The organism is Nonomuraea sp. NPDC049129, assembly GCF_040648495.1.
In the GTDB taxonomy this organism is placed as follows: domain Bacteria; phylum Actinomycetota; class Actinomycetes; order Streptosporangiales; family Streptosporangiaceae; genus Nonomuraea.
In genome coordinates this window covers 1-57671 of the sequence record NZ_JBEZDU010000034.1, presented here as the reverse complement: position 1 = coordinate 57671, position 57671 = coordinate 1, and the positions used below count along the sequence as shown (strand labels likewise).

Below are 57671 nucleotides of genomic sequence, written 5' to 3'. Positions count from 1 at the left end.
AGCCCGGCGACCGGCACCGCCCAGAACACCACGGTCAGCACGAACGACACGATGGCGAGGGGGAAGTTGAAGATCCCGTGCAGCAGGTCGAGCCATGACTGCCCGCTGGTCAGCGGGTTCACCAGCCGGCGGAACCGGCCCGCGCCCGCCGGCGCGGGCTTGTAGCGGGGGCGCACCGGAGGGCGCTTGAGCACGTCGGAGAGCCAGCCGCGCTCCGCGTCCGCGAACCCCCTGGCGATCATGAGCGTCCCCGCGAGAAGGGGCACGCCGATCCATATGACCGTCGTGCCCACGCCGGCGGCCATGCCCACGACCAGCAGCACGAAGGCGATGACGGCCGTGGGGAAGCCGACCAGCGTGTAGCGCGTGTCCAGGAGGACACGTCTCATGAGGGAGCGCATGGCGTTCACGGTACGACTGTGCCATGCCCGCATCGACCCTGTGCGCCGGTATATGGCGGTAGGGCCTGCCCTACCTTCCATGGTGGTGTGATCTTCCCGGAAGAGGGCGGCTCACGGCACTGTGCCGGGCCGCCCGCGACGGAAGTCTTGAGGCCTCACGTCCATCACGAATCGAGGCCCCCATGACCGCGTTGCTCGACCATCCGGCGGCCCTGCCCGAGGCCGCCGCACCGGTCCGCCCCGCACCGGCGGCGCGGGCGACGGTCAGGGACCCGTTCATCGACCTGCTGCGGGTGTTCGGCATGGCGCTCGTGGTGCTGCAGCACTGGACGATCCCGGTGCTCGCCTTCGACGGCACCCGCCTGACCACCGGCAACGCCCTGTCGACGCCGGGCGTCTGGGTGGTGACCTGGATCAGCCAGGTGATGCCGCTGGTGTTCTTCGCGGGCGGCGCCGCCAACGCGATCAGCTTCGGCCGGGCGGCGCACGGCGGGCCGCAGTGGCTCGCCACCCGGCTACGCCGGCTGGCCTGGCCGCTCCTGCCACTGGCCGCGGTCTGGATCCCGCTCCCCCAGTTGCTGCTCACGCTGGGCGTGCCCGCGCAGCCGCTGCAGGTGGGCGCGCAGCTCACCGGGCAGCTCCTGTGGTTCCTGGCCGTCTACCTGATCGCGGTCACGGCCACGCCGTACATGATGAGCCTGCACGAAAGGTACGGCCTGCGCGTCCCCGCCGCGCTGGCGGCCGCGGCGGTGCTGACGGACGTGCTGCGGTTCTCGACGGGTGCCGACGCGCTGGGCTACCTCAACATCGTGTTCGTCTGGCTGGCGGTGCACCAGCTCGGTTTCCGCTACGCCGAGGGACGGCTGACCCGCCCCGGCCTGATGGCGATCGGCGGTTTCGGGGCCGCGGCGCTGCTCGTGGCGTTCGGCCCGTACCCGGGCAGCATGATCGGCCTGCCCGGCGCCGAGGTGTCGAACATGGCCCCGCCCACGCTGGCCATGCTGGCCGCCTCGATCGGCCAGATCGGGCTGGCCACGCTGCTGCGGCCGTGGATCCTGCGGTTGCGGACCGAGAAGCTGCTCGCCTGGGCCGGGCCGCGCATCATGACCGCCTATCTGTGGCACATGCCGGCGCTGTTCGCGGTCACCGGTGTGGTCGTCGTCGGTCTCGGCATCGACACGCCGGCGCCGGGTGGCCTGGCGTGGTTCGCCGGGTGGCCGATCTGGTTCGGGATGCTCTGCCTGGTGATGTGGCCGCTGCTGAAGGGCTTCTCCCGGTTCGAGGAGCCGCCCGCGCTGCCGTACGGGAAGGCCACCTGGCGCAGCGCGCTCACGTCGGCGGGGCTGGTCGGCGGCGGGCTGCTGGGGCTGACCGTGGCGGGGTTCGCGCCCGGCAACACGCCGTTCCTGGCGGCCCTGGCGATCCTGGGCGGCCTGCTGCTCACCGGCCCGAAGGCCCGGGTGTGACGCGCGGGTGAGGATGCGGAAACATGATGGTCACGCGAATCGTCTAAGAATGCAGTCCTATGACGCTCATTCAGCCTTTGTCTGAGACCGACCTGCCCGCCGTCGCCGAGATCTACGCGCACTATGTGACGGAGTCGGTGGCGACCTTCGACGAGACGCCCCTCGACATCGAGGCGTGGCGGCTGAAGGCGGCGGCGATCACCGAGGCGGGCCTGCCGTTCCTGGTGGCCAAGGAGGAGGACGGCCGGGTGCTGGGGTTCGCCTACTGCGGGCGCTACCGCCCCAAGCCCGCCTACCGGCACACCGTGGAGGACACGATCTACCTCTCGCCGGGGGCGACCGGGCGCGGGCTGGGACGGCTGCTGCTCGGCGAGCTGATCGCCCGCACCGGCGAGACCGGCGTCCGGCAGATGATCGCGGTGATCGCCGACGGCGGTGACCCGGCCTCGCTGAAGCTGCACGCGGCGTTCGGATTCGCGGAGGCGGGCCGGCTGAAGTCGGTCGGTTTCAAGCACGGGCGATGGATCGACACCATCCTCTACCAGCTCGAACTCCCCTAAGTCACGGGGATCGGGCGCTGTCGCGCCGGCTCGGGTTCGAGCATTCGGCAAACTTCGGCAGGATAGAGGGTGTGAGCCTCCTCGTTGACCGACTGCCGGAAGAGATCGACGCCGACCCGGACGCTATTTTCGACGCGTTCGTCTCCTGGAACTCCGAACGGGGGCTCACGCTCTATCCCGCCCAGGAGGAGGCGCTCATCGAAGTCGTCTCCGGGAGCAACGTGATCCTGTCCACCCCGACGGGCTCCGGCAAGAGCCTGGTCGCGGCGGGCGCCCACTTCGCCGCGCTGACCAGGGACGTACGCACCTTCTACACCGCGCCGATCAAGGCGCTGGTGTCGGAGAAGTTCTTCGACCTGGTCTCGGTCTTCGGCACCGAGAACGTCGGCATGATGACCGGCGACGCCAGCGTCAACCCGGGCGCCCCGATCATCTGCTGCACGGCCGAGATCCTGGCCAACGTCGCGCTGCGCGACGGCGCGGCGGCCGACATCGGCCAGGTCGTCATGGACGAGTTCCACTTCTACGCCGAGCCCGACCGGGGCTGGGCGTGGCAGGTGCCGCTGCTGGAGCTGCCGAACGTCCAGTTCATCCTGATGTCGGCCACGCTCGGCGACGTCTCGATGTTCGAGCGCGACCTGACGAGGCGCACCGGCCGGCCCACCTCGGTCGTCAAGCACACCGAGCGGCCGGTGCCGCTGATCTACTCCTACCGGATGACGCCGCTCCACGAGACGCTGGAGGAGATGCTCCGCACCGGCCAGGCGCCGGTCTACGTCGTGCACTTCACCCAGGCCGCCGCCATGGAGCGGGCGCAGTCCCTGATGTCCATCAACATGTCGACGAAGGCCGAGAAGGAGGCCATCGCGACGCTGATCGGCGGCTTCCGCTTCACCACCCGGTTCGGCCGCGCCCTGTCCCGCCTCGTACGCCACGGCATCGGCGTCCACCACGCCGGGATGCTGCCCAAATACCGGCGGCTGGTGGAGCGGCTGGCCCAGGCCGGCCTGCTGAAGGTCATCTGCGGCACCGACACCCTCGGCGTCGGCGTCAACGTGCCGATCCGGACCGTGCTGTTCACCGCGCTGTCCAAGTACGACGGCAACAAGGTGCGCCGCCTGCGCGCCCGCGAGTTCCACCAGATCGCCGGCCGGGCCGGGCGGGCCGGCTTCGACACCATCGGCTACGTCGCCTGCCAGGCGCCCGAGCACGACATCGAGAACGCCAAGGCGCTGGCGAAGATCGGCGACGACCCGAAGCGGCGGCGCGGCTACGCCCGCAAGAAGCCGCCGGAGGGCTTCGTCGGCTGGAGCGAGGAGACCTTCGAGAAGCTGCAGACCGCCGAGCCGGAGCCGCTCAACTCCCGGTTCAAGGTCACCAACGCCATGCTGCTCGCGGTCATCAACCGGCCCGGCGACTGCTTCCAGGCGATGAAGCACCTGCTCACCGACAACCACGAGGACCGCAAGTGGCAGCGGCGGCACATCAGCCAGGCCATCGCCATCTACCGGTCGCTGCTCGCGGGCGGCATCGTGGAGCAGCTCAGTGAGGCCGACGAGCAGGGCAGGCGGGCCCGGCTGACGATCGACCTACAGGAGGACTTCGCGCTCAACCAGGCGCTGTCCACCTTCGCGCTGGCCGCCTTCGACCTGCTCGACCACGACTCGCCGAGCTACGCCCTCGACATGGTGTCGATCGTGGAGTCCATCCTCGACGACCCGCGCCAGATCCTGTCGGCCCAGCTGAAGAAGGCCAGGGGCGAGGCGGTCGCGCAAATGAAGGCCGACGGCATCGAGTACGAGGAGCGGATGGAGCAGCTGGCCGAGGTCATGTACCCGATGCCGCTGGACGATCTGCTGCTCGGGGCCTATGAGACATACCGCCACGGGCATCCGTGGGTGGGCGACTACACGGTCAGCCCGAAGAGCGTGGTGCGCGACATGTACGAGCGGGCGATGACGTTCGCCGACTACATCCAGTTCTACGAGCTGGCCCGGTCGGAGGGCACGGTGCTGCGCTACCTGGCCGACGCCTACCGGACGCTGTCGCGCACGGTCCCCGAGCATCTCAAGACCGAGGACCTGATCGACCTGATCGAGTGGCTGGGCGAGCTGGTCAGGCAGGTCGACTCGTCCCTGATCGACGAGTGGGAGCAGCTGGCCAACCCGGAGGAGGCGCTGGAGCGCCAGGAGCAGCTGGAGGCCAAGGTCCGGCCGGTCACCGCCAACACGCGGGCCTTCCGGGTGCTGGTGCGCAACGCGATGTTCCGCCTGGTCGAGCTCTGCGCCATCGAGAAGGAGGACGAGCTGGCGGAGCTGGCGCCCGACGTCGACTGGGGCGCGGCGCTCGACGCCTACTACGCCGAGCACGAGGAGATCTTCACCGACGCCGACGCGCGGGGGCCCGCGCTGCTGCGCATCGAGGAGGAGAGCGGACTGTGGAAGGTGCGCCAGACCGTCAAGGACCCGGCGGGTGACGGTGACTGGGGCATCGACGCGCAGATCGACCTGGCCGCCTCCGACGAGGAGGGCCGCGCGGTGGTGCACGTACAGGGTCTCAACAGATTGTGATATAGCCGTGTGCCGGAGCGGACTGGCAAGGGCGCTCCGGCACACGCGCGTTCCTTTAGTCTCCGATAGCTAAGTTCGTCATAAGGTCATGACAATGTCTCAAGATCGGGACATTTGGTGGGAGTCCCGCCGCAGGCGTCGATCCGGCGATCATGGGACAAAATAACCGAATGAGCGATGAAGAGAACAGGCGCGTGCTCGGGCTGCTCGCCCAGGACGACACGCTCCGGGCGTTCGCCTCTCTGGTGCTCGGTGTCACCGACGGGCTGTCGCCGAAGGTCCTCGCCCGGCTGGCCGCCGGTGGGCTGGCCGTACGGGGCGAGGACGGAGCGTGGCGGGCGGCGCCGGAGAAGTTCCGTGAGCTGCTCCGGGCACGAGCCGCCGAGCCCTCGGACGAGGTCGGCGCCGAGGAGCGGCTGCTCCGGACGTTCCTGGTGGACGGGCGGCTGACGACCATGCCCACGAAGCGGGACAAGAAGCTCGTGGTGCTGCGCTACATCTCGCGGGTGTTCGAGCCGGGCGTGCGGTATTCGGAGAAGGACGTGAACGTGGCGCTGCGGGCCTTCCACGATGACTACGCGGCGTTGCGCCGCTATCTGGTGGACGAGGACCTGCTGTCGAGGCACGACAACGTCTACTGGCGCAGCGGCGGGCCGGTCGAGCTCTAGCTCCGGAGGTTGCTGGTCCAGGCGTCGATCTTGGCCTGCCACCGCGCGCGGTCCTCCGGGCGGCCGGGGACACCGGGGCGGGTCTGCCAGGGCAGCGGCCCCGACTCCGGCCGGTACTCCACCCCGATCGCGGCCAGCCGGGGCAGGTGGGCCGCCAGCCGTACACGGAAGTCGGCCAGATCACGGGCGGGCGGGCTCCACACCGTCTCCGCGAACGCCGCCACCCTCGGGAAGGCCATGTAGTCCATGTGCCGGTTGGAGTCGATCAGCTCACTCCACAGGCCGCACTGCGACCCGAGGACCCGCGCCTCTGCCGGATCGTCGCGCAACTCCTCCGGAACCGGGTCGAAGGCATACACCTCCTCCAGCGTCAGCACGGTCCCGAACGGCACCGGCTCGTCCTCCCCCGGCCCCTGCCGGTAGTCGAAGTAGACAGAGGTGTTGGGGCAGGTGATCACGTCGTGCCCGGCGCGGGCCGCCGACACCGCCCCCAGGTCGCCGCGCCAGGAGGCCACCACGGCGCCCGGCGCGAGACCGCCTTCCAGGATCTCGTCCCAGCCCACCAGCCGGCGGCCGCGCTCGGCCAGGTAGTCGTCGAAGCGGCGGATGAACCAGCTCTGCAGTTCCTCCTCGTCCCGCAGCCCGAGCTCGCGGATGCGGCGCCGCGCGGCGGGGCTGTCGCGCCACTGGTCCTTGCGGCACTCGTCGCCGCCGACGCACACGTACGGGCTCGGGAACAGCTCCAGCACCTCGTCGAAGACGTTCTGGAAGAAGGCGATCGTGCTCTCCTCGACGTTCAGCACGTTCACCCCGACGCCCCAGGTGGTGCGCACCTCCAGCGGGGTGTCGAGGTTGCCCAGCTCGGGGTAGGCGGCGATGGCGGCCTGGGTGTGACCGGGCAGGTCGATCTCGGGCACGACGGTGACATGCCGGCGCGCCGCGTAGGCCACGATCTCCCGGATGTCGTCCTGCGTGTAGTAGCCGCCGTGCGGGCGGCCGTCCATGGCGCCGTTCCAGCCGGTCTGGCTCTCCTTGCGCCAGCCGCCGACCTCGGTCAGCCGGGGGTAGCGCTTGATCTCGACGCGCCAGCCCTGGTCGTCGGTGAGGTGCAGATGCAGCACGTTGAGCTTGTGCAGGGCCATCAGGTCGATGAAGCGCAGCACGTCCTGCTTGACCATGAAATGTCGGGCGACGTCGAGGATGCAGCCGCGCCACCCGAACCTCGGCTCGTCCTCGATCAGGACGGCCGGCAGCACCAGCGGCCCGCCCGCCGACGCCTTCCTGAACGCGGCGGGCGGGAGCAGCTGCCGCAGGCTCTGCGCGCCGTAGAACACCCCCGCCGGGCCGCCGCCCTCGATCACCACGCCGTCGTCGGCCACGCTCAGCCGGTACGCCTCGGGCGGCAGATCGTCGCGGAGCCCGAGCGTGATCGTTCCCGAGCCCGGCCCCGGCAGCAGCTCCCCGCCGACGACCGGGCTCAGCTCGCCCCGCAACCAGGAGGCGACCTCGCCCAGCGGCGGCGACGCCGTCACCGAGGTCTCCCGATCGAGGACGAACCGCCCCTGCCGGATCTCGTACCGGACGGGCTTGGGAACGATCATGAGCTCTCTTTCTACTGGCAGGTGATAGAGGCGTCGGCGAAGTCGGCGTGGTCCGACGTCGCGTTGTCGCCGCCGTTGGTCGCGACCAGCCGGACGTACGTGGCGCCCTTCACGGACGCGGTGACCTTCCTGGCGGGTTGCGCGCCGGTGACGATGCCCGAGTGGGCGACCCGGCCGCCGTCGGCCCAGACCTCGAGGTCGGCCGAGCCCGCCTGGCCCACCTCGTCGTCGATTCCGGCCTGGAACTCGACGGTCGAGCAGCGGCCGGCGGTGTAGAACTCGATGTCGGCGGGCGCGTGGGCACCGAGCCCCTTGGCGTACGTGACCCCCTCGATGGTGATCGGCTTGCCGTCTCCGGCGGCCTTCTCGCCGTTGCTGGTGTCCTTCTCGACCGGGCCGAAGTAGTTGGCGACGCGGGTCCAGGGCAGGTCGCTGAGGTACGTCCGGCCGGAGCCGGGCGCCCGAGCGACCTTGACGACGGCGGTGGCCGCGGACTTGGCGGCGGTGGCCGTGATCTCGTAGTCCTTGAGCTCGGCTCCGGCGGGCGGTGTAACCGACCACTTCACGGTGAGGCTCTCGCCGCCGTCCAGCCGCCCGGTCCTGGTGGCCGTGCGCGCCCTGGCCCGCCACCCTTCAGGTACGGCCAGCGCCACCTCGACGTCCCGCAGCCGGTCCGTAGCCCCGGTGTTGGTGACCCTGGTGACGACCTCCCGCTCCTTGCCCGGCTCCAGCACGGACGGGTGATCGTCGCCCAGGAGTCCCGGGTCCACCTCCACCAGCACGGCGGGCGGGGCCTTCTCCCGGCTCTGGCTCACCCGGTAGAGCACCGACCCGTGGGCGGGCACCTGGGCCGCCAGGTCGCCCTCCGTGGTCGTGACCGCGCCGGTCCACAGCTCCTCGACGCGGTAGCGGGCGGGCTTGAGCTTGGTGGAGATCGTCGCCGCCCGGTCGCTCTCGTTGAACAGCAGGATCGCCTGATCCCCGTTCGCCAGGGGCTTGGACAGCACGTGGTACCAGCCGTCGGAGGTCACCAACCGGCCCGGTACGCCCAGCGCGTCCTGGTCGACGGCGATCACCTTGGGGTTGGCGACGATCGCCGGCGGCGCCTTGGCCGGGTCGGCCTGGAGGATGAGCGGGGCGGCACCGACGGCCCAGAGGCTGACCTGGGTGCGGTACTCGGCGTCGGTCATGCCGCCCCGGCCCGCCTGGACCAGGTCGGGGTCCGCCCAGCTGCCCGGACCCGCGTACTGGACCCTGAGCTGATTGGTCTCCCAGACGTCGACCATGGTCGCGTAGCTGTCGGGCAGGGGCTTGTTGTAGACGTTGGTCCGCCAGGTGGTGGCCTTTGCCTCCTTGCCCCACAGCCACGGCACGGTGCTGCCGTCCTCGTTGTTCATCGCGAACTCGATCGCGTCGCCGAGCGCCTGGCGCATGCGCGGGTAGAGGGTCTGGGCGATCTGCTGGACGTTCTGGCCGGGGAAGTCGGCGGCGGGGACGTTGCACCAGTCGTACTTGACGTAGTCGACGCCCCAGCCCTTGACCTGCTCGGCGTCGGCGGCCTCGCTCTTGTAGGAGCCGGCGCCACCGCCGGAGCACGCCTTGGTGCCCGCCGACAGGCTCAGGCCGAGCTTGAGCCCCTTGCCGTGCAGGTAGTCGGCCAGCGCCTTGACGCCGGAGGGGAAGCGGGTGGCGTCGGGGGCCAGGGCGCCGCTCGTACGCTGGGCGGCCAGCCAGCAGTCGTCCAGGATGACGTGGTCGTAGCCGGCCGGGGCGAGGGCGGCCAGGGCGTCGGCCGCCTGCCGTACGGACGCCTCCGAGACCGAGCAGCCGAGCGTACGGCTGCTCCAGCCCATCGGCGGCCCTAGCGGGGCGGCGTCGGCATTGCCGGGTAACGGGACGAAGGGCAGGGCGATGAGGGCCGCCGCGAGGGCGGCCGTGGTTGTGCGCATGGGAGTCCCGTCAGGCTGGGTGGAGCGCCGGGTCGCCGGGCTCGATGACGAAGGAGCCGGAGGTGTAGGCGGGGGCGTAGGGCTCGGTGACGCGGGACAGCGAGCGGAAGTCGACCTTCATCTCCCGCTCGGTGAGCTTGGCCCGCACGTAGCCGCGGCGGCCGTTGAAGAACTTGACGTGCGGGTTCTCCTCGAGCAGGACCTGCGTGTTCGGGTACTCGTCCAGGCCGTTGCCGGCGCTGGTGACCGAGGTGGTGACGAGTTCGACGGCGACCGACTTGGAGGCGGGGTCCTGGTAGTCGCGCTTGATCTCGCCCGCCCAGTGGGAGTGCACGTCGCCGGTGAGCACGACGCCGTTGCGCTTGTAGTCGTCGATGGCGGCGGCCAGGCGGTTGCGGGAGGCGACGTAGCCGTCCCAGCCCTCGTTGGAGTAGCCCTTGCCCTCGCCGTTGGTCCAGTCCATCTCCATGAAGAAGACCTGCTGGCCGAGCAGGTCCCAGGTGGCCTTCGAGCCGCGCAGCTCCCCGTCGAGCCAGGATTCCTGGGCGGCGCCGAGGATGGTCCGGTTGGGGGCGAACCGCTCCAGGCAGTCGGCGCCGACGGTGCCGCTCTTGCCGGTGCAGGGGTAGATGTCGCGATATTGGCGGGTGTCTAACAGGTGCAGGTTGGCGATCGCACCCCAGCGGATGCTCCGGTACAGCTTGAGCGCCGCCCCGTCCGGCTTCTGGGCGCGGCGCAGCGGCATGTTCTCGTAGTACGCCTGGAAGGCGGCCGCCCGGCGGGCGAGGAAGGGCGGGTCGGGCTGCTCGGGCACGTCGCCGGCCCAGGCGTTCTCGATGTCGTGGTCGTCCCACACCACCACCCAGGGGGCGATGGCGTGGGCCAGCTGGGACTCCGGGTCGGCCTTGTGCTGGGCGTGCCTGAGCCGGTATCCGGCCAGGTCGAAGCACTCTCCCCCGGCCTGGTCGCGCACCGGGTACTTGTAGTCGCCGTACTCATAGATGTAGTCGCCGAGGAAGGCGATCAGGTCGGGCTGGTCCTCGGCCATCCTCCGGTAGGGGGTGAACCAGCCGGTCTGGTAGTCGGCGCAGGAGGTGAACGACAGGTTGAGCGCGCGGCTGCGGGTGCCGCGGGCGGGGCTGGTCAGGGTGCGGCCCACCGGGGAGATCTCGCCGGCGGCCTTGAAGCGGTAGAAGTACTCGGTGCCGGGGTTCAGGCCGTCGAGCTCGACGTGGACGCTGTGGGCCGCCTGCGGCCCGGCGATCTCGGCGCCGCGCCGTACGACATGGCGGAAGTTCTCGTCCTTGGCGAGCTGCCATTCGACCGGTACGGGCCGCGACGGCATGCCGCCGAGCCCGTCGAGGGCGACGGGGTCCATGGCCAGGCGGGTCCACAGGACCACGCCGTCGGGGGCCGGCTCGCCGGAGGCGACGCCGAGCTGGAAGGGATCGGAGATCGGGGCACGGCGGGCCGCCGCGCGCACGGGTGAGGCACCCAGTGCGGCGGTCAGTCCCAGTCCGGCGCCCCCAGCGAGGAGTGAGCGCCGGCTGATCATTTGACGGTCGCGTTCCCTTCCGTGACGGCCTGGTCCGCGGCCTGCTTGGGGTCGAGCTTGCCGAGGTACATCTCGTTGAAGATCTGGTTGAGCTTGGTCTCGAAGCCGGTGAACCCGGTGGTGACGGGCAGCGGGAACGTGGTGCCCTTCGACTCCTCGACGAACGGCGAGACGTCGATCTTCTTCTTCTGCCAGTAGTCGACGTAGCCCTGGGTGAGGCCGTTGAGCGCGGGGAGGATGTAGCCGTCGGCGGCCATCAGTTTCTGCGGCTCCTCGCTGCCGAGGTAGGCGGCCAGCTTCATGGCCTCCTGGGGGTGCTTGCTCTTGGCGTACACGGCCTCCGACAGGCCGTTGAGGTTGACCGCGCGGCCGGCCGGGCCCTCGGGCATGAGGGCGACGCCCATCTCGAAGTTCGCCTCCGGCGCGACATAGGGCAGCAGCGCGTTGTTGGCCGGGAACATCGCCACCTCGCCCGCCTTGAACATGTCGGTGGCCTTGCCGGTCGGCGGGTTCGTCTGGGTCGCGGGCGGCGAGACGTGATACTTGTTCACCAGGTCGACGCCGAACCGCAGGGCCTGCACGGAGGCGTCGTCGTTGAAGGCGTACTTGCCGAACGGCTGGTCGAGCAGCTTGCCGCCGTTGGAGTTGACCCAGTTCATCCACTGGGTCTGGTAGTGGTTCCAGGAGGCGAAGCCGTAGGTCTTGACCTTGGCCGGGTCGAAGCCGGGGTCCTCGGGGTGCTTGCCGGCCTCGTCCACGGTCAGCTTGCGGGCGATCTCCAGGAACGTGCCGGAGCCGTCGGGCTTCCAGGTGAGGCTGGCCGGCATCTCGACACCGGCCTTCTTGAACAGATCCTTGTTGTAGAGCAGGCCGACGATGCCCCAGTCCTTGGGCACCCCATACAGCTTGTCCTGGTAGGTAAACGACCCGACCACCGTTGGATGAAATTTCGTGGCATCGAGCTTGAGGGGCGACATGTCGGCCAGGACGCCCTTGGTGACGAACTCGGGGAACTGCGACGGCGTCATCCAGAAGACGTCCGGCGCCGTGCCGGCCACCGCGTCGGCGGTGAGCTTGGTCCAGTACTCGTCGTACGGCATCAGCTCGATCTTGACGTCGATGGTGGGGTTGGCCTTCTCGAAGGCCGCCATGACCTTGTCGTAGCCCACCTTCTGCTGGTCGTCCCAGAGCCGGTAGGTCAACGTGACCTTGCCGCCGGTTTCACCGCCGCCGCCCGAACCGCAGGCGGTCAGGGTGAGCGTGGCGGCGGCCAGCAGTGTCACGGCATGGCGGAGCTCGCGTATGCGGGGGGATCGCATATGACCTCTCTTACTTGAGGCCGGTGAGGACCACCGACCGGACGATGTACTTCTGGAAGAAGATGAAGATCGCGATCATCGGCACCAGCGCGATCAGGCCGCCGGCCATGATCAGGTTGTAGTCCACGCCGATGCCGGAGTTGAGGGTGGCGAGGGCGACCGTCATGACCTTGGTGTCGTCACCACTGGTGATGATCAGCGGCCAGATGAAGCTGTTCCACGACGAGATCACCGTGATGATCGTCAGCGTGCCGATCGCGGGGCGGCAGAGCGGCAGCAGGATCCGGGTGAGGATCTTCAGCGGGCCCGCCCCGTCGATCCGCGCCGCCTCTTCGAGCCCGGCGGGCAGGCCGCGGAAGAACTGCCGCATCAGGAAGATCCCGTACGGCGTGCCCAGAATGTACGGCGCGAGCAGGCCGTACCACGTGTTGACCAGGCCGAGCTCCCGCATGATCAGGAACAGCGGGATCATCGTGACGGCGCTGGGCACCATCATCGTGGCCACGTACAGCCAGAAGAGCACCTCGCGCCCGCGAAAGCGCAGCCGCGCGAACGCGTAGGCGGCGAACGTGGTGAACACCAGCTGGCCCAGCGTGAGCAGCGCGGTCATCACCACCGTGTTGAGCAGGTAGCGGGGGAACTCGCCCCCGAGGAGCTTGGTCAGGTTGGCGGTGGTGGGCGGCAGGCCGGGCACCCACGGCTCGGTCGAGTTGAGCTGGCCCTGGGTCTTGAAGGCGGTCAGCACCACGAGCAGATAGGGGAAGACGGCGACGAAGGCGCCCAGGGTGAGCGTGGCGTAGAGCAGGATGCGCTTGGTCATGTCGCCCTTCAGCTCATGTCGTAGGTGGTGCGCTTGCCGAAGAACCTGACCTGCACCAGCGTCACGGCCAGGATGACCGCGAAGAGCAGCATCGACAGCGTCGAGGCGTAGCCGAAGTCGAACTCCCTGAACGCGGTGCCGAAGATCTTGAAGTTGATGACCTCGGTGCTCTGGCTGGGCCCGCCGTTGGTCATCACGAAGACGGTGTCGAAGACCTGGAAGGCGCCGATCAGGTTCGTCACCATGACGAAGAACATCGTGGGGTTGAGCAGCGGCAGCGTCACCCGCCAGAACCGCTGACGCGGGGTGGCGCCGTCGGTGGCGGCCGCGTCGTAGAGCTCCCTCGGGATGCCCTGCAGCCCGGCCAGGAAGAACAGCATGTTGTAGCCGGTGTACTGCCAGACGTTGACCAGCGCGACGGCGGGCAGGGCCCAGGTGGGGTCCGACAGCCAGTCGGGGCCGGTGACGCCGATCACGGCCAGGGCGCTGTTGATCGCGCCGTCACGCGGGTCGAAGATCCAGTTCCAGACCAGGCCCATGACGATCGGGGTGGCCATCCACGGCACCACGAACAGCGAGCGGAACACCCTGACGCCCTTGATCCGCTGGTTGAGCAGCAGGGCCAGCACCAGCGCCAGGACCGTCTGCAGGGGGATGCAGAGCAGCACATAGACGACGGTGATCCCGAGGGAGTGCCAGGAGTCTCCGTCGCCGGCCAGGCGGCGGTAGTTGTCCAGTCCGGCGAAGGTCGGGGGCGACAGGAGCTCCCAGTGGAAGAAGCTCAGCACGAAGACGATGACCATCGGCAGCAGCAGGAAGGCGAGCACACCCAGCAGGCTCGGGCCGATGAACAGGTAGGCGTGCCAGTCGCGCCTCCTCCTCACTCTCATGACGGCTCCGTCGTGGTGGGGACCATCAGGCGCCGGGTGGTCTCCAGGCCCCAGTCGTCGAGCGCCGCGATCGGGTCGCTGGAGCCGCGCAGGCCGCCGGTCGCCTCGATGTGCGCGGCCCACTCCTGCCTGGCCTCCACCTCGGGGCGCATGATGATGCAGTCGGGGTCGTTCACCCACCAGCGGGCGTGCAGGAACTCGCGGGCCGCGCCGGTCAGCCGGGCGCCCAGCTGGGACGGCTGGCTGATGTCGCCCGACTTCGGGTGCAGCGTGGGCGCGATGTCCGGGCTGACCCGCATGATGTCGACCAGGCCGAGGCTGGGCAGCATGGGCGCGCCGCAGCCGTGCAGGGTGGCGTCCGGGCCGGCGCCCTCGCGGATCAGCTCCAGCCCGCGCCGGTAGGCGGCGATCGGGTCGAGGTCCTCGTGCCTGCGGCCCGCCAGCGCCCCGGCATAGATGAAGTCGAGCTTGAAGTGGGTGATGCCGTACGCGGCGAAGGTCCTGAACACCTCGACCAAGTGGGCGGCGGCATCCGGGTGAGTGACGTCGAGCACCGCCAGGTCCTGGTCCCACATGCGGCCCGCGTGGGCGCCGCCGACCAGCCAGTCGGGGTGCTCGCGGAAGATCCGGCTGCGGTGGCCGACCAGGAAGGGCGCGGTCCAGACGCCGGTACGCCGGCCCGCCTCTCCCAGGGCTTCCGCCACCTTTCGCAGCGAGCCGAAGCCGGGGCGCGGGTCCAGCCAGTCACCGATCTCGGCCTCGTAGCCGTCGTCGACGAGGAACATGTCGGCGCCCAGCCCGTGCCGCTCCGACAGGCGGAGGTTGTCCAGGACGTCGTCCTCGGTGACCTTGCCCCAGTAGCCGTACCAGGTGCACCACATGGGGGGTACGGCCGGAAACGTCCTGGGTGCGTAGCCCTCGGCCATGCCCGCTGCCCAGGTTTCCAGCGACTCACCGGTCAGGTGGCGTACGGGCCCGTTCGCGCTCACGATCAGACGCCCGCCCTCCTCACGCGCCCGGATGGAGGGCACCTCCAGGGGGCTCGGCGCGGACCACAGCTCCAGCGGCGCGCCGCCGCCGGGGTCGATCGCGAGCAGCCCCTCACCCTGGAACACCCCGGCGGGCACCGGCGTCTCCGGGCGGTAGCAGAGGATCTGGATGTTGTCGTCCGCGGGCCTGGGCGGGGTCTCGCCGAGGCGGTAGGCGCCGGTCGGGCTCCACGACTGCCACCCGTGCTCGAAGACCCGGGCCTGCCCTGGCTGATGGACGACCTCGCCCACGTCTGCGAACGACATCAGACCCTCAATTCCTGTTGATCTACTTACGAAGGAGCGCTTCATTAGTAGCACCGGGTCTTGCGGAGGGTCAATGCCCGATTCTGTGCAAAATTGCCGGTGTTGAAGCAGAAGCGAACGCTGGCATAATGGCGAGTTACAGAGGACACCTACGTTAGGGGCGGCGATGGCGAACCTGCGCGGCGGCGACCTGTCCCGGCTCAGGCAGCTCAACTCGCTGACCGCGATACGGGCGCTGCGCGGCGCCGGACCGCTCACCCTCTCGGCGCTGGCCGAGCGGACGGGGCTGTCGCGGCCCTCCATGAAGGAGGTCGCCGACGAGCTCATGGAGCTGGGCTGGGTGGAGGAAGTACCGCCTTCGCCGGGCACGATGGGCCGGCCGGCCCGCCGCTACCGGTTCCGCGCTGACAGCGGCTGCCTGGTCGGGGTGGACATAGGCGGGCACAACGTACGGGCCGCGCTGTCCGACCTCGACGGCGAGATCCTGGCCGAGACCCGGCAGCCCGTCCTGCCGGACGCGCCACTGGAGGAGCGCCTGGCCGCCATAGACCGCGCGGTCTCCGGCTGCCTGGCGCTCAGCGGCAGGTCGGCCGCGGACCTCTGGACGGTGGCCGTCGGCACCACGGGCGTGCTCACGCCGGAGGGCCGCATCGCGTTCTCGGCCGCGATCCCCGTCTGGACGGGCCTCGACCTGGCGGCCAAGCTGCGCGAGATGTTCCCGTGCCAGGTGCTGATCGAGAACGACAGCCGCCTGGCCGCACTCGCCGAAGCCCGCCGGGGCGCCGCGCAGGGCGCTCGGGACGTGGTGTTCCTGCACGTCGGACGGCGCATGGGCACCGGCCTCATCATCGACGGCAAGGTGCACCGGGGCTTCGGCGCCGCCGCCGGCGAGATCGTCATGCTGCCGGAGGCCCGCTGGTACGACGCTCCCGAGCACCTCAACGGCTGCGAGGTCGTGCCGGAGGGCACCGCGCCCGAGGACGCGGCGGGCTACACGCTGGCGGCGGCCCGCGACGGCCACCCCGTCGCCCTGGCCGCGGTCAACCGCTACGTGGACGACCTCGCGGTGGGAACGGCGGCCATGGTGCTGGTGCTGGACCCGCAGATGGTGGTGCTGGGCGGCGGCTTCTCCCGCTCGGCCGACGTCCTGCTGGCGCCGCTGCGGGAGCGGCTGGAGCGGGCCTGCATGCGGATGCCGGAGGTACGCGCGTCCACGCTGGGGGACGAATGCGTGGTGATGGGGGCCATCGACTACGCCGCCGACCACCTGGACAGCGAACTGTTCACCTCCGACGCACCGCTGACGCCGCTGCGCTGACGCGTTCGGCCTGTCAGGCGTGCGGCTTGTTAGGCATTTGACCGGCGGAGACGGGAGCGGAAGTCGCGGGGCGGCATGCCGTACTCGTGGCTGAAGGCCCGGCTGAAGTGGAACGGGCTGACGAAGCCCGACGCCGCCGCGACCTGGCCGACGTCCATGTCCGTGACCTCCAGCAGCCGGGCCGCGTGCCGGATCCGCGCCCTCCGTACGGCCCGCATGGGCGGGTGGCCCGTCTCGGTCGTGAACAGGTGCGCGAACCGGGAGGGCGACAGGGCGACGGCCCTGGCCAGGGAGGCGACCGAGTGGGGCGCGCCCGGTTCGGCGGCGATGAGGGCCAGCGCCCGGTGGACCCGCGCGTCACCGGGCTCCTCGGCACGCCGGGCGTCGCCGACCGGCCGCGCGGCGGCGGTGGCCAGCACGATCACCTCCTCGACCGCGTTCAGCACCAGCTCACGGGCGGGGCCGGAGACGGCAACGGCGGGCGCGTACTCGCGCGCGAGGCGGGCAGTGGGCGCCTGCGCGGGACGGGCGGCGGGCGCCTGCGCTGGGCGGGCGGCGGGCGTGGGCTCGCCCAGGGAACGGACGGCGGGCGGGAGCCAGCGGGCGTTTCTGGCGGCGCGGCCGAATGCCTCGTCGATCTGGGCGCGGGTCGGCTCGGGCACGCCTTCGACCAGGTGGCAGCCCGGAGCCCGGGCGTGCTCGGCGAGCCAGCCCAGCCAGGCCGGGCGCGGCTGGAAGTGCGCCCACCAGAAGCGCCACCGCTCCGCCCCCGGCGCGACCCGGTAGTGCTGCGCGGCGTCGGCCCCGAGCACCACCAGATCCCCCGGCCCGGCCGTGAACGACACTCCCGCCTGCTCGACCAGTCCCGCCCCGTCCTGGGTCCACATGAGCAGCCAGCTCGGCGAGCCGCTGACGCGCCGCGTGGCGTAGCCGGGCCGGTTGTCGAAGTGGCCCACGATCGTCAGCTCCGCAGCAGGAACAGACATCTCCTCAGCGGTCACAGGCATACCGTTCACCGGTCCGGCTCCTTAGCGTGAAGGTATGAGGCTGACAGATTTCCATGATCGAGGGTTCGTCCTGGTGCCCGGTCTTCTGGCCGCGGATGAGGTGGTGGAGCTGCGGGAGGAGTTCATGGCGCTGCACGCCCGGGGCCCGATCCCGGGTCACTTCTCCCCCAAGCCGCAGGATCCCGGCCAACCGTACGACATCCTGCGCGACTACCCGCGCGTCATGCACCCCCACCAGGTGAACGACGTCGCGCTACGGTACCTCCTCGACGCCCGGATCGCCGCCGTGCTCCGCGACCTGCTCGGGGAGGAGCCGATAGCAGCCCAGAGCATGTTCTACTTCAAGCCGCCCGGCGCGCGCGGGCAGGCGCTGCATCAGGACAACTTCTACTTGCGAGTCGAGCCGGGCACGTGTGTGGCCGCCTGGGTGGCGCTGGACCGCGTCGACCGGGCCAACGGCGGCCTGGAGGTGGTGCCCGGCACGCACCTGATGGACCTGTTCTGTCCCGAGGAGGCCGACAACAACGTCTCCTTCACCAAGGACTACGTCCCGCCACCGCCGGGCCTCGAGCGGGTGCCGGTGGACATGGATCCGGGCGACGTGCTGTTCTTCAACGGCAGCCTGGTCCACGGCTCCGAGCCCAACAGCACGGCCGACCGGTTCAGGCGCAGCTTCATCTGCCATTACGCGGGCCGCTCGGCCGAACGCATCTCCGCGTACTACCCGACGCTCACGATGTCGGGCGACCCGGTCCAGCTCCAGCCCGCCACCGGCGGCGGCCCCTGCGGCACAGAGGCGGCCGGCCCGCACTAGATAGACAGCTCAGCCGCCGGATATATCCGACTCAGCGTCCGACGGCACGACACAATCCCACGGGTCGTCCAGCCAGCCGTCCGGCAGCAGCACCTTGCCGCGCTCGCCCGACTTGCCGCGCGGGGTGTCGGTGTTGGGCGGCCACGGCTGGTCGTGCTCCAGCTTGGCCAGCCCCTCCCGCAGCCCGTCGAGCGAATCGGCGGTGGCCAGCTCGCGCCGCAGCTCGCCGCCGACCGTGAACCCCTTCAGATACCAGCCGACATGCTTGCGGAAGTCGGCGATCGCGTAACGCTCGATGTCGAAGCACTCGGTGAGCCCTTCGGCGTGCCTGGCCATCATCCCGGCCACCTCGCCGAGGCTCGGCCGTACCCGCTCCGGACTGCCGTTGAACGCGTTCTCCAGATCCCTGAACAGCCACGGCCGCCCCAGGCACCCGCGCCCGACGACCACCCCGTCGCAACCGGTCCGCGCCACCATGCGCAGCGCGTCATCGGCGCACCAGATGTCGCCGTTGCCCAGCACCGGAACCTCCGGCACCGCCTCCTTCAGCCTGGCGATCGCGTCCCAGTCGGCCACGCCGCCGTAGTGCTGCTTGGCCGTACGCGCGTGCAGGGCGATCGCCGCGACCCCCTCCTCGACGGCGATCCGGCCGGCGTCGAGGTAGGTGAGGTGATCGTCGTCGATGCCCTTGCGCATCTTCATCGTGACGGGCAGCGGGCCGGCATTCGCCACCGCCGCACGCAGGATCCGCCGCAGCAGATTCCTCTTGTACGGCAGCGCGGAGCCGCCGCCGCGCCTGGTGACCTTGGGCACGGGGCAGCCGAAGTTCAGGTCGATGTGGTCGGCCAGGTCCTCTTCGGCGATCATCTTGGCCGCGCGGCCCACGGTGTCGGGGTCGACGCCGTACAGCTGGATGCTCCTGGGCCGCTCCGACTCCGCGAACCTGATCATCCTGAACGTCTTGGGGTTGCGCTCCACCAGCGCCCGCGTGGTGATCATCTCGCACACGAACAACCCGGCGCCCTGCTCGCGGCAGAGCACCCTGAACGCCGCGTTGGTGATGCCCGCCATCGGCGCCAGCACGACCGGCGGCCACACCCCTATCGGTCCAATCTTCACCCAGTCAGTTGTAGCGCAGGTCAGGCCGTGACGGGTATTCGCGGATAGGCTGTGAACTGGCATCTAGTGGGGAGGGGACGGATGCTTCTGCGAGTACGCATCGCACTGCCCGACCGGCCGGGTTCGCTGGCACAGATCACCCGGGTCCTCGGCACGGTCGGAGCCGACATCACCCAGTTCACCGTTCTCGACAGGGGCGCCGGCCGCGCCGTGGACGACATCACCGTCTTCTGCCCCGACGGCACCCCCAAGCAGACCCTGCTCAAGAGCCTGCAGAGCGTCGCCGACGTGGCGGTCGAAGGCATCTGGACCACCCGAGAGGCCCCGGGCACCTACCCGGAGCTGGAGATCCTCAAATACATCACCACGGCGGGCGACAGGGCGCTGACCACCCTGGTCGACTCGCTGCCGGTGCTGTTCAGCGCCGACTGGGCCGCCACCGCCGCCGAGCGCGGCGTCATCTACGCCAGCTGGCGCGCGCCGCAGCAGGTGACGCTGCCGAAGGACGTACCATCTCGGCCCATGGCCCTCACGCTCGACGACGGCCTGCACGTCATCCACGCCCCGCTCCCGCCGCTGGCCCTCACCCTGCTCCTGGCCAGGAGCGACGGCCCGGCCTTCCACCGCATCGAGGTGCACCGCCTCACCCGCATCCTGGAGATCTTCCTCAGCCTGCCCGCGACGGAACGGAGCGTGGCCCGCCAGCTCCGCAAGTGAGCATCCGGTCAGAAAACCCGCTAGAGTTATGGGGCAACGCGGAAGTGGCTCAGTGGTAGAGCATCACCTTGCCAAGGTGAGGGTCGCGGGTTCGAATCCCGTCTTCCGCTCGGATGGGCGACTCGGTGGAGTGGCCGAGAGGCGAGGCAGCGGCCTGCAAAGCCGTCCACACGGGTTCAAATCCCGTCTCCACCTCCAAGGACGATTAGCTCAGCGGGAGAGCACTTCCCTGACACGGAAGGGGTCACTGGTTCAATCCCAGTATCGTCCACCACAGAGCAGGTCTGACCTGTTATAGCCCCAGCTCACGGCGGATGCCGAGAGTCTGGGGCTTTCTGTTGCCCCGGGTGGGTGGCCATCACCCCGATTGCGGCCCGCACCTCAGGTGAAGGCGACCAGCTCAGTGGCGAACCGAAAGGCGGACGCGACGCGGTCGTCCGGGTGGGGTGTGAGGGAGCATGCGCGTAACATACCGTTCGTGCTCGCGCCCCTGATCCACGCGCTCACCGATCCCAGCGACCCGCCTATTCGCCCTCTCCCTCCCCGGGTCGCCGCTCTTCTGGAATCTCTGGACACCCCGCCGCGCCTCGCGGCCCATTTGCGAGCGGTTCACGACGTGGCCTGCGAGATCCTCGATTGGCTCGACGCACAGCACACCACGGTGCGAATCGACCGGGAAGCCGTCCTGTTCGGTGCCGCATCACACGACATCGGCAAGATCCTGCACCTCGAAGAGCTGTCTGGACCGGGCTCGATCCATGAGCCCGATGGTTACGAGCTTCTCCGCGCCCACGGTGTCGAAGAACGACTTGCTCGCTTCGCCCGTACCCACGCCTCATGGACCGCATCCGATACGAACCTCGAGGACCATCTCGTCAGCCTCGCCGACAAGATCTGGAAGGCGAAACGAGTGGTCGACCTCGAGCAGCTCATCGTCGACCGGCTCGCCGCCGCGAGCGGGCGGCCGGCGTGGCAGGTGTTCATGGGCCTGGACGAGTTCATCACCCGAGTCGCGAACGACGCCGACAGCAGACTCGCCTTCCAATCCACCTACCCGATCAAGCCCTGACCGAAAGCGTGTCATCCAGTCCGCCAGGGAGTGAAACGCCTGCTCAGTAGGGCCCTACGATCTGCCGGTGATGGCGATTTTCATGACGTGCTGCTCCATGAGGTGATGGGCCGATCGTGCCGGGCGACCACGTCAGGTCCAGGGCTGAGGCCGGGGACCGCGCGCCGGATGGTTTCAGGCCCGTAGACCTTCACGACGCCTCGGGGAGCGCGCGCAGGGCGCCGGTGGCGACCATCGACACTCCTCCCCCGACGGTGACCCGTTCCACCACGTCGGGCGTCCCGTAGGCGGTGATGGCGATCCTGCTGGGCCGTCCGGTGAAGCGGCCCTGCGCCAGCGACAGTTCCTGGCCATCGCGGGCCCGGCCGTGCCGCATCAGGTAGGCGGCCACGCAGCCGGCCGCGCTGCCGGTCGCGACGTCTTCGAGCACACCGTCGTTGTTCCAGTGCCGGCCCTCGACGGCGCCCGCGTCGAGGACGTAGACGTACTGCGCGCCGTACCCGCCGAGGAAGCCCTCGAAGTCCGGGTGCGTGATGCGGGCTCGGGCGAGCACGTCGGCGTCGCGCACCGGTACGACGAGATAGCGCAGGCCCGTGGAGATGACCTCCGGCGGCAAGGTGTCGTCGAGGTCGGCGGCGGTGAGGCCCAGCGCCGCGGCGACCGGCCCCCGAGGGGCGGTTGACGGTAGGAGTTCGGGGCGTCCCTGGTCCAGCAGGGCCGAGACCTGGCCGGCGGTGTCGCCGCGCGTGGTGACGTCGACGTTCCTGGCGCCAAGCGCGAAACTCCAGTTCCGCTCCTCGCCGTACGCGACCCCTGCGCGTTCATGGAGTACGGCCGCCGCGCCCAGCACCGGATGCCCGGCGAAGTCGAGCTCCCCCATCAGGTCGAAGACCCGCGCGTGGACGACATCCGGCGCATCGGTGGTCCGAACGAAGATCGTCTCGAAGTGCCGGAGCTCCTGCGTCAGCCTCGCCATCTGGCTCTCGCCGAGCGGCGGAGGGTCGACGAAGACGGCGAGGCTGTTGCCGGTGAAGGGACGATCGGAGAAAACGTCCACGTGGTGGTAGCCGGTAGCCATGCGACCAGCCTAGGAGCGGCTCCCTCTATTGAGAATGGCGATATCAGTGTGGGAGACCTAATGAAGGCTTATGGAGAAGGACTTCCACATGGCCGATCTGCGCTCGTTCGCGGCGACCCTACGCGCCGGGAGCATCACGCGAGCCGCGGCGGCGCTGCGGGTGAGTCAGTGGCGATCACCACCTTTCCCACAGATACGCCAGTGAGCCCCGATGCGGCAACATGACGTGCGGCCGGCCGTGGCAGGAGGTGATGCGCCCGTCCTTTCGCTGCCACACTGCGACCATGGCTCGTGGCACAGTGAAGTTCTGGAAGCCTGAGAAAGGCTGGGGGGCGATCCGGCCGCACGATCGGCCGGGGGCGGGCGCCCGCCGGTGCACCCGGTCACCACACGTCCACGTCCACGCCGATCGCGATGGTCCGCAGGGCGCTGAAGGCGACCCAGGTACGCGTGTTGCTGTCCAGCCCATAGTTGCCGGCCTCGCCCGTCCCGGGCAGCAGGTCCAGCACGGCGCTGACGTGGCCGTACTCCGCAGCTTTCCGGGCCATATGTGCGGACTCGCGGCGCTTCGCCGCCTTGGGGAGTTTCGCGAGCCCGGCGTGCTGGGCGGCGAGATCGGTCAACTGGTCGTCGGTCGGGCCGGCGGGCCTGCCCTCGGCCGCGATCCGTTCGGCCATCGGCAGGTCGTCCCGCACCCAAGTCCGGTTGATGTCGCCCCACAGCCGGAGCAGATCCGGCTGCCCGTTGAGCGTGAGCGCGCGGGCCGCCGTCCAGTCGTCGAACCAGCGCACGCCATATTCGTGCCGCTCGTTCGGGTCATCCGGCTTGCTGCGCTCCCCGATCAGCTCGCGTACCAGCTCGGTCTCGCCCCGCCTGAGCAGGCAGACCAGCCAGGGCACACCGTGATACCGGTCCTCCGGCGTGCCGGCGCCCTCGTCCAGCACGGCGCGGGCCTCCTGCTCCCGGCCGCACTCGGTGAGCGCCCAGACCAGCGGCAGGCGGACCTCCCAGTTCGAACGGTGGGCGTCGGCGGCCTCGCGTGCGGCGGCGAACCACCGCTCGGCACGTTCATGCCGCCCCAGGACCGCGCAGGCCCCGGCGACCGCCGCTAGGTCCGCCCCGTCACTCACCTGCGCGAGATCGTCGTCGGCGTAGGGGAAGACGGCGGCGGCTTCGGCGCCGAAACCGGCCGCGCCGAGCGCGAGCGCGACCCGCGCCAAGTGTCCGGGACGTAGCCGGTGCTCCGGCATCGCGAGGGCCAGGTCGCGGGCTTCGGCTGCCTCGCCCCGCCGGGCGCGGATCATCGCGAGCTGCTGGAACGTGTCGATGGTCCAGTCTTCGTAAACGGCCGAATGCTCAACGGTCAGGTCGACGAGCGTGCCCAGGACCACCGTGATCAGATCGGTGACGGTGGCGGTGTCGGGCGGCGGCCACGTCCCCACCACCTTCGCCGTGCTGCCACGCCCCCGGAACGGCTTCAGCAGCAGCTCGGTCTCCGGCGAGGCCGCCCCCACTCCCGCGCGGGCGGCGTCGGGGAAGACGCTCTGGTCGCCCCAACGGAACGGCCAGGCGAAGCGGCGGTCGACGGTCCAGCAGAGCCGGCCGTCGAGATCGTCGTCCCGGCCGGGAGGCGCGATGACCGTGCCGTCCTCGAACGCCACCGCCCAGGTGTCCTCGTCCAGCGCGAACGTCGGGTCGAGCCGGAGCCGGTCGCCGAGGTCACGACCGGCCAGGAAGAGCGGGCGACGGGCGGCCGGGGCGTGGTGGAAGGGGTGGTCGGCCATGATCTCACCGGTCTCGGGACGCAGGAACCGCACCGCGTGCGCGCCGATCGCGATCAGCACGTCGTCGGCGGGCCATTCCAGGCCGAAGCCGTACTCCCACTGGCCGACGGTATGCCGGACGCCGTCCAGGACACGCAGCCGTTCGGGGGATTCACCGAGCGACCAGATCTCGATCCGCCCGACGTCGGTGACGCAGGCGGCCCGCTCGCCGTCCGGTGACCAGGCCCACGACCGGGCGTCCCAGCCGCGCGGGTTGGAGGTGGCCGCCTGTACGTTCAGGTCGTGGCGGTGCTCGCCGGTCGTCGCGTCGATGATCCCGACGGTCCCACCGGCCGGGTCCACCACTGCCAGCCGGCCGTCCGGCCCCCAGCACAGGACGTCGGCGCCCGGGTAGCCCGGAAGCTCCGCCGTGCTCCCACCCGTCAGCGCGTCGGCGATGACGAGCTTTCCGCCACGCTGGTAGGCCAGGAGCCGTTCGTCCAGGCTCCACTCGGGCGGCGGCGCGTCCTGATCCTCTTCCAGGTCCAGAGTCCAGGAGACCTGCCGCTTCTCCACGTCGAGCGAGATCGCCGCGTACGCGTCCCCCGCCTCTCCATAGACCCGGGAACCGTCGCGCGACCAGAACGCCCGGCCGAGGATGAACTCGGGCTCGTCGCTCCAGGGTTCGCGCGATGGTGCGCTGAACTCGATCGGCTCCGTTCCCTCCGGGCGGGCATCCGGCGGCCCGGCGACCGAGCCCTCGTGCATCGCCACGATGACGTTGCGCAGGAAGTCCGACTCGCCTCCGTACACGAACGCGCGCCTGCCCTCGGGAGCGAAGGCCATGCCCAACGGCCTGCCGGAGCCGAGGAAGAAAGCATCGGCCATCGGCTCGCCGGCGGTGCCGAACGGGTCCCACACGCCGGTCGCGTTGGTGTTGTACTCCAGCGCGATCCGTCTGCCGTCCGCCGACCACTGGAGGCTGCGGCTGTAGTTCTCGAAACCGATCCCGCCCATGATGCCGTCGATCGCGTGGACGCAGCGGCCGGTGGCGACCTCGAAGATCTGCAGGACCCCGCCTCGGTCGTAGTCTTCGCCGGTCCAGCTGCCGACCGCGAGGTGGCGGCCGCCCGGGCTCAGTGCGTGGCCGTTCAACTGGCCGTGGTGCACGTCGGAGTGGCGCAGCGCGGCACCCGCGTCGCGGAGCCGGGCGGTCGCGAGGCGATGCGCGTCGGTGACGCCGTGGGCGCGTTCCAGAGCGTGGAGGGCGTCCCGGAGCGGTACGGTGTCGCGATCCGGGGAGAACGCGGACCAGTCGGCGTTCTTGAGGATGTCGAGGGCCTCGCCGGGTCCCATCCGCTCGTCCGGGACGCCGGTGAACGGCGGGGACGGCGGCCGGGTGCCGGGCTCCCTGCCTTCCAGCACGGCCACCAGCGCGTCCTCGTCGTAGATCGGAACGCCGCGTACCGCCGCCGGACCCGCCTTGGCGCCCGACTTCTCCCCGGCGAAGACCAGATCCGTCTTCGCCGAGACCGACGCGGTCACCTTCGCGCCCAACAGCTCCAAGCCGTGCTTGGCCTCATCCTTCGAAACCCGGCTGAACCGCCCGGCCAGCACGATCGTGCTGCCACTGATGATCATGCCTAGCGACCATAACGGATATGACCGACACTTCGCCCCTTGTTCGTGGCGGCAGGTCGTGGCCGCCAACGGCGGAAGAAAAGAAAGAACAGCCGCCCGAACATCGCTCGAGCCTTATTCGAGCAACCAGCGGCAGGCTTTAAACAAAAATTAAATTGAGGAGCTCCCATGGCACTCGCGTATATCGTGGACGGAGGTCTCAACGACAACCCGGGAACCGGCGCCGACCTTTATGAGCGTTTCCCCGCGGTGCGCCGCCTCTACGCTCAGGTACACGAGTGGACGGGGCTGGCGGTCGAAAGGCTCCTCGCCTGGGAGCTCCCCACGCAGCAGGAGTTCCGTCAGGTCGGCGCGATCCGGCAGGCCGCGGTGGTGCTCGGGCTCTGCGACGTACTCGCCGAGCACGGTGTGCGCCCCGATGTCGTGGGCGGCCTCAGCCTCGGCGGCAGGATCAGCGCCTGCATAGCGGGGTCGCTCAGCAGGCGCGGGCTGTTCGGGTTGCTGGCCAGGCTGCGTGACGCGCCACCGCCGCCGGGCCCCGCGCAGGGCGTGGCCGCCCTCGTCGTCCCCGCCGACGCGAACGTGGAGGACTACCTCCGAGGCAGACTCGGCGACGGGCTGCACGTCGCCGCCGAGCTCGGCGTGGTCGGCGGGCGTGACCGCATGCTCCTCCTGGCCGGCTACCGGGCGGAGCTCGACGACCTCGCCGCGGGCCTGCCCAAGGGCGCGGTCAGGATTCCGAAGGAGGTCGTGGCCGCCTACCACTCCCCCCTGTCTCAGTATCTCGTCGACTTCCTCGACCCGGCCCTGGACACCGTCCCCTTCGACGACCCGGTGATCCCGCTCTGCTCGTGCATGACGCCCAGGACGCTCACCACGGCGGCCGAAGTGCGGGCGGAGTTCCGGCGCAACCCGATCGAGCGGGTCAGCCTCCCGCAGGTCTTCGCCGGTCTCGAGCGGCACGACACCGAGCTGGCGCTGCTGCTCGGCCCCGCCCAGGTGGACCTGTTCCTGGAGTCCCCCAACGTCCACGTCGTCCATGTGGAGTCAGCCGAGCACGTGGCGGAGGCCCTGACGGCGATCCACGAGTTCGGCGTCCAGCTCTCGCCAGGAGGCGCACGATGAACGAGCTTCCCGAAAACGAGCTCCACGAAAATGAGCTCCACGAAAATGAGCTTCCCGAAAATGAGCTCACTGACCAATGGCTCCAGCTCGACCTCGACGAGTGGACGCGGCAGGTGGTCCGCCGCCACTTCGACCCCGAATCCGGCTCGCCCTTCTGGCTCAAGCGGGCGGCCGAGCTGCCCTTCGATCCGTACGACATCACCCGCTACGAGGAGCTGAGAGCCTTCGGCCCCTTCGAGCTGCCCCTGCTCCGCCACCTGGATCCCGCGGATCTGGTGCCGATGGCCGTACCCAGGCCGCTGGTGGGACGCGTGTGGGAGTCCGGCGGCACCACCGGCGACCCCTGCCGGGTCTTCTACACCCCGCGGATGATCACCCATCGGGGAGTGTGGCGGCGCTGGTCCTTCGTCACCGAGGGCTTCCAGCCCGGCCGGTCCTGGGTCCAGGCGACACCGACGGGACCACACCTCATCGGCAACGGCTGGTGGGAGCTGTCGGAGCTGTACGGCTCGCTGGTCTACGGGATCGACCTGGATCCCCGCTGGATCAAGCGGCTGCTGCGGGACGGACGGCTTGATGAGGCCGAGCGTTACACCGGCCACATCGTGGAGCAGATCGCCACCATCCTGCGCACCCAGCGGATCGACCACGTCAACACGACCCCGGCGTTGTTCCAGGCGCTGGCCAGGCGCGAGCCCGAGCTCGTGGCCGCGCTCGGGGGCGTCCGGCTGAGCGGGACGCAGATCACCCCGCAGATGTACCGCTCCTTCCGTGCCGCGCTCGGCGACGGCATCGTCGGGATGAGTTACGGCAACACCTTCGGCAACGCCGCGAGCCTGCCCGCCGAGCGCGATGGCGCGCTCCTGCCGTACGCGCCCAATTACCCGCACGTCACGATGTCGGTGGTGGACAAGGGGGACTGGGAGCGCACCGTCGGGTACGGCGAGCTGGGCCAGGTCATGCTGACCGTGCTCCATGAGGACCTCTTCCTGCCCAACGTGCTGGAGCGCGACCAGGCGCTGCGCTACGAGACGGGCGGGCGGTGGCCGAGCGACGGGGTGGCCAACGTCCGCCCGCTGCAGATCAGCCGCCAGGCGCCCGAGGGGATCTACTGATCCGCGGATTTGTCCGCCGTGGCGCTACGCGGCCAGGCCGCGTAGCGCCGCTGTCCGTAGACCAGCGGGACCGCGGCGGGGCGTAGCACGGTGATCCGGGCCACCCTGCCGACGACGATGGTGTGGTCGCCCATCGGGATGAGCCGGTGCAGGGCGCATTCGGCGGCCGCGTGCGCGTCGTGCCCGGTCAGGACGGGCGTCGACCACAGCTCGCCGGGGCGCCAGTCGACGGCCGTGAAGCGCCCCCCGCCGGCGAACGCCTCGGCCGCCTCCCCGCCCTCGTGGTGCAGCAGGTTGACGGCGAAGGCGCCGCTGTCGCGCAGCGCGGCCAGGGTGCCGCTCCTGTTGTGCACACAGACCAGCAGCAGCGGCGGCTCCAGCGACAGGCTGGACAGCGAGGAACAGGTCAGGCCGTGCGGGACGCCCTTGCCGTCCAGGGTGGTCACGACCGCCACGCCCGTCGGGAACATGCTCATCAGGGCTTTGAGTTCCCGCACGTCCAGGTCCGCGATCGGCACCGCCGGCACCGGCTCGCGCGGGGTCCCGCGCATGAGGCGGCCCAGCAGCGGCCCCGTCAGGGCGGTGGTGATCAGCGCCATCAGGACGAACATGGAGTACATCCCCTTGGTCAGCAGGCCGACCTGCAAGCCCACGCTGAGCACCACGATCTCGGTGAGGCCCCGCGTATTGAGCAGGACCCCGACGATGAGCGCGTCCTTCCTGTGCAGCCCGGCCAGGCGCGAGCCCAGGTAGCCGCCGCCGACCTTCCCCACGATGGCCACCGGCAGGATCAGCCCGAGCCAGGCCAGGCCGCCCGCCGGCAACGCCGTCAGGTCCATCGAGGCACCGGAGACGACGAAGAAGATCGGGATCAGCGCGTTGCCCACGGTCCGCATCGGCGCCAGGATGCGCTCATCGCACGTGCCGTCGTCGCGCCTGGGCAGGATCGCCCCCGCGCACAGCGCGCCGAACACCACGTGCAGGCCCAGCGCCACGCTGCCCACCGCACCGAGCAGGACCAGCGCGGCGGCGGGCCCGGTGTCGAGGTCGCGCAGGAAGCGCCCGACGCGGCCCCGCAGCACCCTGCGGACCACGATCAGGCCGACCAGCATGACGCCGCCCGCTGTCAGCACGGCCGTCCACGAGGACAATCCCGGCTGCGCGAAGGCGGCGGCGATCCCCAGCAGGATCCAGGCGGGCACGTCGGTGGCCGTCGCGCCCGCGATGCCGACCATGGCGGGCACGGTCTCGGTGATGCGCAGGTCCATGAGGATGCGAACGAGCACCGGGATCGCGGTGGTGGCGAGCGCGACCCCGATGAACAGGACGAAGGCGGCGGGATGCGCGCCAGCCGTACTCGAGACCGGGCTCCGGACCAGCAGGACGACGCCCACGCCGAACCCGAGCGCCAAGGGCAGGCCGAACGAGCCGGCCGCGACCCTGGCGATCAGTCCCGCTCGGCCCACCAACGGGCTGGGGTCCAGGCCGTAGGCCAGCGCGCCCAGGTAGAGCGCGAGCCCGATCGAGGCCAGCACGGCCAGGTACGGGGAGATTTCGGCGGGGAGCAGCCAGGTGCGCAGACCCGGAGCGACGCGGCCCAGGGCCACCGGGCCCAGCAGGATCCCCGCGAGAATCTCGCCGAGCACGGGCGGCTGGCCGATGCGGGCGGCGGCCCTGGCCAGGACCGCCGCCGTGACCCAGATCAGGACGAGGGCGACACACAGGTGCTCGAAGGTCTGGTCGGCTGACATCGGCTCATCCGGCCGTCAGCTTCGCGAAGTACTCGTACTGGCTCGGCAGCGCGGCGACCAGCCGCGCGGCCTGCCCCCGCAGCGCGGCGAACTCCCGCCGCGCGCCCGCCGGGTCCAGCAGGTCCAGGACGGGGCGGGGGCTGGGCTTGAGCCCGCCCAGGCCCAGCAGCATGGACGTCCAGGAGTAGGGCTCGAAGCCGTGATAGTACGGCCAGACGCTCTCGGTGTCGGGCAGCCGGTGCTCCCAGGTGGCCAGTCGTTCGGCGAGCCCCTCGGGCAGGTCCCGCTCCTTGGTCGCCTTCCAGTACGGCGTGTCGGCCCGCGCGGCCCCGTAGTAATGGAAGGACAGGAACTCGCGCACCCCGTCCAGGCAGCGCGCTATGAGCCGGTTGTAGTCACGCCGCAGGCCCTCCTCGTGCTCCCCTGCGGGGAAGTGCTTCACGAGTTGCTCTATGCCGTGCTGGATGAAGAAGATCCCCGTGGACTCCAGGGGCTCGACGAACCCGCTCGACAGCCCGATGGCGACGCAGTTGTTCACCCAGGAGTCGCGGTTCCTGCCGATGCGCATCCGGATGTGGTTGGCCTCCAGGTCGCGGGCGGCGGGCCCGGCGAAGTCGCGCAGCGTCCGCTCGGCCTCCTCGGGCGAGCAGTAGTCACTCGCGTAGACGTAGCCCATGCCGAGCCTGTCGTGCAGCGGAATGGTCCAGATCCAGCCGGCGTCCATCGCGGTGGCCGTCGTGTAGGGTCTGATCCCCTCGCGCTCGATGTCGGTGGGTACGCGCAGCGCCACCGCGCGGTCGTTGGGCAGCTCGCGAGCGTAGGAGACGAACGGCTCGCCCAGCGCCTTGTTGATCAGCAGGCCCTGGAAGCCCGTGCAGTCCACGAAGAGATCGCCGTGGATCTCGCCGTGCTCGCGGGTGACCAGGTGGCTGATCCAGCCGCGCTCGTCGAGGCGGGTCTCCAGCACGTCGTCGACCACCCGGCTGATCCCGCGCCCGGTGCCGAGCCGCATGAGGTAGCCGGCCAGCAGGGCCGCGTCGAAATGGTAGGCGTAGGGGAACTGGGTGACCTGCTCGCTCAGCGTGGTGCGCCCCGCCGGGCCCTCGGGGTCGGCGTCCTCGAAAAGGGTGCCGTCCAGGAAGCGCGGCGAGCGCTTGGCGTCGCACAGCGCGGAGATGAGGAAGCACTCCTGGTCGAAGCGGCCGGTCGTACCCAGCCGCTGCCACCATTCGGCGAGGCTGAAGCCGTCGGCGACCCGCAGCCGTTCGAAGGGGTGGTAGAAGTGGTGGCCGGGCTCGCGCCAGTTCTCGAAGCGGATGGCGAGCTTGTAGGTGGCGTTGCAGGCCGGCATCCACTCACGCTCCTCGAGCCCGAGAAACTCGAAGAAGCCGCGGATCGTGCTGAAGGTCGCCTCTCCCACACCGATGGTGGGGACGCGGCCGGATTCCACCAGCGTGACGGAGACCTTGTCGCGCAGGCTCGCCTGGAGATAGGTCGCGGTCATCCAGCCCGCGGTGCCCCCGCCGACGATGACGACTCTTTTCACCATCTTGATCCCTTGCTCGAGAATGGGTGACTCATGCCAGCGCGCCGATCGCGGCGGGGATGTACTTGTCGAGGACGGCCCGGTAGTCACGCGTGCTCAGGGCGGCCGGGGCCAGCCGGCGGACCTTCTCGATCGAGATGGGCGCCGCCGAGTGGTTGCCGGCGATCTCCACGACGTCCTTGACCGCGACGCGCCCCATTCGCTCCTCGATGTGCTCGACGACGTACTCCACCGGTACGGCCAGGCCGGAGGCCACGTTGACGACCTCGCGCGAGACGTGGGCGGAGAGCAGGCCGTCCAGGGCGGAGACGACGTCGGCGACGTCGACGAGATCCCGGCGAGCGCCCCGGTAGACGCGCACGGTCCCCGACATGATCTGCCTGACCAGCGCGGGGAGCAGCTGGTGCGGGGGCTGGTCGGCGCCGACGACGTGGGACAGCCGCAGCACCAGGTAGTCGACGCCCGAGGCGTCGAGCACCGCCTCCATCGCCAGCTTGTGCCGGCCGTAAGGCGAGTACGGGTAGACGGGGCTGTCCTCGCGCCCCGAGTCGCCGGGCGGGCCGTACATGGCGGCCGAGGCGGTGGAGAAGAACACCATCCGGTGACGCGCGCGCTTGCAGCGCTGGACGATCTCGTAGAGCTGCGTGGCCTCGCGCAGGAACTCGGCGTCTGAGACGGTGGCCGTGGAGGAGACGCCACTGGCGACGGCCACGACATCGGGGTGCTTGGCGGCGAGCGGGCGCAGGTTGCGGGCGAGGAAGCCGTTTCCGATGATCTGCATCGATCTCTCCTAGCGCCAGGAGCCGAGTGCGGCGAGCGCCACCAGGAGAGTGCGCGCCTGCACGTTGAGGTAGTTGTTGTGCTTGAGCAGGCCGCCGAGCTGGTCCGCGGTCATCCACCGGTAGTCGGGCGGGACCTCCAGCGAGAAGTCGTCTCCGGTCTCGATCAGTGAGTAGCGGCTCTGCGCCCGGTAGAACCGGCCGCCTTCCTCGGAGAGGATCGCCGAGTAGTGAACCCGAGCCTCGTCGGCGTTGAGCACGTAGTCCAGGAACAGCGGCTGCGTCGCGGGGTCACGGTAGTTGTCGGGCACGCACTGCACGGTCGGGGCGAGCTCGACCACGTCCAGGTATCCCGCCTCGACCCGCGCGTGCACCAGCAGGTGCAGCACGCCGCGCACCCGCTTGAGCAGGAAGGCGACCACCCCGCAGCCGTGCGGGGCGATCAGCGGCTGGGTCCAGTGGCTGACCTCCCTGCTGGTCGCCTCGACCGCGACGCCGACGACGCTGAAATACCTGCCGTCCTCATGGCAGATCTCCCCTCCCGACCGGTGCCAGCGGGACACCTCGCGCAGCGGCACGGTCCTGGTGGTGACGTCGTGCAGCGCCTTGGTCTCGGTGAACCAGCTCAGGAGTTCGCCGGAGTCGTGCAGGCCGGCCCCCGGATCGTAGGAGCGCGCCAGCGCCGCCTCGAAGGCGCCCGCCGCGGGCCGCCGAGGCCGCGAGCCCTCCCCGACCAGGCACGACAGTACGGAGCGGGCGTCCATGTTGACGAGGTTGTCGGCCGCCAGCAGCGCCCGTGTGTCGTCGAGCGAGAGCCAGCAGAAGTCGTCGTCGACGGGGATGTCCTCGTCGATCTCGATGACCATGTTGCGGTTGCGCTTGCGCAGGAACCAGGCGCCGTGCTCGGACTGCAGGACGTCCACCAGGACGCGACCGCGCCTGGGCTGGGCGAAGTACTCCAAGTAGCGGATGCCGGTGCCCTTGTGCACCCGGGTGTAGTTGCTGCGCGTGGCCTGCACGGTCGGAGAGAGCTGCAGGGTGTTGACGTTGCCCGGCTCCATCTTGGCCTGCATCAGGCAGTGGAGCACCCCGTCGACCCTGCGGACGATGATGCCGAGCAGCCCGATCTCGGGCTGGTTGATGATCGGCTGGTCCCATTCGGCGAAGGCACCGTAGTCGGATCGGACCCGCAGCCCCTCGATCCTGAAGAAGCGCCCGCTGTCATGGACGATGTTTCCCGTGCCCGCCTCGAATCCCCAGCCCTTGAGTTCGGAGAGCGGAATGCGGGAGACGTGAAAGTCGTGAACTCCGCCGCGTTCTTCGAGCCATTCTCGAAAGGGTGTCTTCGAGAATGCGATGGTCATGGATTCGGGAATTCCGGCGGCATCAGCCGTTACCGGCGTGTCGAACATGTTCCCATGTTCGGCAGGTCACATCGAATTCCACTTGAATACCGCTAGCGCGACAATCGTCCGAGCCAGCCGAACATTCTGCTCAGCAGGCCGCCGCCGGACCCCGCGGCCGCCGCCTCGGAGGCACGGACCGCGGCGAAGCCGTACTCGGTCATCCGCCGCTCGTAGTCGCCGATCGCGCCGGCCAACGGCTCGCCGGCGGCCACCGCGCGGGACAGCTCGCGGCACAGCAGCGCGGCGTCCAGCAGCGCGCAGTTGGCCCCCGAGCCCTGGGCCGGGCTCATCGCGTGGATGGCGTCGCCCAGGACGGTGACGTTCGTCGGCGCCCAGGCCTCGATGGGCGTGGAGCTCCTGATGGGGACGTAGAAGGTCTGGTCCACCTCAGCGGCCGCGACGAGCGCCACCAGGTCGGGATGCCAGCCGGTGATCCGCTCCCGCACCAGCTCGTGCAGGCCGGCGCCACCAGCCGCCGACAGTTCGGCGTCGGTGCCGGGCAGCCCGGCCGAGGGCACGGCCAGCGCCCACATCACGTAGTCACCCGCCCAGCTCAGGCTCAGACCAGGCCAGAGCCTCGCGGCCGCCTCGGCCGGATCCTCGCGCAGGCGTACGAGGCCGAGCGCCATGCCGGCGCGCTTCGACCGCACCGACATGAAACCGTCGGTCAGCCGGGGCGGCAGCAGCTTGGCCACGCGATCGTCCAGCCGCGTCTTGCCGTAGACGCACCTGGTGCCCAGGTCCCTGATCTCCAGGTGCGGCAGGTACTGCCGGCGTACCCGGGAGCCGACACCGTCGGCACCCACCAGCAGGTCGCCGACCGCGCTGGTGCCGTCGGCGAACCAGGCGCGCACCCGCTCGCCCTCGTGCTCGTAGTGGGTGAACTCGGCGCCGAAGCGGACCACGTCGTCCAGCCCCGCCAGGAGGACCTGGCGCAGCGTCATCCGGTCGACCGCGGCGCTGAACGTCTTGGGGTCCTCCCCCGCCGACACGCCGTCGAACTGGACGGCGTGCAGCTCCCGCAGCCGCTCGTCCACGATCGTGACCCGGCTGCTGGGCAGCCCGGCCGTAGCGACGAACAGCTCGTACAGCCGGGGCGGCAGGCACTCCTGCAGCCCGCCCGCGCCCCGGGAGTCCAGGTGGATGCGGTAGCCCTGTGGACGGTGGTCCAGCGAGGGGTCGCGCTCATAGAGCGCCACCTCGATCCCGGCGGCGCGCAGCCCGTGGGCCGCGCATAAGCCGCCGAGGCCGCCTCCGATGATCACGACCTGTGGCGGCGCTTCCGGCATCGGCACGCACTCCTGTCACTGGTGGACGGGGTCGGACGCGAGACCCGAATGATCATAACGAGGTTCGCCACAGGAGAGAGTCTTTGTCATGATTTCCTGCAAAGTGGCGTTCGGGTCCGCGGCGGGCCCCGCGGCGCGCCAGGCGACGAACGCGTCCGGCCGGACCAGCGCGCAGCCGCCGTCGCCGATGCCGTAGGCGGCGGTGACCGCGGCGTCGACCTCCACGGCACGCAGCGGCACGGACAGTTCCTTGGCCACCCGCGTCGCCGCGTCCGCCCACGCCGCACCGCCCGGTCCCGTGAGCAGGACGAACCCGTCGGAGAACAGGTCGAGTGTGGAGAAGGGCTCGGCGCCGCGCCGCAGCCACACGTGCGGGGCTCTCGTACCCGGCTCGCCGTTCAGCTCCAAGCTGGGTGACAGCGGCTCGGTCTCGACACCGCCGGGGACCGCGGTGGAGGCGTACCGGTAGCCGAGGGTGACGATGATGTCGTCCACGAGCCGGTCGCCGGGCAGTGCCCGGCCGTGCCTGATACGGAAGCGGACCATCGCCTGCTCGGCCATGGCCGTGCCCAGCGGTCTGCGCTCGGCGTCGTAGGTGTCCAGCAGCCCGGGGCCCGCCCAGCCCTGCAGGACGGCCGCGAGCTTCCAGGCCAGGTTGTGCGCGTCGTGGATGCCGGTGTTGGCACCGAAACCGCCGGCGGGCGGATGGACGTGGGCCGCGTCCCCGGCGAGGAACACCCGCCCCGTGCCGAAGCGCTCCGCGATCCGCTGCGCGCCCTCCCAGGGGACCCGGTCGACCACCTCGACCGCCAGATCGGGGCGGCCCGACACCTCCCGGAGCAGCGCCACGCAGCGCTCAGGGGTGAAGTCGGCGACCGACTCACCCGCTTCGGGATCGTAGATGGCGGCCGCCACCCACGGGTCGCAGCCGTGCAGCCGCGACAGCGCGACGGGCGTGGTGGAGGCGGTGGTGTAGCAGAGGATGAACCTGCGGCCGCCCATGAGCCCTTCCAGCTCCGGCGCCCGGAAGTAGATGCTCAGCGCGTTGAACACCGCGCCTCTGCCTCGGGTCTCCAGGCCGAGTGCCGCGCGGACGTCGCTGCGCGAGCCGTCGGCGCCCACGAGGTAGCGCGTGCGTACCTGATAGCGCTCCTCGGCGTTCTGGAGGGTGACCAGGACGCCGTCCTCGTCCTGCTCGAACCCGACGAGCCTGGTGCCGAACCGAGCCTCGGCGCCCTGCTCCCTGGCCGCGGCCAGCAGCACGGTCTCGTAGCGGTCCTGGCCGCAGCCCATGGCGGTGACCGGGCTGATGGTCTCGCCGTACAAGGTGGGGGCCTCGATGACCTGGGCGTCGGCGATCTCCGCGAGCGTGCGGGTGCGCAGGATGCCGCCCTCGAAATAGGCGAGGGAGTCGTCCATCTCCAGCGCGCGGATGCCGGGCTCGAGGCCGGCCGCGCGGAAGATCTCCATGGTCCTGGCCTGAATGCCCGGGGCTCGGGGGAGCACGGACGTGCCGGGACGCTTCTCCACGAGCAGGGGTCTGATGCCGTGGCGGCTCAGGAAGACCGTGGCCGCGAGCCCGACGGGGCCCGCCCCCGCGATCAGTACGGGAACGCTCTCAACGCGCATCGTTGTCCTCTCTCCGCGGTGCGGCGGTGGCCGGCGGGCGCACGCGCGCGTGCTGCCTCATCTGGCGCTCGATCTCGGGCGGGCGCACGCGCGCGTGACGCCTCATCTGGCGGTCAGTCTCATCGGCCGCAGCCGGCGCTGGATCTCGTCGGCCGCCCGCGGCGCGCCGCCCGCCTCGTGCAGGGACGCGCCGACCCTGGCCGCGGCCTCGGCGTAGGAGGGCCGCGCCATGACGGCGGCGGCGGCACGGCGCAGGGAGCGCGCGTCGAGCCGCCGGTTCGTCAGTACCCGTCCCGCGCCGAGCCTGGCCACTCTCCTGGCCATCCACGGCTGGTCGGCGTCCTGCGGGATCACCACCATGGGTACGCCGAAGGACAGGGCCTCGTACACGCTGTTGGTGCCGCCGTGGGTGATGAACAGCGAGGCGTGCCGCAACAGCTCGACCTGGGGGACGAACGCCTCGACCCTGATGTTGTCCGGGATCGCCCCGAGGTCCCAGGACGCGATCGAGCGGCCGGCCGAGATGACGACCTGCAGATCCTGGTCGCCGAAGGCCTCGATACAGGTCCGGTAGAACTCGGGGCGATCGTTGAAGACGGTGCCCAGCGAGACGTAGACCAGCGGCCTGCCGTCCAGCCAGTCGGTGGGGAAGGAGAACTCGGGCCTGGCCTGGAGAGCGGGCCCGACGAACACGAAGCGGTCCTCGGGCAGTGCGGCCGCGTAGGGCTGGAACATCCTGGAGCTGTAGACGATGTTGAGCGGTCCCGGGTTGGTGAAGACCCGGAAGTCGTGCGGCTGATCGACGCCGTAGTCACGCCGGATGCTCCTGGCCAGCATCCGGTTGCGTACGACCTGTCCAGGGTTGGCCACCCGGCAGGCGAAGATCCGCAGCACCTCCAGCGGCAGCGCGTAGGCCATTCGCCGGTTGACCAGCAGGATCGGCACCGAGCATGCGGCCGGGACGCCGAGGATGCTCGCCATGTGGCCGCCCCACGTGCTGAGGATGTCGTAGACGATGTAGTCGGGTTCGAGCGCGCGGACCTCTTTCAGCGTGTGCTCGAGCACCCACCGGCCCAGGCTCAGGAAGGCGTTGATCTGGCGAAGCGGGTTACCGTCGCCGCCCAGGCCCTCCAGCGGCATGTCGTCGCCGTAGGTGTGGAAGACGGCGCCGGTCGCTTCGATCGCCGGCCTGAAGTAGTCCAGCGCGAAGTAGTGCACCACCTCCCCGCGCCTGACCAGCTCGGCGACGACCGGGAGTGAGGGGATGATGTGCCCGTAGCCGGGGAAGGCCAGGAAAGCTGCGGTTGCCATGGGACTCCGTGACGGTCAGGGGCGGCAGACGAAGCCCATGAAGTAGCGCTCGACCTTGACGTCCAGGACCTCGGAGAACTCCTCGGCCAGGATCTTCTCGACCTCCGCGCTGCGCAGGAGCTGCGTACGGTAGGAGCCGGTGCGCACCCGCCCGCCCGTGGCGCGGATCAGCAGGGCGGTGCTCAAGAACAGGGCGGTCCTGCCGAAGTGCTCGAGCGCGCCGTACCTCTTGCGCTGGAACTCGTGGAAGTGGTCGGCGATCCACACGTTGCCGACGAAGGTCCCGCCGGGCTCTACAAAGGTCTTCAACCTGCGCAGCACCTGCCGCACGTCACCGAGATGGTGGATGGCGTCGATGCACAGCACCAGGTCGGCCGGCTTGAGCCCGTTGTCCTTCCAGAAGTCGCCGAGCAAGAGCTGGAGCGCGTCGTGCTTGACCCGCTCCCGGGCCAGCTCGAGGCCCTGGGCCGAGATGTCCAGCGCGGTGATCTCGCGCACCTTCGTCCGCTCGGCGACCAGACGGGTGAACTCGCCGGTGCCGCAGGCGAACTCAAGCGCCCGCTCCGCCTCCGCACCATATGTCGACAGATAACCGGCGATCGTGTCCTTCTGCAGCAGGAACTCGTCGGCCAGGATGCTGTGCCGCTCGGCCGAGTCCCTGTCCCAGAACCTCGCCGCCCAGTAGTCCCTGCCGTCCGGCGGGACCCCCTTCAGTACCGCCCGGCCCGTCTCGGCCATGAACTCAGCGAGCATGTGCCAACCGCTCCTCTCGTGTGTCCCACCACTGGTGGTTGTCCGCGTACCAGCGCACGACCTCGGCCAGGCCCGCGTCGAAGTCGATGCCGGGGGTGAAGCCGAGCTCCTCGTGGATCTTCGTGGCGTCGACCGAATACCTCAGGTCGTGCCCCTTGCGGTCGGTGACGGCCCGCACCCGGCTCCAGTCGGCTCCGCAGAGGTCGAGCAGTTTGGCGGTCAGCTCCCTGTTGGTGAGCTCGACGCCGCCGCCGACGTTGTAGATCTCACCGGCGCGGCCCCGCTCGAGTACGAGCTGGACAGCCCGGCAGTGGTCGTCCACGTGCAGCCACTCGCGCACGTTCCGGCCGTCCCCGTAGAGCGGGACGTCCCGCCCGTCCAGCAGCCGGGTAACGAACAGCGGAATGACCTTCTCGACGAACTGGTGCGTGCCGTAGTTGTTGGAGCATCGCGTGATGGACACGTCCAGGCCATGGGTCCTGAAGGCGGCCCTGGCCATCATGTCGGCGGCGGCCTTGGACGCCGCGTAGGGGCTGTTGGGCTCCAGCAGATGGTCCTCGCGCCAGGATCCCTCGGCGATCGAGCCGTACACCTCGTCGGTGGAGACGTGTACGACCTTGGCGACCCCCGCGGCCAGGCAGCAGTGCAGCAGAGTCTGGGTTCCGGCCACGTTGGTGCGCACGAACTCCGAGGCGGCGACCAGCGACCTGTCCACATGCGACTCCGCGGCGAAATGGACCACCGCGTCGTGCCCCGGGAGCAGGTCGAGCAGCAGGCCCTCGTCGCAGACATCGCCGCGCACGAACGTCAGGCTCGGGTGATCCATGGGCAGGTTGGCGGTGTCGCCGGCGTAGGTCAGCTTGTCCAGCACGGTGACGCGGGAGCCCTCGTAGCCGGCGCGGTCTCCCCGCAGCAGGCTCCTGACGTAGTGGCTCCCGATGAAGCCGGCACCGCCGGTGACCAGGATGTTCACGTCGCCAGTTCCGCGTAGGTGTGGTCGCCGACGATCAGGCGGTGCCGCCGGGGGTCGGCGGGCGAGGGGACGACGGTCGACGATCTGCCGATGACCGAGGCGTGGATCCCGTGTACGCCCCTGACCGAGGTGCCGTCCAGGACGATGGAGTTCCTGATCCCGGCGTCGTGTACGGCGCAGCCGCGGCCGAGCGCGGTGTGCGGGCCGATCACGCTGTCCTCGATCACGCTGTCCGCGCCGATGATGACCGGACCCTCGATCTTGGACCTGCGGATCCGTACGCCGCGCTCCACCACCACCTGGCCCGACAGGCGGCTGCGCGCATCGATCTCACCGGCCAGGCTGCCCTCCAGGCCGTCGAGCAGGGCCCGGTTGCACTCCAGCAGGTCCTCGATCTGGCCCGTGTCGCGCCAGAAGCCGGAGAACACCTGGGCGCGGACCTTTCTGCCCCGCTCGACCAGCCACTGGATGGCGTCGGTGATCTCCCACTCGTTGCGCCGGCCCATGCCGATGCTCTGGACGGCCTCGTGGACGGCCGGGGTGAACAAGTAGACGCCCATCAGCGCCAGGTCGCTCTTGGGTCGCTGCGGCTTCTCCTCCAGGCCGACGACCCTGCCGTTGGCGTCGATCTCGGCGATGCCGCACGCCGATGGGTCGGTGACCTTGGTCACGATGACCTGGGCCGCCGGGCGATGCTCATGGAACTCCTCCACGAAGTCGGAGATCTCCCCGAGCAGCACGTTGTCGCCGAGGTACATGACGAAGTCGTCGTCACCGAGGAAGTCACGTGAGATGAGGACGCAGTGGGCCAGGCCCAGCGGCTCGCTCTGCGAGATGTAGGTGATGCGCAGGCCCAAGCGCGAGCCGTCGCCCACCTCCGCGCGGATCTGTTGGCCGCGGTCGCCTACGACGATTCCCACGTCGGTTATCCCGGCCCTGCGAATGTTCTCCAGACCGTGGTAGACGACAGGCTTGTTGGCGATCGGCACGAGCTGTTTAGGCATCGAGTGGCTGAGGGGACGCAATCGCGTCCCAATCCCGCCTGCCAGGATCAGAGCCTTCATAGGTGAATTGGTATCCCGTCGATCACGACTGTCGTTTGAGGATCGCTGGAGCCCGGCAGGTGACGCGCGCGAGCACGTCGGCGATCACCGCCTCGGCGGCACCCTCACCGCCGCCGTCCGCCGGTGCCCGCCAGGCGACGAAGCCGTCGGGGCGGACGAGCAGCGCGCCGGACTCGGTCACGCCGTGCGCCGCCGCCCACTGCCCGGGATCCGCCTCCAGGTCGGTGCCGACGAGGTAGACGTCGACGTCATGGGCGCGCGCCACGCGGGCCCACGCCTCCCCCCGGGGCCCCGCGAGGAGGACGTGGCGCGGGCCGTACAGGTCCAGGGTGGAGATCTCGTGCCCGGCCCGGCGCACCGCCAGGTGCGGCGCGCGCGTGCCCGGTGCGCCGGTCAGCTCCCTGGGCGGCACGGCGGCCGGGCCGCCGGGGTCGGCTCCGCAGATCACGCCTGACAGGTAGCGGTAGCCGAACACGACGGCGTCGTACTCCACCGGCTCGGCCCCGTGCTCCACCTGGACACCGGACCGCTGGCGGAGCTGCAGCAGCGCCTGTCCGAGGGTGAACTCGGCCACCGGGCGCCGCTCGTCCTCATAGCTGTCCAGCAGGGCGGGACCCGCCTGCCCGGACAGCACGGCGTGCAGCTTCCAGGCCAGGTTGTGCGCGTCCTGGATACCGGTGCCCGCGCCGAAGGCCCCCGTGGGCGGCATGACGTGCGCCGCGTCGCCCGCGAGGAAGACGCGGCCGTCGCGGAACCGCTTCGCCACCTGCGCCGCGATCTTGTAGGTCAGGACCTTGACGCCGTTGGCGAGCTGGGGGACGAGGGTGACCTCCAGCTCGGGCACGCCGATCGCGGCCCGTACGAGCTCGACGCAGGCGGCGTCGTCGGGCTGCCCCGTGCCGGGGGTGTTGAAGACCCAGCGATTGTCGGTGCCGTGCGGGAACAGGACGGTGCCCTCGGCGGGGACGGTGAAGTGGCAGGAGGCGATGAACGTCTCGCGTGCCGGATCGTGCCTGCCGCGCAGGGGTACGGTCAAGTCCGCGTCGAAGACCATGCTGAGGACCTCGGAGATCGTTCCTGGTCCTTCGACCTCGATGCCCGTGAGCGCGCGCACCGTGCTGTGGTGGCCGTCGGCACCGACGAGGTAGCGCGCCCGCACCTCGCGCTCACGCCCGCTCGCCAGGTCCTCGAGCGTGGCGGTCACCCCGTCGTCATCCTGGGTGAAGCCGGTCAGAGCGGTGCCGAACCTCAGGTCGGCACCGAGCTCGGCGGCGCGGGCGCGCAGCAGGATCTCCAGCCGATCCTGATCGATCATGCCCCAGCCGCTGGGGCTGACCTGCTCTCCCCCGGCCGCGTCGGTGGGCGGCCGCTGCTCGGTGCGCCGCAGCTCGGCCCCGGCGAGGGTCTCCACCTTGAGCATGGCCACGGACGCCATCTCGCCGACGTAGGTACGGGCGGCCAGCACCTCGTCCTCGATTCCGGCCTGACGGAGCAACTCGGCGGTGCGCGGGTTGATCGTCCGGGCTCGGGGGTGAATCAGCGTGCCCTCGTGCCGTTCGGCGAGCGTCACCGCCACCCCGCGCTGGGCGAGGAAGACCGCGCAGGCCAGCCCGGCGGGACCGCCTCCCACGATCAGCACCTCGGGTTCGGTCATGGCCGTCTCCCATCCGGTCGCGCGGGTGTCTGGCATTGAGGAGGTACGACATGGGCCTGCCGTTTGATCGATTCCAGCAGGGCCGCCTGGCGGACCGCGGCGGCACCGTGCTCCTCATGCTTCACCGGATCGGCGCAGGCCCCGGCGAACGCGGTGAGCGCGCCGAGGAACTGGTCGGCGGCGGGCAGCACGTGTTCCTCCCGCACGCCGGGCCGCTCCAGCCTGAGCACGGGGCGCGCCTCGGGCGGCGGGGTGAACGCCCAGTCCAGCGAGATGCGGCCCGCACTTCCCCAGATCGCGTAGGTGCAGCGGTAGAGGTGGGTGAAGCCGAAGTCACACTGGGCGGTGACGCCCTGCCCGTCGACCAGCAGCGCCGAGCCCGCGACGTCCACACCGGTCCGCGGGTCATGCCGCAGGACGGCGCCGGCCACCTCGGCGTCGGGACCGAGGAAGAGCTGCGCGGCGCGCACGGTGTAGGTGCCGGTCTCCAGGAGCGCTCCGCCGCCCAGCTCGGGGTCGTACCTGATGAGCGAGAGGTCGGCGGGCGGGATGCCGAAGGAGGCGCTGAAAGCACGCGGCGTCCCGATGGCGCCCTCGGCCACCAGTTCGCGGACCCGGTCGTGCTGGCCGTGGTGGAGGAAGGTGAAGTTCTCCATGAATGCCAGGCCGCCGGCCGCGGCGGTCCGCGCCAACGCGGCCGCGCCGGCCGCGTCGGCGTTGAGCGACTTCTCCACCAGGACGTGCTTGCCCGCCCGCAGCGCGGTGGCGGCCCACTGCTCGTGCAGCGCGTTCGGCAGCGGTATGTAGACCGCTTCCACGTCGTCGCGTTCCAGCAGCCGCTCGTAGCCGGTCACGGGCTCGCAGCCGAACCGGCCGGCGAAGGCCGCCGCCCGCTCCGGCGCGCGGCTGGCCACGGCGACCAGCCGGAGCCGGTCGCAGCGCTGGATCGCGGGGATGGTACGCCGCCAGGCGATGTCGGCCGCGCCGAGCACACCGATGCCCAGCGGCCTTCCCGTGTCCGGGTTACCAGGAGACATGGAGGCTGAGCGGTCGGGGGAAGGCTGTGGCGGTCAGCCACTCGATCCCGTCCTCTTGGTCGTCGAGCGCCAGTGTCGGCAGCCGCCGTACGAGCTCTTCCAGCAGGACCCGCAGCTCCACCCGGGCGAGCTGAGCGCCGAGGCAGTAGTGCATGCCGGCGCCGAAGGCCAGGTGCGGATTGTCGGCGCGCTCCAGGTCGAGGGTGCCCGCGTCGGGAAAGACCTTCTCGTCCCTGTTCGCCGAGGTGAAGAGCGGGATGACCGGGTCACCCGCCGGGATGCGGACGCCGCCCAGCTCGACGTCCTCCGTCGCGATCCTGAGCGCCCCGAACCCACTGGCGATCTGGGAGTAACGCAGCAGTTCCTCCACGGCCCGCTCGGCGAGCTCGGGCCTGGCCACCAGCATCGCGTACCGCTCGGGCCGGGAGAGGAGCTGGAGCAGGGAGTGGGCGATCGCGCTGGTCGTGGTGTGGTAGCCGGCGACGAGGAGCGTCATGCCGAAGGTGATCAGCTCCTCCTCGCTCAGCCGGTCGCCCTCCTCGTAAGCGGAGACCAGGGTGGTCAGGACGTCGTCACCGGGGTTCACCCGCTTGTCCTCGATGAGGCCCGCCAGGTAGACCGCCAGGTTCATCCCGGCTTCGGCGGTCTCCTCGGCGCTCACCTCGGGTCCGGGCACGCTGAGCAGCCGGTCGCTCCAGGCGCGGAAGCGCTCCTGGTCGTCCACCGGCACGCCGAGCAGTTCGCAGATCACGGTGACCGGCAGGGGCAGCGCGAGCGCCGCCACGGCGTCGGCCGTGGTGCCCCAGGCCGTCATCGCGTCGACGAGATCCCCGGCGATCTCCGTCACGCGCGGGCGCAGAGCGTCGGTGCGGCGGCGGCTGAAGCCCTGGGCGACCAGCCGCCGCAGCCGCGTGTGCGCGGGCGGGTCCAGGTTGACGATCGACCTGGACCCGCGCGCGATCGGCAGCAGCCTGGGCGCCTCGGGCGCGGTGGCCAGCTCCTTGCTGAACCGGGGATCGCCGCAGACCGCCCGCACGTCCTCATGACGCGTGACCAGCCACCCGCGATGCCCGGTCGGCAGGGTGACCCTGGCGACGGGTTCCGTCTCCCGCAGCTCCGCGTATTCGGGAACGGGCTCGCCGGGGTCGGCGGTGACGAACGGGAAGAGCCTGTCGTGCATGGGCACTCCTTGTGTCGGGGGCTTGACGTTCAGGTGTCCGTCATCCTGCGGACCTCGGCGAGCCACCGGTCGGCGAGCCAGGCGGCGTCCGCGTCGGGCACGGCGTCGCGGCGGTAGCGCAACAGACCGCCGGAGCCGGGGCGCAGGTGCAGCGCCACCTCGGCCATGACGCTGCGCAGCGGCACGTCGATCAGCTCGGCCTGGACGTCGTCGGCGAGGGTGAGAACGCGCTCGGGGGCGAGCTCCTCGACCTGCAGGTAGGCCTGCAGCAGCGGGTGCCGCCGGTGCTCGGCGGGGACCTCGGGCATGAGCTCGTCCACGGACAGGATGGGGGAGCTCATCGCGGCGCGCAGCTGGCGGGCGGCGGTCTCGACGAGCGCGGCGGGCCCGCGCTCCGAAGGCGGCAGCCGCAGCGGCACCAGGGAGGCGAAGCAGCCGACGACGTCGTCGGCCTCGGGCAGCGACCTGCCGGAGACGGGCGTCGTCACCGCGAGGTCCTGGGTACCTGTGTAGGCGCGCAACGTCTCCACGTAGGCCGCCGCGTAGACCGCGGTGGCGGTCCCGCCCGCCGCCGTCCCCGCGCGGGCCGCGGCCTCGGCTAGGGCGGCGGGCAGCGGTATGGGCAGTTCGCCCGCGGGCCCCTGCATGGACAGCCAGGCCGTACGGGGGAAGCGCATGTCGCGGACGCCATCGGCGAGCTCGCGCCAATATCGTACGGCTGCCGCCCTGCGCGGCTCCTCCCTGGACCGCTGGCGGGCCAGGGTGCGGTAGTAGAGCGGGGGCGGCCCGTCGAACGGCGTCACGCCGCCGGCCAGGGCGCTGTAGGCACGAGCGAGGTCGCGGCAGAACACCTGAGCCGACCACTCGTCGAAGGCGATGTGGTGGACCGTCACGGCCAGCAGCCAGGTCCCGTCGGCCGAGGGGAAGAGCCTGGCTCGGATGGGGATGGCCGCCGCGAGGCGGAAAGGGGCCAGGGCCCACGCCCGCGCCGCGGCCAGGGCGTCCTCGCCGGCCCGTGACGTGTCGTCCAGTTCCAGCAGCCCCGCGGTCTGCTCGGGCGTCAGCAGCACCGACACCGGGCCGGCCGCGCCCGCGGAGAAGCGTACCCGCAGCGCCTCGTGCCTGGCCGTCACGGCGTCCAGGGCCGCGCCCAGCTTCCCCAGGTCGAGCGGGCCGCGCAGCCGGTACAGGATCGGCAGCATCGTCTCGTGCAACTCGGGGGCGACCTGCGCCGCGTGCCAGAATCCCGACTGGGGGAAGGGAACGTGCGGCGGGCCGCACCGCTCCTGCTCCTCCGGCCGCCACGCGCGCGGCTCGCCGATCTCCTCCGCGCCGTCGGCGGCCACGGCGGGCCGCCCGTCCAGCAGCACGGCCAGCGCCTTCGGCGTCCGGTGTTCCAGCACGTCGGCACCGGTGATCTCGCGCGCGCACAGGGCCAGCAGCCGGTTCGCCAGCCGGATGGCGGTCAGCGAAGTGGCTCCCGCCTCGAACAGGTCGTCGCCGGGAGCGACGGGCCGGTCCAGCAGGTCCCCCGCCACGGCGCACACGATTCCCACCGCCGGTCCCACGGTTCCTGCCACCGGTCCCGCTGATCCCACCGCTGGTCCCGCAGGTCCCATCCGCGTCCCGGAAGGACGTCCGGACGGCGGTCCAATCGGTGGTCCGGACGACGGTCCCCCGGTGACGGGCTCGATGGAAGGGAGCAGCGCGATGAGCGCCTCCTGGTCGACCTTGCCGTTCGGCGACATGGGCAACGCCTCCACCGGCACCGCCAGGTCGGGCACGAACCCCGAGGGGAGCACGGCGGCCAGACTCGCCCTGACCGCGTCGGGCGTGATCTCGGCCCCCGGTTCCGGCGTGTAGAAGACCGCCAGGCGTGCGGCGCCGTCGGGGGCGGGGACCGCGACGACGCTCACCCTGGTGATGCCGGGGATCCGCTCGGCCGCCCGCTCCACCTCCTCCGGCTCGACCCGGACACCGCGGATCTTGACCTGCCTGTCCCTGCGGCCGACGAAGACCAGGCGGCCCTGCTCGTCGCGGCGAGCCAGGTCTCCTGTCAGGTAGACCCGATGGCGTTCGCCGTCGAGTGTCAGGGTGGGGAAGGCCCTGGCCGTCTGCTCCGGGTCCCCGCCGTACCCGAGTGCCAGGCCGTCTCCCGCGGCCGCGATCTCCCCCACCTGGCCGTCCGGCACCGGACGGCGCTCGTCGTCGAGCAGGTACACCGAGGTGTTGGCCGCGGGGGTGCCGATCGGGATCTCCGGGGGCAGTTCCGGGCCGGCCAGCTCCCACCGGGTCGTGGTGATGGTGTTCTCGACGGGCCCGTAGGCGTTCACGATCCGCAGGTCGGGGTGGCGGCGCAGGAGGATCTCCAGGTGCTTGGCCGACGCGCGCTCGCCTCCTGTCACGAGCAGCCGCAACCCGGCCAGGCAGCCGGGGTCGTCCTCGGCGAGCGTGTTGAGCACCGCCGACGGCACGCACATCGACGTCACACCGCCGGCCAGTGCCGCCCTGATCTCCAGGGACGACAGATGCGATCCCTCGTACAGCACACAGGTCCCGCCGCGGATCAACGGCACCCACAGCTCCAGGGCGAACACGTCCCAGGCCACGGGGGCCGCCTGCAGGGTGACCATGGGGCCCTCGGGGATGTGCGGCAGGTCGTAGGCGGTCCTGACCACCCCTCTGTGCGGCGCGAGTACGGCCTTCGGCTCGCCGCTGCTCCCGGAGGTGAGGAAGACGCAGCAGGCCTCCGTACCCGGCCCGCCGCGCTCCCCCGCGCGTATCCGCCCCTCGTCGGTCAGCAGCGTGGCCGGCTGGATCGCTCCCGGTACCTCGGGATCGGCCGTGACGCACACGCGGACGCCCGCCCGCGCCGCGAGCTGCCGGTACCTGGGCAGCGGCCAGTCCTCGGGCACCGCGGCGTACGTGGCGCCGCAGATCAGCACCCCGAGCAGCACGGTCACGAGTTCGGGCCCGCGTGACAGCCGGACCGCGACCACGTCCCCCGGCCGCACGCCGCGCACGGCGAGACCGGCTGCGACCCGCTCCGCGGCCGCCAGCAGGGCGGCGTAGGAAATCGGCGCGCCCCGCCAGCGCAGAGCGGGCGCGTCGGGATGGCCGGCCGCCGCGCGGGCGACCAGCACTTCGACCCGATCCCCGTCCGGATAGCCGACCTTCGGCCCGTGCGACCCGGCCGGCGCCTCGACCCGGTCCCCGTCCGGCCTGGCCTTCGACCCGTGCGACCCGCTCATCGTGTGCTCCCCGCGAAGGCGAGTTCGGTCAGCGTGCGGGCCACCAGGTCCGGGGTGGGCTGGGCGGCCGACTCGGCGCGCAGGCGGCCGGCGGCCAGGCCGTAGGCGGGGGTGTCCAGGAGGTCGTCGACCAGGCCGGCGAGCTTGTCCGGCCCCGTCTCCTCCAGGAAGGCGAAGCGGCCGGCCCCGGTCCGGGCGAGTTGCCGGGCGTTCAGCACCTGGTCGGGCACGGGTGGCAGGACGAGCTGCGGAATTCCGCAGCTCATGGCCGTCATCATGCCGCCGAGACCGCCCTGGCTGACGAACAGGTCGCAGGTCGGCAGGATGAGCTGCAGCGGCACGCCCTCCACCACCCGCATCCCTTCGGGCACCTGGCCGATCTCCTCGCGCGCACCCGGTGGCACCGCGGCGACGATCTCGGCGTCGACGCCCTTGAGCGCCCGCAGGACGTCACCGATGCGGAAGGAGCGGCGGTAGAAGCTGCCGACGACATATCCCCAGGTGACGCAGATCCTGCGTCGCTCGGGCGGCTCGGCCAGCCAGGCGGGCACCACGCCGGGGCCGTTGTAGGGGATGTAGCGCATCCACAACCGCCGTACGTCCGCGTCCACGTGCTCGGTCGGCCCGATCTGCATGCTGCGCGGGCACGGGTCCACGGTCGCCACGCCCAGGGTGTCGATGGCGTCCAGCTTCAGTGCCGCCCGGTGCGGAGCGAGGGCCTCGTGCGCGAACTCGTGGAAAAGGTAGCTGTAGTCCACCCCCCAGCCGTGCCGTACGGCCGGGATGTCCAGCAGGGCCGCGACCATGGGGCCCGCGTAGGTGGTGGCCTCGTACACGATCAGGTCGGGGCGCCAGGCCCGGGTGAAGTCCAGGCTGTCGGCGAGCATGGCCTCGGCGATGCGCAGGTAGGGCGCGAGCGTCCAGATTCCATGCTTGCGCAGGTCCGGCCACTCCAGCGGTCGAGTCCCCTCCTCCGCGACCAGGTAGCGGTAGCCGCGCTGCAGCAGGGCCTGGTCGAGGGCGGGCCCCGCCGGTACCGCGGGCAGCCCGGCCTCGGTGATCGTGGGGATCAGCGTGGGCTGGCTCACCACTCGCACGTCGTGCCCGGCCAGGCGGAAGGCCCAGGCCAGTGGCACCAGCGGGAAGAAATGCGTCTTCCAACCCCACGTCATGAACTGGACCCTCATGTCATGTCCCTTTCGTGGGCCTTCCCCGGCAAGTGCGCGGTCCCCTGCAAGTGCGCGGTCCCCTGCAGGTGCACGGTCCCCTGCAGGTGCGCGGCGACTTCGGCGGGCCCGGGCCGCCGCCGGTTCTCCCCGCGCAACTCGCGCGCCGCCGCCGCGTGCCCCGGCTCACTGAGCGTCTTTTCCACGGCGGCGCGGATGTCGGCCGGCTCTCGTGCCTCGGGCGGCAGGTGGACGCCCGCGCCCGCCGCCGCGATCCGCTGCGCGTTCAGGGTCTGGTCGGGTAGTTGCGGCACGACCACCATCGGGACGCCCGCGACCGCCGAGGTCATCACCGTCCCAGAGCCGCCCTGCGTGACCAGCAGGTCGCAGGTGGGCAGCAGCAGGTGGAGCGGGAGCATCTCGACGACCCTGACGTTGGCGGGGACCGTACCGAGCGTCTGCCGGTCGCGCTCGGAGACCGCCGCCACCACCTCGATGTCGGCGTCACTCAGCGCGTCCAGAACCTGCGCGATCCCGCTCCGCCCGGCGGCGAAGGTGCCCATCGTGGTCCCCCAGGTGACACAGACTCTGCGCCGATCCGGCGGATCGAGCAGCCAGCGGGGCATGACGCCGCTGCCGTTGTAGGGGAGGTAGCCGACCGGCAGAGTCGGGCAGTCGGTGGGAATCTGCAGGCCTGCCGGGCAGGGGTCGACCGTCACCACGCCCTGCGGGGCGAAGGTGTCGACGCCCAGCCGCTCGCGGTGCGGGTCGAACACCTCGAGCTCGAACTGCCGCGCCTGGTACTGGAAGTCCACGCCCCACAGGTGCCGTACGTTGACGATGCCCAGCGCGGCGGCGACGAGCGGGGCCGCGTACGTGGTGGGCTCGTGCACGATGAGGTCCGGCTGCCAGGCCCCGGCAAGGTCGAGCAGGTCCGGCAGCATGGCGTCGGCCATGCGCTCATAGAGCGCCAGCGGGCGGCGCTTGCGGGGCGCGCCCCGCTCATCGCGGCTCATGTCGAGTGGCTGTCCCTGCGCGGCGGGACGGCTCATGAACCGCCGCATGATGTCCGAGCCGTCCACGTCGTGCCCCACGGCGACGGCCGGCAACCCCGTCTTGACGATGAGCGGCAACAGGCTCGGCTGGCTGGCCACCCTGACCTGGTGTCCCCCTGCCTGGAACGCCCATGCCAGCGGGACCATCGGATAGAAGTGCGAAGGCCACGCCCACGAGGCGAACAGAACCCGCACAAGCACCTCCAGACGTCGCGATCTGCCGCCAGCATCCGCCGCGGCCCTCAAGCTGGGGTCGAGTACGGCTCACGCCACCCGCTCGGCCAAGCCGAGGATGCCCGGCAGCCCGGCCACGACGTCGTGGTACGTCGGCCGCCCCGCCATCTCCCGCCCCAGGTGCCTGAGCGGTGCCCGGTGCCCGGTGCCCGCCAGGAGCTCGGCCACGGCCGCCCGCACCCGGTCGGCCGTGAGCTCGGCCGGCGGGACGACAAGCCCGGCTCCGGTGGCCGCGAACTGGTGCGCCCGCCAGGCGTGGTCGGGCAACTGCGGCAGGACCAGGGCGGGCACGCCGGCGGTGACCGTCGTCAGCAGACTCGCGTCGTCCCCCGCCGTCACCAGGACGTCGCAGCCGCGCAGCGCCTCCGCGAGGGACGGGGACTCCCCCGTGACCTCCACCGTGACCTCCACAGTGCCCGTGACCTCCGCCGCGGCCTCCAGCGCCGCGGTGACCAGGCCGGTCACGGCCTGCTGCTCAGGCAGCCACCAGCTCTCGGCGCCCATCGCCACGCAGACGCGCCCGGCCCCGGCGGGCAGCGGTCCCGGCGCTCCGCTGTGGGGAACGAAGCGCACGGGCAGCCGTGGCGACCCGTCAAGGGCCTGCATGCCTGTCGGGCAGGGGTCGATCGTGACGGTACCCGACATGTCGGCGTCCGCCAGGCCGTGTCGGGCCCACAGCGGCTCCAGCGCCGCCGCCTCCACGGCCTGGGTGATCCAGCCGAAGTCCATGCCCGGCAGGTGCCGTACGGCCGGCACCCCGAGCACCCGCGCCACCAGCGGGCCCGCGTAGCCGCGCGGGCCGAAGACCACCAGGTCGGGCCGCCAGCACCGGGCGAACTCCAGGGTCTGCCCGATCGCGGGACCGGCCAGCCGCAGCCCCCGCTCGACCGAGCCGACCAGCGCGTCCCGGTAGGACAACGCCCACGGCGTCAGCTCGCCTGACGGGTCGGCCAGTTCCTTCGCGAGGTACAGGGCTGGACCGTACCCCGCGTGGTACTGGGCGGTGACAAGAGCCGCGCACTCGTCGGCCGCCGGCAGCTGCGCGCGCAGCGCGGCTCCCACATCGGCCGGTTCTCCGACGGCCACCGAGGCGAGACCGGCGTCGCCCGCCTCCCGCTCCATCGCGGGGGTGGCCGCGAAGCGCACCTCGTGCCCGGCGAGCCTGAACGCCCACGCCAGGGGAACCAGCGCCCTGGCCGGGCCCGGGCCGCCGTACCCGGGCGTGAACAGCACCCGCAGGCTCCTGGCGGGCGGCCGCGCGGGCATCGCGCGTACGGAGGGCACGGTGTTCGCGGTGCTCACCGTACTCACGGTGCGCTTCGCCGAGCCCGCCGCCCGGCGCGCCCGGACCCGTGGCCCGGTCAGCGACTCCAGCTCGGCCACCACGCGCGCGGGTGCCGCCTGCGCCTCCGACTCGGCACGGAGGGTCGCGGCGGCTTCGCCGTACCCGGGGGTCTCCAGGAGTTCGGCCAGATGGGACCTGAGGGTGTCGGGGTCGGCTTCGTGCGGGAGCACCACGCGGCCGGCGCCCGTCGAGGCCAGCCGTTCCGCGTTGAGCGCCTGGTCGCCCACCTGGGGGGCCACGAGCTGGGGCACCCCGTACGCCAGGGCGGTCATGACGCTGCCCATGCCGCCCTGCGAGACGAAGGCCGCGCAACTGGGGAGCAGCAGGTGCAGGGCGAGGCCGTCGACGAGGCGGACATTGCCCGGCAGCGGGCCCATGTCACGCGCGGCCTCGGCCGTGACGGCGGCGACGATCTCGACATCGAGCTTGGCCGCGGCCTCGACGATCGCGCCGGTGAGGGAGCCGGAGGTCATGTGGATCCATGACGTCCCGCCTGTGACGCAGATCCGGGGCCTGCCGGGCGGCGTCAGCAGCCAGCCGGGCATGACGGCGGCGCCGTTGTAGGGCAGGTAGCGGGCCCGCAGCCGCTCCACGGTGACCGGCACGTCCGGGCTCGGCGGCACCTGCATCCGCTCGGGGCACACGTCCACGGTGATCGCCCCCGTCGTCTCCAGCGGGTCCAGGTCGAAACGCGCGCGCAACGGGGCGAGGGCCTCATCGTCGAACTCGCGCAGCAGGTAGGGAAAGTCGACCCCCCACAGATGCCGTACGGCGGGCACGCCGAGGTCGGCGGCGGCGACCGGGCCCGCGTACGTGGTGGGCTCGAACACCACCAGGTCGGGCCGCCATGCCCGGGCGAGCGCGAGGGTGCCGGGGATCATCTCCTCGGCCAGGCGTACGTAGAGCCGGGAGTTCAGCGATCTGAGGTGGCGCAGGTCGGCCGGGCCGCTGGACCGGGTGCCTGGCCGCCGCGGCCCGCCGACGTCGCGAATGGCGGCTCCGACGTCCCGGCTGTGACCCACGGCGGAGATCGGCAGCCCGGCCCGGGTGACCGCCTCGGTCATGGCCGGCTGAGTGGCCACCAGCACGTCGTGCCCGGCGGTCCTGAACGCCCAGGCCAGCGGGACCATCGGGTAGAAGTGCGTCGGCCAGGCCCAGGAGGTGAAGAGCACGCGCATGGGATTCAGCCCTCTCAGCGAGCTGTCAGGATGGCGATGAGACGGGCCGCCACATCCGCGGGGGCCGGGCGAGCCCGGATCTCGTCGCGCAGGCGGACCGCGGCCTCGAGGTAGGACGGGGTGTCCAGCAGGAGCGCCAGCTCCCGCCGCAGGATGCCGTCCTGGATCTGGTCCGGGGTGAGCGCGCGCCCCGCCCCGTGTTCGGCGACGCGGCGCGCGTGGGCCAGGTGGTCGGGGAGCTGACCCACCGCGAGCTGGGGGACGCCGCGGACGAGCCCGGTGAGTACGGTGCCCGCACCGCCCTGGGAGATCAGCGCGTCGCAGCCCAGGAGGGTGCGGCCCAGCGGCTCGTCCTCGACGACCCGCACGGTCGGCGGTAGGTCGCCGAGCAGGCGCCGGTGCCCGGAAGCCGCCGCGACGACCACCTCGAGCGAGGGATCGGCGGCGACGGCGCGGGCGACGCGGCCGGCCAGGAAGAGCTCGTCGTCGAGCCTGGCCATGGTGTGTCCCCAGGTGACGCAGACCCGGCGACGGCCGGCGGCGGGCGGCGGGAGTGCCCGGTCGCCGTCGCCGTGCGGGATGTAGTCGCCGTGCGGGATGTAGCGGATGGGCAGGTCTCCCGGCCGTGCGGGTCCCGGCCAGGGATCCACGGCGGGGGCGGTCACCGGGTCGATCGGGGGGAGCCCGAACCGGTCGCAGAGGGGTTCGAGCGCCCTCGTCACCGCGACGGCCGCCGGTCTGAGCAGGTCCAGGCCGTACAGGTGGCGGATGGCGGGGACGCCGACGGTGGCGGCGGCGACCGGGCCCGCGAGGGCCGTCGGGTCGTACAGGACCACGTCGGGAGCGAACTCCCTGGCCACGTCCACCAGATCGCCCGCCATCTCCTGGGCCAGATCCGCGAAGAGGCCCAGGACCCGCGGCGCCCCGCCGGGGCGGGGCGGCGGGACGGAGCCCGCGACGGAGCCGACGGCGAAGCCGCGGAATGCCGGGAGGACGTCGAGGTCGCCGCCGACCGCGACGGCCGGGAGCCCTGCCGTCGCGGGGATGCCCTTCACCGCGGGCGGGACCGCGAACAGCACCTGATGGCCCGCCGCGGCCAAGGCCCCGGCCAGCGGGAGCATGGGATGCACGTGCGTGGCCCAGCCCCACGCCGTGAAGAGCACGCGCATCAGAAGGTGAACGCCGATCGCATGCTCTGGGTGGCGGGATCGCCGGCCTGCTCCAGGTGGTCGGGGATGCCGAGCAGTTCCTCGGTGGTGCGCAGCAGCGAGTAGTGGTTGAAGAACACGTCGGACTTGGCGCCTGGGCGGGTGGACGGGGAGACCACGAAGGTGGGCACGTGGCAGGTCTCGCTGCGGGTGGTCACGCACTCCTCGTCGGTGCCCAGGCCGTACCCCTCGTCGAAGGAGACGATCACCGCGGTCTTACCGGACAGGTACGCGCGGCTGGACAGGATGCGCAGCAGCCACCCGCCGAGCCAGGTGTCGCCCGCGGAGATCTCCGTACCCGATATGTCGTGGTCCTTGTCCGCGACCAGGAACGAGAACGCGGGCAGAGTACCGGCGCCCAGGTCGTCGTGGAGCGCGCCCGACCTGGGCGTGCCGGCGGGGACGTTCCAGCGGGCGCAGTCGTCGGCGATCTGCGGGTAGTAGGGCGCGGGGTTGTGGTGCACGACGTACGGCTCGGCGTCGGTCGCCCGGCAGTTCTCCGGCATCCCGTCGGAGTAGATCCGCCATTCCCTTCCCTGCGCCTTGACCTGGTCGAGGATCGAGGGGAACGGCGCGTAACAGTAGTCGGGGACGCCGGGGTCACAGGAGGCCGGCGCGCCGTGCCAGTCGACCCCGCTGGTGGCCGCGATGTAGTTGCGGAAGGAGGGATGGGTCATCCCGTAGTAAGAGGTGGCCGTGCCGCACTGGTGGGCGAGCAGGTTGAACGCGGGCGCGTCTTTGTTGCCGATGAGCTGGCCGTAGGAGGTGTTCTCCAGCCAGATCCAGATCACATGGTCGTAGGTCTGCGGCGCCGCCGAGCGCCAGCCGCACGGGTAGGCGAGTGTGGCGGCCGCCGCCGGCGAGGTGAGCAGCGGTGTCAGGCCGATCAGCAGCGCCAGCATCATGAGCGTTCTTCGCACGGGACCTCATCAGTTGTCGGATCGGTTACCAGGGGATGCTTCGCCGGGACCGGAGGAACTCGCCGGTCGGCCCGTCGTCGGGGAGGGTGGCGGCCCAGACGACGTCGGGCGCCGCCTCCTCGGGCGAGGTCGTGGCCTGGGGCATCATGCGGGTCCTGACCATGCCGGGGTTGACGGCGTTGACCAGGACTCCGGTGCCGTGGACGCTCTTGGCCAGCACGACCGTCAGCGCGTTGACCGCGACCTTGGAGACTGTGTAGGCGGGGGTGCCCGCGTGCAGGCCGCCCGCGAAGGAGGCCGTGCCGCTGGAGACCATCACGACGCGGCCCCAGCCGCGTTCGACCATGCCGGGGACGAAGGCCCGCGACACCCGCCACGAGCCGAGCGTGTTGACCGCGAGGGTCCGCTCCTCCACGGCCGGCTCACCCGCCCGCCCGTCCAGCAGGATGCCCGCGTTGTTGACCAGGATGTCGACGGCGCCGACGCGGTCGAGGGCCTTGGCCACCGACTCCTCGTCGATCACGTCGAGCCGGACCGCCAGCGCGTCGTGCCCGATGGCGCGGGCGGTCTCCACGGCGGCCTCCCGGTCGCGGGCGGTGACGATCACCCGGTGCCCGTTCCTGGCCAGCAGTTCGGCGACCGCGCGCCCGAGACCTCTGGCGGCACCGGTCACCAACGCGGTTCTGCGCGTCATCGCGACCTGCCCACAGAAACCGCCGAGTTCGCCGAGGTCGCCGAGGTCGCGGCGGTGGTCGCAGTCGCCGCAGCGGTCGTCGCGCTCGTCGCGGTCGTCGCCGTCACGGTCGTCGCGGTCGTGGCGGTCCTGGCGGTCGGCTCGACCAGCCCGGCCAGTCGCTCGAGCTGGTCGGCGCCCGCCGCGCAGGGGAAGAACACCAGCTCGTCGCAGCCCGCCTCGGCGTGCCGGTCCACCACCGCCGCGACCTGCGCCGCGGTCGTCACCGCGCCCGAGGCCACCCGCCCCGCGTAAGGGCCGAGCCCGCCGTAGCAGGCGTCGACGTACGCGCTGACCTGGTCGTCCGCGCCGGGCCCCAGCGCGTAGTAGACCAGGGCCATGAGCCTCGGCCGGTCGGTGCGGCCCGCCGCGCGCCACGCGGCGGTGAGCCGCCGCACCCGCGCCTCGTACGGCTCGGCGGAGCCCGCGCCCGCGATCCAGCCGTCGGCGTGCAGAGCCGCTCTGCGCAGGGCGGCCGGCGAGTGACCTCCCACGATGATCGGCGGCCCGTCGCCGGACAGCTCAGGGCCGACCCGGGCGGCGCCTCGCCAGACGCCGCGCATCCGCGCCAGCATCTCGTCCAGGTCCCGGCCCCGCTCGGCGAACGGCGCGCCGGTGGCCGTGTAGTCGTCCTCGCGCCCGCCCACGGCCACGCCCAGCATCAGGCGGCCGCCCGTCAGCAGGTGCAGCGTCGCCGCCTGCTTGGCCAGTAGCGTGCCGTTGCCACGCAGGGGGCCGAGGAGCACCGTCGTCGCCAGGCGCACCCGGGTGGTGGCGCCCGCCACCATCGCCAGCGTCACCATCGGCTCGTAGTTGCCGAACACGACCCTGTCCAGAGCCGCGACGCCGGCGAAGCCGTACTCCTCGGCGGCGCGCGCCCATCCGACGACTTGGTCGGGGCCCGTGCCGGGAACCATGGCCGGCAGGCCAACACTTATCTCCATGGGACAGTCCTTGTCGGAGGGACAGCACCTCACCCGAGAAGGTGACAGTGGCGTCTTGAGTCCCGATCGAGGCGCGCTCGCGGGGCGCTCTCCGCCCTCCAGCGAGCCTCGAGGCGGTCCTGCGATGGTGAGGACATGCGTGTGATGATCACCATGTGGGCCTGGGGTCCCTCTCACTACCAACCGCTGGTTCCGCTGGCCTGGGCGTTCCGGCTGGCCGGACACGACGTGATGATCGCGACCCAGCCCCGGCTGACGCGGCACGTGCTGCGCTCAGGGCTGCCCGCGATGCCGCTGGGCACCGACGAGGAGGTGAGCGCGGCGGTCGAGCGCTTTCTCAAGCCGGGAGCCCTGCCCCGCAAAGTGCAGGTGGGCGGCAAGACCGAGTCGCGCACCATCAGGGATTTCGCGCAGATCGCCGAGGCGATGGCCGGGCCTCTGACGGACGCGGTGCGGGCCTGGCGGCCCGACCTGATCGTCTTCGAGGAGACGACCTACGCGGCGCCGCTGGTGGCCGAGCTGACGGGGGTGCCCGCCGTACGGCACCTGCTGGGCCTGGACTGCCTGTCACCGCTGCGCTGGACGGAGTCGCCCGCGCTGGCCGAGCTCACCGAGCGGCTGGGGCTCGGCATGGTCGACCTGGCGGGGCGGGTGACGGTGGACGCCTGCCCGCCGAGCATGCAGGTCGAAGGCGACTTCCCGCGCCAGCTCATGCGCTATGTCCCCTACAACGGCACGGCCGAGCTGCCTTCCTGGCTGGACGGCGGCAAGCGCCCGAGAGTCTGCGTCACCTGGGGTACGAGCATGTACCGCTTCGAGTACTACGATTTCGTGGCCGGGAAGATCATCAAAGCGGTCGCGGAGCTCGGCGTGGACGTCGTCGCCGCACTGTCGGAGGCCGATCGCCGCGCGCTGGGCCCGATGCCGGACAATGTGCACGTGGCCGAGACGGTGCCGCTGGGCGCCGTGCTACCCGGCTGCGACCTGGTCATCTCTCAGGGCGGCATGGGGACCACACTGACCACCGCCGCCTTCGGCGTGCCGCACCTGATCGCGCCCGTCCTGCCCGACCACAAGGTCAACGTCGGTCAGCTCGCCAAAACCGGCGCCGGTGACGTGCTGGACGCCGGGGCCGACGCCGCCTCCATCGCCGCACGGGTCGCCGAGGTGCTCGCCACCCCGTCCTTCGCCGACGCGGCGCGCCGCGTCCAAGCGGAGATCGCCGCGCAGCCGCTGCCGGCCACAGTGGCCGACAAGCTGGTGGAGCTGGTGCGCTAGGAGCGACTTCCAGAAAACGGGGCGGGGGGGGGGGGGGGGGCCCCCCCCCCCCCCCCGCGGGGGGGGGGGGGGGGGGGGGTGAAACCCCCCGCGGAGTAAGGGAGAGGGCGAAGAAAGTAGGGCCGGG

At 71.2% G+C, this 57671-nt stretch carries 43 protein-coding genes and 3 tRNA genes (1 of these 46 running past the window's edge); 13 read left to right on the top strand and 33 right to left on the bottom strand.

Going from position 1 to position 57671, the window contains the following annotated elements; genetic code table 11:
- On the bottom strand, window positions 1-389 hold the start of the coding sequence (locus tag AB0B64_RS53575) for a sensor domain-containing protein (RefSeq protein WP_357959439.1). Its footprint begins 847 nt before the window's first position; 389 of the gene's 1236 nt are visible here — the first part of the coding sequence; it begins with the start codon at window positions 387-389; its stop codon lies off the left edge, out of view.
- Between the two features lie 194 nt (window positions 390-583).
- Between AB0B64_RS53575 and AB0B64_RS53570 the strand changes: the two genes are divergently transcribed.
- From AB0B64_RS53570 to AB0B64_RS53555, 4 genes are all read left to right on the top strand, one after another.
- Window positions 584-1867 carry an acyltransferase gene (locus AB0B64_RS53570; protein ID WP_358201313.1) on the top strand — a complete coding sequence of 428 codons (1284 nt, stop codon included), beginning with the start codon at window positions 584-586 and terminating at the stop codon, window positions 1865-1867.
- 77 nt (window positions 1868-1944) lie between these two features.
- Window positions 1945-2427, top strand: coding sequence for an N-acetyltransferase family protein (locus AB0B64_RS53565; RefSeq protein WP_357959433.1), 483 nt, complete (start codon window positions 1945-1947; stop codon window positions 2425-2427).
- Window positions 2428-2489: 62 nt separating this feature from the next.
- Entirely contained in the window at window positions 2490-4997 is a 2508-nt protein-coding gene (locus AB0B64_RS53560) for a DUF3516 domain-containing protein (RefSeq protein ID WP_357959582.1), read from the top strand.
- A 170-nt stretch (window positions 4998-5167) separates the two neighbouring features.
- Window positions 5168-5665, top strand: a complete 498-nt coding sequence (locus AB0B64_RS53555) for a DUF2087 domain-containing protein (protein ID WP_358201309.1) — start codon at window positions 5168-5170, stop codon at window positions 5663-5665.
- Here AB0B64_RS53555 and AB0B64_RS53550 read toward each other — a convergent pair.
- The 7 genes from AB0B64_RS53550 to AB0B64_RS53520 are packed head-to-tail and all read right to left on the bottom strand — an operon-like array spanning window position 5662 to window position 15094.
- The gene (locus AB0B64_RS53550) at window positions 5662-7266 is read right to left on the bottom strand and encodes a beta-N-acetylhexosaminidase (RefSeq protein ID WP_358201302.1); all 1605 of its coding nucleotides are present in this window, start codon (window positions 7264-7266) and stop codon (window positions 5662-5664) included. The two genes, AB0B64_RS53555 and AB0B64_RS53550, sit on opposite strands and share 4 nt — an antisense overlap.
- A gap of 11 nt (window positions 7267-7277) precedes the next feature.
- Complete coding sequence (locus AB0B64_RS53545) at window positions 7278-9215, bottom strand: NPCBM/NEW2 domain-containing protein (RefSeq protein ID WP_358201296.1); 1938 nt, start codon at window positions 9213-9215, stop codon at window positions 7278-7280.
- A gap of 10 nt (window positions 9216-9225) precedes the next feature.
- Window positions 9226-10770: an alkaline phosphatase D family protein gene (locus tag AB0B64_RS53540; protein ID WP_358201289.1), complete on the bottom strand. Its 1545-nt coding sequence runs from the start codon at window positions 10768-10770 to the stop codon at window positions 9226-9228.
- Window positions 10767-12089, bottom strand: a complete 1323-nt coding sequence (locus AB0B64_RS53535) for a sugar ABC transporter substrate-binding protein (protein ID WP_358201284.1) — start codon at window positions 12087-12089, stop codon at window positions 10767-10769. Before AB0B64_RS53535 ends, AB0B64_RS53540 begins: the two co-directional genes overlap by 4 nt.
- Before the next feature lie 10 nt (window positions 12090-12099).
- The gene (locus tag AB0B64_RS53530; protein WP_357959416.1) at window positions 12100-12909 is read right to left on the bottom strand and encodes a carbohydrate ABC transporter permease; all 810 of its coding nucleotides are present in this window, start codon (window positions 12907-12909) and stop codon (window positions 12100-12102) included.
- 8 nt (window positions 12910-12917) lie between these two features.
- Window positions 12918-13799, bottom strand: a complete 882-nt coding sequence (locus AB0B64_RS53525; RefSeq protein ID WP_357959414.1) for a sugar ABC transporter permease — start codon at window positions 13797-13799, stop codon at window positions 12918-12920.
- Window positions 13796-15094 carry a glycoside hydrolase family 36 protein gene (locus tag AB0B64_RS53520; protein ID WP_357959411.1) on the bottom strand — a complete coding sequence of 433 codons (1299 nt, stop codon included), beginning with the start codon at window positions 15092-15094 and terminating at the stop codon, window positions 13796-13798. The genes AB0B64_RS53525 and AB0B64_RS53520 overlap by 4 nt, the downstream gene beginning before the upstream one ends.
- A 166-nt stretch (window positions 15095-15260) precedes the next feature.
- Here AB0B64_RS53520 and AB0B64_RS53515 point away from each other — a divergent pair, with 166 nt between their 5' ends.
- Complete coding sequence (locus AB0B64_RS53515) at window positions 15261-16412, top strand: ROK family protein (RefSeq protein ID WP_357959407.1); 1152 nt, start codon at window positions 15261-15263, stop codon at window positions 16410-16412.
- Window positions 16413-16441: 29 nt separating this feature from the next.
- Here AB0B64_RS53515 and AB0B64_RS53510 read toward each other — a convergent pair whose 3' ends face one another.
- Window positions 16442-17419 carry a helix-turn-helix domain-containing protein gene (locus AB0B64_RS53510; protein ID WP_357959578.1) on the bottom strand — a complete coding sequence of 326 codons (978 nt, stop codon included), beginning with the start codon at window positions 17417-17419 and terminating at the stop codon, window positions 16442-16444.
- A 34-nt stretch (window positions 17420-17453) separates the two neighbouring features.
- On the opposite strand from AB0B64_RS53510, the gene AB0B64_RS53505 reads away from it, so the two are divergent.
- Entirely contained in the window at window positions 17454-18233 is a 780-nt protein-coding gene (locus tag AB0B64_RS53505) for a phytanoyl-CoA dioxygenase family protein (RefSeq protein WP_357959404.1), read from the top strand.
- Window positions 18234-18242: 9 nt separating this feature from the next.
- Here the strand turns inward: AB0B64_RS53505 and dusB are convergent, their stop codons facing one another.
- The gene (gene dusB, locus AB0B64_RS53500) at window positions 18243-19352 is read right to left on the bottom strand and encodes a tRNA dihydrouridine synthase DusB (protein WP_357959401.1); all 1110 of its coding nucleotides are present in this window, start codon (window positions 19350-19352) and stop codon (window positions 18243-18245) included.
- Window positions 19353-19433: 81 nt separating this feature from the next.
- Here dusB and AB0B64_RS53495 point away from each other — a divergent pair, with 81 nt between their 5' ends.
- The 5 genes from AB0B64_RS53495 to AB0B64_RS53475 all read left to right on the top strand — a co-directional run bounded on the left by AB0B64_RS53495 (window position 19434) and on the right by AB0B64_RS53475 (window position 21138).
- On the top strand, window positions 19434-20069 hold the full coding sequence (locus tag AB0B64_RS53495) for an ACT domain-containing protein (protein ID WP_357959398.1): 636 nt from the start codon (window positions 19434-19436) through the stop codon (window positions 20067-20069).
- A gap of 38 nt (window positions 20070-20107) precedes the next feature.
- Window positions 20108-20179: transfer RNA gene (locus tag AB0B64_RS53490), tRNA-Gly, on the top strand.
- A 14-nt stretch (window positions 20180-20193) separates the two neighbouring features.
- Window positions 20194-20267: transfer RNA gene (locus AB0B64_RS53485), tRNA-Cys, on the top strand.
- Between the two features lies 1 nt (window position 20268).
- Window positions 20269-20343 (top strand) — tRNA-Val (locus AB0B64_RS53480).
- Between the two features lie 204 nt (window positions 20344-20547).
- Entirely contained in the window at window positions 20548-21138 is a 591-nt protein-coding gene (locus AB0B64_RS53475) for an HD domain-containing protein (RefSeq protein WP_357959395.1), read from the top strand.
- 190 nt (window positions 21139-21328) lie between these two features.
- Here AB0B64_RS53475 and AB0B64_RS53470 read toward each other — a convergent pair whose 3' ends face one another.
- Together AB0B64_RS53470 and AB0B64_RS53465 are read right to left on the bottom strand one after the other, a co-directional pair.
- Window positions 21329-22216 carry a PhzF family phenazine biosynthesis protein gene (locus AB0B64_RS53470; protein ID WP_358201265.1) on the bottom strand — a complete coding sequence of 296 codons (888 nt, stop codon included), beginning with the start codon at window positions 22214-22216 and terminating at the stop codon, window positions 21329-21331.
- A gap of 383 nt (window positions 22217-22599) precedes the next feature.
- A complete protein-coding gene (locus tag AB0B64_RS53465) occupies window positions 22600-25620 on the bottom strand; it encodes a BRCT domain-containing protein (protein WP_358201261.1) in 3021 nt (1006 codons plus the stop codon).
- Window positions 25621-25788: 168 nt separating this feature from the next.
- Here AB0B64_RS53465 and AB0B64_RS53460 point away from each other — a divergent pair, with 168 nt between their 5' ends.
- The gene (locus AB0B64_RS53460) at window positions 25789-26745 is read left to right on the top strand and encodes a hypothetical protein (RefSeq protein ID WP_358201256.1); all 957 of its coding nucleotides are present in this window, start codon (window positions 25789-25791) and stop codon (window positions 26743-26745) included.
- Window positions 26746-27853: 1108 nt separating this feature from the next.
- On the opposite strand, the gene AB0B64_RS53455 is transcribed toward AB0B64_RS53460, so the two are convergent.
- From AB0B64_RS53455 to AB0B64_RS53355, 21 genes are all read right to left on the bottom strand, one after another.
- Window positions 27854-29611, bottom strand: coding sequence for a cation:proton antiporter (locus AB0B64_RS53455; RefSeq protein WP_358201248.1), 1758 nt, complete (start codon window positions 29609-29611; stop codon window positions 27854-27856).
- Window positions 29612-29615: 4 nt separating this feature from the next.
- Window positions 29616-31160, bottom strand: a complete 1545-nt coding sequence (locus AB0B64_RS53450; protein WP_358201242.1) for a tryptophan halogenase family protein — start codon at window positions 31158-31160, stop codon at window positions 29616-29618.
- Between the two features lie 28 nt (window positions 31161-31188).
- Window positions 31189-31938 carry an NAD-dependent epimerase/dehydratase family protein gene (locus AB0B64_RS53445; protein WP_357959377.1) on the bottom strand — a complete coding sequence of 250 codons (750 nt, stop codon included), beginning with the start codon at window positions 31936-31938 and terminating at the stop codon, window positions 31189-31191.
- A gap of 9 nt (window positions 31939-31947) precedes the next feature.
- Entirely contained in the window at window positions 31948-33300 is a 1353-nt protein-coding gene (locus tag AB0B64_RS53440; RefSeq protein WP_357959374.1) for an NDP-hexose 2,3-dehydratase family protein, read from the bottom strand.
- 92 nt (window positions 33301-33392) lie between these two features.
- Window positions 33393-34631: an FAD-dependent monooxygenase gene (locus AB0B64_RS53435; protein WP_357959371.1), complete on the bottom strand. Its 1239-nt coding sequence runs from the start codon at window positions 34629-34631 to the stop codon at window positions 33393-33395.
- A 15-nt stretch (window positions 34632-34646) separates the two neighbouring features.
- A complete protein-coding gene (locus AB0B64_RS53430) occupies window positions 34647-36260 on the bottom strand; it encodes an FAD-dependent monooxygenase (RefSeq protein WP_358201236.1) in 1614 nt (537 codons plus the stop codon).
- Window positions 36261-36362: 102 nt separating this feature from the next.
- Entirely contained in the window at window positions 36363-37571 is a 1209-nt protein-coding gene (locus AB0B64_RS53425; protein WP_358201229.1) for a macrolide family glycosyltransferase, read from the bottom strand.
- A gap of 15 nt (window positions 37572-37586) precedes the next feature.
- A complete protein-coding gene (locus tag AB0B64_RS53420) occupies window positions 37587-38324 on the bottom strand; it encodes a class I SAM-dependent methyltransferase (protein ID WP_357959364.1) in 738 nt (245 codons plus the stop codon).
- Window positions 38314-39297, bottom strand: coding sequence for a dTDP-glucose 4,6-dehydratase (rfbB, locus tag AB0B64_RS53415; protein WP_358201221.1), 984 nt, complete (start codon window positions 39295-39297; stop codon window positions 38314-38316). The genes AB0B64_RS53420 and rfbB overlap by 11 nt, the downstream gene beginning before the upstream one ends.
- A complete protein-coding gene (locus AB0B64_RS53410; RefSeq protein ID WP_357959359.1) occupies window positions 39294-40361 on the bottom strand; it encodes a glucose-1-phosphate thymidylyltransferase in 1068 nt (355 codons plus the stop codon). Before AB0B64_RS53410 ends, rfbB begins: the two co-directional genes overlap by 4 nt.
- 22 nt (window positions 40362-40383) lie before the next feature.
- Window positions 40384-42015 carry an FAD-dependent oxidoreductase gene (locus AB0B64_RS53405; RefSeq protein ID WP_358201213.1) on the bottom strand — a complete coding sequence of 544 codons (1632 nt, stop codon included), beginning with the start codon at window positions 42013-42015 and terminating at the stop codon, window positions 40384-40386.
- A complete protein-coding gene (locus AB0B64_RS53400; protein WP_358201206.1) occupies window positions 42012-43052 on the bottom strand; it encodes a Gfo/Idh/MocA family oxidoreductase in 1041 nt (346 codons plus the stop codon). Before AB0B64_RS53400 ends, AB0B64_RS53405 begins: the two co-directional genes overlap by 4 nt.
- A complete protein-coding gene (locus AB0B64_RS53395; protein ID WP_357959349.1) occupies window positions 43039-44232 on the bottom strand; it encodes a cytochrome P450 in 1194 nt (397 codons plus the stop codon). Before AB0B64_RS53395 ends, AB0B64_RS53400 begins: the two co-directional genes overlap by 14 nt.
- A 29-nt stretch (window positions 44233-44261) precedes the next feature.
- Window positions 44262-47483, bottom strand: a complete 3222-nt coding sequence (locus AB0B64_RS53390; RefSeq protein WP_358201196.1) for an AMP-binding protein — start codon at window positions 47481-47483, stop codon at window positions 44262-44264.
- Window positions 47480-48670, bottom strand: a complete 1191-nt coding sequence (locus tag AB0B64_RS53385) for a nucleotide disphospho-sugar-binding domain-containing protein (protein WP_357959343.1) — start codon at window positions 48668-48670, stop codon at window positions 47480-47482. Before AB0B64_RS53385 ends, AB0B64_RS53390 begins: the two co-directional genes overlap by 4 nt.
- The gene (locus tag AB0B64_RS53380; RefSeq protein WP_357959340.1) at window positions 48667-49899 is read right to left on the bottom strand and encodes a nucleotide disphospho-sugar-binding domain-containing protein; all 1233 of its coding nucleotides are present in this window, start codon (window positions 49897-49899) and stop codon (window positions 48667-48669) included. Before AB0B64_RS53380 ends, AB0B64_RS53385 begins: the two co-directional genes overlap by 4 nt.
- 69 nt (window positions 49900-49968) lie before the next feature.
- Window positions 49969-52461, bottom strand: a complete 2493-nt coding sequence (locus AB0B64_RS53375) for a nucleotide disphospho-sugar-binding domain-containing protein (RefSeq protein WP_358201189.1) — start codon at window positions 52459-52461, stop codon at window positions 49969-49971.
- Window positions 52462-52475: 14 nt separating this feature from the next.
- Entirely contained in the window at window positions 52476-53630 is a 1155-nt protein-coding gene (locus AB0B64_RS53370) for a nucleotide disphospho-sugar-binding domain-containing protein (protein ID WP_358201184.1), read from the bottom strand.
- A complete protein-coding gene (locus AB0B64_RS53365) occupies window positions 53630-54589 on the bottom strand; it encodes an alkaline phosphatase family protein (RefSeq protein WP_357959331.1) in 960 nt (319 codons plus the stop codon). The genes AB0B64_RS53370 and AB0B64_RS53365 overlap by 1 nt, the downstream gene beginning before the upstream one ends.
- A gap of 25 nt (window positions 54590-54614) precedes the next feature.
- The gene (locus AB0B64_RS53360; protein WP_357959328.1) at window positions 54615-55283 is read right to left on the bottom strand and encodes an SDR family NAD(P)-dependent oxidoreductase; all 669 of its coding nucleotides are present in this window, start codon (window positions 55281-55283) and stop codon (window positions 54615-54617) included.
- Window positions 55280-56266 (bottom strand): LLM class flavin-dependent oxidoreductase, encoded by a 987-nt coding sequence (locus AB0B64_RS53355; RefSeq protein WP_358201175.1) that lies wholly within the window; start codon window positions 56264-56266, stop codon window positions 55280-55282. The genes AB0B64_RS53360 and AB0B64_RS53355 overlap by 4 nt, the downstream gene beginning before the upstream one ends.
- A 135-nt stretch (window positions 56267-56401) precedes the next feature.
- Between AB0B64_RS53355 and AB0B64_RS53350 the strand changes: the two genes are divergently transcribed.
- Window positions 56402-57544, top strand: a complete 1143-nt coding sequence (locus AB0B64_RS53350) for a nucleotide disphospho-sugar-binding domain-containing protein (RefSeq protein ID WP_357959322.1) — start codon at window positions 56402-56404, stop codon at window positions 57542-57544.
- Window positions 57545-57671: the final 127 nt, after the last annotated feature.

Bases quoted from the DNA above. Each gene is read 5' to 3' on its own strand.
- AB0B64_RS53570 (WP_358201313.1), top strand. From the start codon at position 584: ATGACCGCGTTGCTCGACCATCCGGCGGCCCTGCCCGAGGCCGCCGCA.
- AB0B64_RS53555 (WP_358201309.1), top strand. From the start codon at position 5,168: ATGAGCGATGAAGAGAACAGGCGCGTGCTCGGGCTGCTCGCCCAGGAC.
- AB0B64_RS53550 (WP_358201302.1), bottom strand. From the start codon at position 7,266: ATGATCGTTCCCAAGCCCGTCCGGTACGAGATCCGGCAGGGGCGGTTC.
- AB0B64_RS53545 (WP_358201296.1), bottom strand. From the start codon at position 9,215: ATGCGCACAACCACGGCCGCCCTCGCGGCGGCCCTCATCGCCCTGCCC.
- AB0B64_RS53540 (WP_358201289.1), bottom strand. From the start codon at position 10,770: ATGATCAGCCGGCGCTCACTCCTCGCTGGGGGCGCCGGACTGGGACTG.
- AB0B64_RS53535 (WP_358201284.1), bottom strand. From the start codon at position 12,089: ATGCGATCCCCCCGCATACGCGAGCTCCGCCATGCCGTGACACTGCTG.
- AB0B64_RS53530 (WP_357959416.1), bottom strand. From the start codon at position 12,909: ATGACCAAGCGCATCCTGCTCTACGCCACGCTCACCCTGGGCGCCTTC.
- AB0B64_RS53525 (WP_357959414.1), bottom strand. From the start codon at position 13,799: ATGAGAGTGAGGAGGAGGCGCGACTGGCACGCCTACCTGTTCATCGGC.
- AB0B64_RS53520 (WP_357959411.1), bottom strand. From the start codon at position 15,094: ATGTCGTTCGCAGACGTGGGCGAGGTCGTCCATCAGCCAGGGCAGGCC.
- AB0B64_RS53515 (WP_357959407.1), top strand. From the start codon at position 15,261: ATGGCGAACCTGCGCGGCGGCGACCTGTCCCGGCTCAGGCAGCTCAAC.
- AB0B64_RS53510 (WP_357959578.1), bottom strand. From the start codon at position 17,419: ATGCCTGTGACCGCTGAGGAGATGTCTGTTCCTGCTGCGGAGCTGACG.
- AB0B64_RS53505 (WP_357959404.1), top strand. From the start codon at position 17,454: ATGAGGCTGACAGATTTCCATGATCGAGGGTTCGTCCTGGTGCCCGGT.
- AB0B64_RS53495 (WP_357959398.1), top strand. From the start codon at position 19,434: ATGCTTCTGCGAGTACGCATCGCACTGCCCGACCGGCCGGGTTCGCTG.
- AB0B64_RS53470 (WP_358201265.1), bottom strand. From the start codon at position 22,216: ATGGCTACCGGCTACCACCACGTGGACGTTTTCTCCGATCGTCCCTTC.
- AB0B64_RS53465 (WP_358201261.1), bottom strand. From the start codon at position 25,620: ATGATCATCAGTGGCAGCACGATCGTGCTGGCCGGGCGGTTCAGCCGG.
- AB0B64_RS53460 (WP_358201256.1), top strand. From the start codon at position 25,789: ATGGCACTCGCGTATATCGTGGACGGAGGTCTCAACGACAACCCGGGA.
- AB0B64_RS53455 (WP_358201248.1), bottom strand. From the start codon at position 29,611: ATGTCAGCCGACCAGACCTTCGAGCACCTGTGTGTCGCCCTCGTCCTG.
- AB0B64_RS53450 (WP_358201242.1), bottom strand. From the start codon at position 31,160: ATGGTGAAAAGAGTCGTCATCGTCGGCGGGGGCACCGCGGGCTGGATG.
- AB0B64_RS53445 (WP_357959377.1), bottom strand. From the start codon at position 31,938: ATGCAGATCATCGGAAACGGCTTCCTCGCCCGCAACCTGCGCCCGCTC.
- AB0B64_RS53440 (WP_357959374.1), bottom strand. From the start codon at position 33,300: ATGACCATCGCATTCTCGAAGACACCCTTTCGAGAATGGCTCGAAGAA.
- AB0B64_RS53435 (WP_357959371.1), bottom strand. From the start codon at position 34,631: ATGCCGGAAGCGCCGCCACAGGTCGTGATCATCGGAGGCGGCCTCGGC.
- AB0B64_RS53430 (WP_358201236.1), bottom strand. From the start codon at position 36,260: ATGCGCGTTGAGAGCGTTCCCGTACTGATCGCGGGGGCGGGCCCCGTC.
- AB0B64_RS53425 (WP_358201229.1), bottom strand. From the start codon at position 37,571: ATGGCAACCGCAGCTTTCCTGGCCTTCCCCGGCTACGGGCACATCATC.
- AB0B64_RS53420 (WP_357959364.1), bottom strand. From the start codon at position 38,324: ATGCTCGCTGAGTTCATGGCCGAGACGGGCCGGGCGGTACTGAAGGGG.
- AB0B64_RS53410 (WP_357959359.1), bottom strand. From the start codon at position 40,361: ATGAAGGCTCTGATCCTGGCAGGCGGGATTGGGACGCGATTGCGTCCC.
- AB0B64_RS53405 (WP_358201213.1), bottom strand. From the start codon at position 42,015: ATGACCGAACCCGAGGTGCTGATCGTGGGAGGCGGTCCCGCCGGGCTG.
- AB0B64_RS53400 (WP_358201206.1), bottom strand. From the start codon at position 43,052: ATGTCTCCTGGTAACCCGGACACGGGAAGGCCGCTGGGCATCGGTGTG.
- AB0B64_RS53395 (WP_357959349.1), bottom strand. From the start codon at position 44,232: ATGCACGACAGGCTCTTCCCGTTCGTCACCGCCGACCCCGGCGAGCCC.
- AB0B64_RS53390 (WP_358201196.1), bottom strand. From the start codon at position 47,483: ATGAGCGGGTCGCACGGGTCGAAGGCCAGGCCGGACGGGGACCGGGTC.
- AB0B64_RS53385 (WP_357959343.1), bottom strand. From the start codon at position 48,670: ATGAGGGTCCAGTTCATGACGTGGGGTTGGAAGACGCATTTCTTCCCG.
- AB0B64_RS53375 (WP_358201189.1), bottom strand. From the start codon at position 52,461: ATGCGCGTGCTCTTCACCTCCTGGGCCTGGCCGACGCACTTCTACCCG.
- AB0B64_RS53370 (WP_358201184.1), bottom strand. From the start codon at position 53,630: ATGCGCGTGCTCTTCACGGCGTGGGGCTGGGCCACGCACGTGCATCCC.
- AB0B64_RS53360 (WP_357959328.1), bottom strand. From the start codon at position 55,283: ATGACGCGCAGAACCGCGTTGGTGACCGGTGCCGCCAGAGGTCTCGGG.
- AB0B64_RS53355 (WP_358201175.1), bottom strand. From the start codon at position 56,266: ATGGAGATAAGTGTTGGCCTGCCGGCCATGGTTCCCGGCACGGGCCCC.
- AB0B64_RS53350 (WP_357959322.1), top strand. From the start codon at position 56,402: ATGCGTGTGATGATCACCATGTGGGCCTGGGGTCCCTCTCACTACCAA.